This is a genomic window from Streptomyces sp. NPDC056231 (genome assembly GCF_048270745.1).
Lineage (GTDB): Bacteria > Actinomycetota > Actinomycetes > Streptomycetales > Streptomycetaceae > Streptomyces.
The window spans coordinates 1-47,323 of sequence record NZ_JBLVKW010000065.1 but is presented as its reverse complement, the minus strand read 5'-3'; the positions used below and the strand labels follow the sequence as shown (position 1 = coordinate 47,323).

Here is a 47,323-nt window from a genome sequence, read left to right as displayed (position 1 = left end):
ACACCACCCCATCCCCTATGACACCCCGACTGGGGGGCTGGTTTTGGTTTATAACACCCCGGTCCGGTGGAGGCTGATCAGCCTCCACCGGACCCCTTCGCCATGTGGCTATGCGCCGTACGCCTTGAAGGCGATCACGTGCGCGTGTCGTGCCCCGTGCGTCGCGTCGACCACGAGCCGTAGTGCGTCGGTGCGTACGGGGCTGCCGTCCGCGGCCTTCAGCTCGTGTACACGGTGGCGGCGCCGGTTGTCCGTCACCTTCAGGAGTGTGTGCCAGGTACCGGCGGCGTCGCGGCTCTGGATGCGGTAGTCGCGTACGAGTTCAGGCATGACCTCGTACGGGGTGCGGTGGCGGTGCAGGTTGTTGAGGTATTCGTCGACGTCGTCGTCGAACACCAGGCGCGTTTCGGTGAGTTCCTGCTCGTTGTGCCAGTCGAGACGGAGCCACTCAGCGGCGCCCTCCGGCGCGGAGGACCACATGTGCGGGCCGCCGTAGGGACGTTGGTATCCGCCTACGGCCCGTTCGGGGTGGAATGCCGTGGTGTCGGGGGCCGCCCGAAAGGCGAAGGTCTGGCGCCGCAGGCCGCGGGCCTGCCATTCCAGGACCAGTTGTCCTTCTTCTTCCGGGATGTCGTGGTCGACGGCCGCGTCCCCCTCGGCCTTCCTGCGCAGGGCGAGGACACCGTCGGTGCGTTCGGGGAGGAGGATCAGGGCCGTGTCCGCGCAGGCCCGGACGATGAGGATCGCGTTCTGGGGGGTGTCGGGGTAGTGGTCGAGGCGGGCCGTGACCCAGTGGGGGCCTTCGGACGGGACGGTGACAGTGGTCGTGAGGAGGTGGTCGGCGGGGACCGCGTTCTCGGGGTGGCCCGTGCTCCACAGTTCCACGGTGAGTTCGCGGGACCGGCCGTTCGGGGCGCCGTGGACGAGGAGGTCGACCGTGTCGAGTGCAGGGTCGACCGGAAGCAGGAGGGCCAGGTCGCGGGTGAGGGGGTACGGGGTGCCGGGCGCGGCCGGTGTGGGTTCGGCGGCCAGACGGGTCAGGTGGGAGGAGGCGGTGACCCGGGCCGTGCGCGCCAGGTTGTCGGGGTCGTCGTCGGCGACGCCGATCACGGAGGCGTCCTGGCGCAGCAGGGTGTGACGTACCAGTTCCGGTCGTTTGGTGGCGAGTTCGCGCGGCGTGAGGCCCTCGGCGACGCACAGGGCCGCGGCGGTGCCCGCGGCCTCGCCCAGTGTCGCGCAGGTGGCCATGACGCGGGTGGCCCCGAAGGCGATGTGTGTGGCGGAGATGTTGCGCCCGGCGAAGTGCAGGTTCGTGACGTTCGCCGAGTACAAGGAGCGCAGCGGGATGTGGAAGATGCCGTCCGCGTATCGCTGGCGGGCGCCGGGCTCGTCGGCGTACATGCCCTGTACGGGGTGGAGGTCGACGGACCAGCCGCCGAAGGCGATCCGGTCGGCGAACTGGCGCTGTTGAAGGATGTCCTGCTGAGTGAGGACGTAGTCGCCGAGGAAGCGGCGGTACTCGCGCTTGCCGGGGAGACTGCCGACCCATTCCAGGGTGAGGTTCGCCGCGTCGGGGAACTGGCCGGAGTTCTTGATGTGGTCCCAGACGCCCATGATCACGGCCTGGAGCTCGTCGCGGATGCGCTCGTTGTCGTGGACGGTGTCGAGTTCGCCGCCCCACTCGATCCACCAGTAGTCGCAGCCGTTGTCCCCGGTGCGCAGGACGCGGTTGCGCAGGATGGGCGTGGTCGACAGGTCCTTGGCGTAGGCGGGGGGTACGAACTTCGCCGGCCGACCCGTGTCCCTGGTCTGGAAGAGGATCGTCGAGCCGAGCAGCGCCTGGTCCGCCTCGGCCGGCGCCCAGGGCTCGTCGAACTCGGTCTGCGCCTCGCGGCCTATCCGGTAGCGGGCGCCGACGAGGTGGCCGAGCAGGCCGTCACCGGTGCAGTCGAGGAACTGGCGTGCATGGAAGGTGATGCGGCGCTCCGAGCCCACCATCCAGCCGGTACAGGAGTGCACCTCGCGACTGTCGTCGGGGCCGCTCGCGTCGACCTCGCGTACGTCGGTGTTGAGGTAGAGGTCGATGTTCGGTTCGGCACGGACGGCGTCGAGGACGACCTGGTCCCAGTAGTAGGGGTTGCCCTCGGGGTTGCGGTACTGGTTCTCGGTGTACAGCTCGCCCATGATTCCGGTCTCGCGGGCCCAGCGGTGTACGCCGTGTGCGGTGGCGCCGCAGACCCAGACGCGGATCTCGCTGCTGGCGTTGCCGCCCAGGACGGGCCGGTTGTTGACCAGGGCGACGCGTCGGCCGAGCCGGGCCGCGGCGATGGCCGCGCAGGTCCCCGCCAATCCGCCGCCGATCACAGCGATGTCGTAATGGACCTCTTCTTCCCGCACGGTGCGGCCTCCTTGGTGTGAAGCTCGGATACTCCCCGCCGCAGCGGAGCGGCCTTGAACGTACATCACATCCATATTGTGCAACTACTGTTCATGCAGTGGGATTCGTTGTAAGTTCCGGTTGCGGCCACCAACCTGGCTGTCGCGAGCCGAAGTAGAAGTTCCGAGCAGGTGGGGCGAGTTCGCCGGCCCTGCACAGAACCGGCGATTCACCGACCAAAAGGGTTGACGCCATCGCACGATATGGAGAACGATCCCGCATGCTGCAACTTGTATTCACTGGAGCATGGATGGCGTTCACACAGGGCCCCGGCGCTCCCGCCCCGTTTGAGAGGACACACCCATGAGTACGGCCGCACCTCCCCAGAAGGCGCCCCCGCCCCGTCAGCGGACCGGCCGACGGCTCTCCAACGGTGCGTTCGCCCTGCTGCTGACCGCACCCGGACTCGCCCTGTTCGCGGCGATCATCGTCTACCCGCTGCTGTCGGCGCTGTTCACCGGCTTCTTCAAGCAGGATCTGCGGCTGCCGGGCCGGGAGTTCGTCGGCCTGGACAACTTCACATACTGGCTGGACGGCGACTTCCTCACGATCCTCAAGCAGACGCTGATCTTCACCGTCGGCGCGACGCTCGTCCCCTTCGCGCTCGGCTTCGCGCTCGCGCTCGCGCTGAACACCGGCCTCAAGGGCAGCGGCTTCCTGCGCGGCTTGTTCCTGTTCCCCTGGGTGATCCCGGGCGTGGTGGTCTCCTTCCTCTGGATGTGGATCTTCAACGCAAACTACGGGGTGCTCAACGGCATCCTCATGGAGACCGGAATCATCGACGAGTCCGTCGCCTGGCTCGGCCGGCCCGGCACCGCGATGCTCGCCGTCATCGTCACCAAGACCTGGGCCAGCTTCCCGTGGATGATGGTGATGCTCCTGGCCGGTCTGCAGACCGTGCCCAGGGAGCTGCACGAGGCGGCCTCGATGGACGGGGCGGGCTCGATCCGGCGCTTCTTCGCCGTCACCTGGCCGCAGGTCCGCGGTGTCGCCTCGATCGTGCTCCTGCTGGAGTTCATCTGGAACTTCCAGCACTTCGACACCATCTACGTCCTCACCGGCGGCGGACCGGCCGGCACCACCGAGACGTTCGCGACCGCCGTGTACCAGACGGCCTTCAAGGGTTTCGACATCGGCCGGGCCACCGCGCTGGGCGGTCTGTGGATGCTGCTCCTGCTGCTCCTCGTCGCCGTCTACCTCAGGATCACCGAGCGGAAGGGCGACGCCTGATGACCTCCACCACCTCCACCGCGCTGTCTGCCGTCGACCGGCCGCGGCCGTCCGCCACGCAGGCTGGGCGCAGCGCTCGGCGCCGTATACGCAAGGACCTGCTGCGCTCGCGGATCGCCGCCTGGAGTGCGGTCGTCGTCATCGGCGCCTTCGGTCTGCTGCCGGTCTACTGGCTGCTCGCCACCGCGCTGAGCACCCCCGAGTCGACCTTCCAGTTCCCGCCGAAGCTGATACCCACCGATCTCACCCTCAGCAACTTCACGGCCCTCGCCGAGAACGACCAGCTGATCAAGTACATGATCAACTCGCTCATCGTGGCCTCGATCACCGCCGTGCTGAGCGTGGTCGTCGCCACGTACATGGGCTACTCGTTCTCCAAGTTCCGCTATCGCGGGCGCCGGTCGCTGATGCACCTGGTGCTGGCCTCCCAGATGTTCCCCCAGGCGCTCCTGCTGGTGACGCTGTACACCGTCTTCTCCAGCTTCGGCATGCTCAACACGTACACCGCCCTGGTGCTCTCCTTCACCACGTTCACCATGCCGCTGTGCGTCTGGATGCTGAAGGGCATCTTCGACACCATCCCGGACGCCCTGCTGGAGGCGGCATCCATCGACGGCGCGTCCCGGTGGCGGACGCTGCACTCCATCGTGGCGCCGCTGGCCGCGCCCGGGATGATCGCCGCCGGGCTCTTCGCCTTCGTACGCGGCTGGAACGACTTCATCTTCGCGCTGACCCTGGCCGACAAGGAGAAGCAGACCCTGCCTCCCGGCCTCGTCTCCACCTACATCGGCGAATTCCAGACCGCCTGGCCCCAGTTGATGGCGGCCTCGCTCATCGTGTCCATCCCGGTGGTCGTCGCCTTCATGTTCCTGCAGCGCTACCTCGTCGGCGGCATGACCGCCGGTTCGGTCAAGAGCTGAACCCGCGGGATCAGCCCGCGCCCTCACGTACCTACCCTCCCCCTCTACTCCCCCATGGAGAGATCATGACCACCTCTGGCATCAGTCGGCGCGGCGCGCTGCGCATGTTCGGCATCGGCGCGCTCGGTGTGGCCGGCGTCGGTGTGCTCGGCGCCTGTGCACCGTCGGGCGCCGGCAGCACCTCCAACGGCGGCGACCCGAAGTCCAAGAACTTCGACTTCACCTCCTGGTCGCTCAACGAGGAGGCCGCCAAGCCCTCGATCGAGAAGATCATCGCAGCATGGGAGAAGGCCGAGAAGTCCAAGATCCGCGCGGTCTCGTACCCGTACAACGAGTACCTGAGCCAGCTCACCCTCAAGCTGGGCGGCCGGGAGACGACGGGTGCGGTGCACCTCGACATCGCCTGGCTCGCCGCGATGGCGCAGATGGGCAAGCTGGCCGACCTCGGATCGGTGGCCGGCAAGGGCGGCTACACCGACGTGGCGCTGAACAGCGGCAAGTACGACGGCAAGCAGTACGGGCTGCCGTGGAACACCGGATCGATCGGTGTGATCGCCAACTCCCAGCTCCTGGAGAAGGCCGGGATCAAGAAGCACCCCACCACCGTTGAGGAGTTCGAGGCCGCACTGCGGGAGCTGAAGGGGCTCGGCGGCGGTGTCGTACCGTATGCCGCTGCCACCAAGGTCGCGCAGCTCAAGGACATCTTCCCGTGGATGCAGACCTTCGGCTGCAAGCTGCTCGACGGTGGGAAGGTCACGATAGGCGACGACGCCTCGATCGACGCGGTCACCTGGTACAAGAAGCTGCACGACGAGAAGCTGATCGCCGCCGACGTGGACCGCTTCGACGCGCGCGCCCTGTTCGGGCAGGGCAAGGCCGCCTTCTACGACGACGCGATCATCGGCAAGGGCGTGACCTCCGCCCAGTCCAAGGACGAGACGCTGGCCAACGCCATGCAGCCGATGGAGCGTCCGGTGCTCAAGGCCGGGGACACGCCGCAGGCGCTGCTGTGGGGCGGCGTGATCGCGATCGTGAAGGGCAAGGGGCAGGACGCGGCCACCGAGTTCGCGCTGCACACCACCAGCGACCAGGCCACCACCTCCGAGTACTTCGCCGCCCGCGCACTGCCGCCGTCCACCACCGCGGGTCTGGCCGCCCCGGAGGTCGCCAAGGACACCTTCACCACGGAGTGGACCGAGAAGATCACCAAGACGGCGACCGGCAGCCCGTTCTGGCAGTTCGCGCAGAATGCCCAGATCGAGGAGGCCGTCGCCAAGCAGGTGCAGGCCGTCCTCGTCGGCAAGTCGAAGCCGAAGGACGCGATGAAGCAGGCCGGCGAGGAGGCCGCCGCGCTCATCAAGCGCTGAGGCCGAACGCTGCAGTCCGGGCCAGGCGAACGTCGCGCCCGACCCTCGCCTGGCCCTGCTCCGTACCCCGCACGACGACCGCACCGGCCGGCCCTCGGGCCGCTGCCGTCCGCGTTACCTCCACGCCCGCGCACGCACCCGCGAAGGAGCTCATCTTGCGACGTCCCACGGTACGCACGTACACCGCCTCGGCCACGGCCCTGGCCGCCCTGCTCCTGCCCGTCCCGGCCGCCCGGGCCGACACCGCGCAGAGCAGAGCAGCCGCGGCGGCGGTGATCGAGAAGGTCCCGTACGCGATGGACTCGTCGAACCAGGCCGCTTGGTGGACGCCGGTCGCCACGTACAAGGGACGCGGCCAGTACACGTACTTCGCCTTCAACAAGCCGGGCTCGACGGCCGCCACGCACCGGCCCGCCATCGCGCGGCGCGACCCGGACGGGGTCTGGAGCCTGCTGCCGCTACTCGACCGGAGCGGGGCGCAGGCGGAGTTCCCTGACGACAACGGCCACAACCAGCCGTCCATCGCGCGGGACGGCAACGGACGTCTGCATGTGTTCGCCTCCATGCACGCCGACGCCTGGCGCTACTTTCGTACCGAGGCCCCCGGCGGGGACGTCACCGACCATGCGGCCGAACTGCCCGACCAGGGCCAGGGCATCACCTATCCGATCGTCGCCACGGCGCCCAACGGCGATCTGTACCTGGCCGCCCGTGTCGGCGCCGGCGCCGATCAGCGCCCCGGCAAGCTCTACCGCTGGGACAACGCAGCGGCGCGCTGGAGCGTGGTTGCCACGTTCGCCGGCGCGCTGAACCGCTCCGTGTACCCCGACGACCTGACGGTCGACAGCGAGGGGCGTGTGCACCTGCTGTACGAGTGGGCCAAGGCGCCGGCCACCGGGTTCCGCCACCAGCTCTCCTACCTGCGCTTCGACCCGGCGACCGGCGACTTCGCCGACAGTACGGGTGCGGCGCTCACCGTCCCGGTGACGCCCGGCACCTCCGACGTGATCCAGCAGCTGACCACCGGCGAGGAGTGGAGCATCGACAACGCGTACGCCGGTCCTGCGGTGCAGAGCGCCAAGCTCACCCTCGACGGCTCCACCCCGAAGGTCGCCTACCGCTACCGCTCGGCCGACAGCGGCGGCAACTTCCGCGTGTACTACGCCTATCCGAGCGGCGGCGACTGGGTCAGCAAGACCGTGTACGCCGGCGGACAGACCGCAGCCGCCCTCGGCATCACCTGGGACGAGACGGACACCAAGCGGATCTACTACGTGACGACCTCGGGCACCGACCGGGTCTTTGCCGCGACGCAGTCGGCGGACGGGGCCTGGACCGCGCAGTCCGCCGCGCCGGGCGTGAGCGCGGACCGGCTCGCGGTGCGGCGGGACTCGGACGGTCACGATGTGCTCTATCTTCCGGACACCGTGCACAACTCCCTCTACTACGTCCTCCGTTGAGGCCAGTGCGTCGCCCGCACCATCTGTACGGGGACGAAGCCGTCCCCGTACAGGACCTGCAAGCGGTCAGGTCGCGGGCCTGCTCGCCAGGTACTCGTCCAGCCCTTCACCGGTGAGCGGGTAGTAGTCGGAGAGCAGGCCGCCCTCGTCGAGGCGGCGGCGTGCGAACGCCTCACGGTCCTGGTGCAGGAGCGAGTCCTCGGCCAGCGGGACCGCACGGTCCTGCGGTACGACCACGGCACCGTCCTCGTCGGCCACGATCAGGTCCCCCGGCATGACCAGTGTGCCGCCGACACCCACCGGCACATTGAAAGCGGAGGGGAAGAGCTCCGTCTGCGAGGCGTAGTGCGGGGTGACTCCGGTACACCAGATCGGCACGCCGAGGGCCCGGATCCGGGCCGCGTCCCGCACCCGCCCGTCCACAACGATCCCGGCGCCACCGCGCAGCTTGAAGTAGCGCACCAGCATGTCGCCAAGACAGCCGGTGAAGTGGCTCGCCTGCGCCGAGATCACCAGCACATCGCCGGGCGCGATCGACTCCAGCACCCCCCACAGCGGGGTCTTGCGCTCGATGTCCTCCTGTGCGGCACCGTTGAAGACGTCCTCGCGCTGCGGCAGGAACTGCAAGGTCACCGCACCTCCGGTGATCTTGATGTCCGGTTCCTGGTGCAGCGGCACGGGCCCGTCGATGAAGGTCCGGGTGATGCCCATCTGGTGCAGCTTCGCGCAGGCGGTCGCCGCGCTCACATCCTCGAGTGCCTCCACCATCCTCCGCGTCGGCCGCCGGAAGGACGAGGTGTAGACCGGAGACCGCATCGACTCGTAGGTCAGGGTCTCCTCCGCCGTCGACGTTCCTTGATCCCTGCTCGGGTTCATTCATGTGCCTCTCCGCGCGCTCCCCGCACGCAACGCCAGTGACATCATCACCTATCGATGGTAGATAACCTCCTATCGATTAGTGCTGTCAATCCGTCAGGAGTCTTCCGTGTCCACTGCATCCGGCGGGTGGTTCGAGACCGCGCGCTTCGGACTGTTCGTCCACTTCGGCCTGTACAGCCTCGCCGCGAGGCACGAATGGGTACGCAGCCGGGAGGCCATGTCCCAGGCGGCATACGACCGTTACCTGGAGCGGTTCGACCCCGACCTCTTCGACGCGCGGGAACTCGCACGGGCGGCAAGGGAAGCAGGGATGCGCTATGCCGTGCTCACCGCCAAGCACCACGACGGATTCTGCCTCTTCGACTCGTCGCTGACCGATTACACCTCGGTGCGCGCGGCCGGCCGGGACCTCGTGGCCGAGTTCGCGGAGGCGATGCGCGCCGAGGGCCTGCGGGTCGGCCTCTACTACTCACTCCTCGACTGGCACCACCCCGGCTTCCCGGTCGACGAGCACCATCCGCTGCGCGGCTCGGAGGGCGGGCGGGAGGCGGGGGACTTGGCGCGCTACCGGTCGTACATGCAGGGCCAGATACGTGAGTTGCTCACCGGCTACGGACAGGTCGACCTGCTTTTCTTCGACTTCACGTATCCAGGTATGGGGCCGGAGCAGTGGGGGGCGAAAGAACTCATCGAAACGGTCCGTGAGCTGCAGCCCGGCATCCTTGTGAACGACCGGCTGGGCGTACCCGGTGACTATGTGACACCCGAGCAGTACCAGCCCGACCGGCCGCTGGAGCGCGACGGCGTGCCGGTGCTGTGGGAGGCGTGCCATACGCTCAACGGGTCCTGGGGCTACGACCGCGACAACCACGACTACAAGGACCCGTCCCAGTTGGTCCGCATGCTGGTCCAGTCCGTTTCCTGTGGCGGAAATCTGATCCTCAACGTCGGCCCCACCGGAAGGGGTTCGCTCGATCAGCGGGCGCGCGACACCCTTCGGGCCATCGGAGAGTGGAGCGCCCTGCACGCCCGCGCCGTACACGGTGCAGGACCTTCTTCCTTCCGGCCGCCGGCGAGCGCCCTGTACACGCAGCGCGGCCGCCGCCTTTATCTGCACCTGCTCGCCTGGCAGTTCAATCACCTTCATCTTCCTGGCCTGGCCGGGCGGGTGCGCTATGCCCAACTGCTGCACGACGGTTCGGAGATCGCCTTCCACGAGGTCGACGGTGCCCGCCACGAACACAACAACCTGGCCCCGCCGAGCCAGTCGCCGGGCACCCTGACCCTGACCCTGCCCACCTCACGGCCCGACGTACTGCTGCCGGTGGTCGAACTCTTTCTGGAAAACGAGGAGTTGCATCCATGACAGGGCCGCTGAGTGAACGCCCGGCCCCGTGAGGGAGTCGCCTACTGGTGGGTGGGAGCCTGCCGCGTCCTGGAGATCCTGGACCTCCTCGCGCAGATCGGCGGCGACGCGCTCGACGCGCGTGACCTGCCGCTGGGGTGCGCGGCTCGGGCAGTGAGAGAACGGGAGCAAGCGGTTTCGGCAGCACCCTTGAACATGCGGGATGCCGCCCATAGCATCAGTAATCGATAGGCGATTATTGTGAGCGCCTACCGGGACCCGACCGCACCGTTCGGACGCGGCACCCCTCCCCTTCCTCGCGAACTCGAACGAACGCCTGCACTTGCACGTCAGCTATCGATTATTCACGACTATGCAATGGAGCGTGTCCGATGAGAACCATGTGGCACCGAGCCTCCGCACTCGCCGTGGCTCCGCTCGTGATGGCATCCGCCGTCGCCTGCGGGGGAAGCGGGTCCGACGGGGCCGCGGAGGGTACGACTCTCCGCATCATCGTCAACATCTCGCCGAACCTGACGGAGCAGTACTGGAAAGGTCTCTTCGCGAAGTACGAGAAGAGCCATCCCGGCGTGAAGGTGAAGCTGGAGCTGACGGGGACGATCTCGGCCAACGCCAAGCTCACTCAGGACCTCGCCGCCGGCGACCCGCCCGACATCGCCCAACAGATCATCCCGGCCCCCGACACGACCAAGCTCTTCGCCGACCTGTCCGACCAGGCCTGGACGAAGGACACACCGCTGGTCGACCAGTACGCCGTCAGCGGCAAGACGTACATGGTCGGCGTGGGCGAGCAGATCCAGTCGCTGGTCTTCTACAACAAGGCGGCCTTCGCGAAGGCCGGCGTGGACGCGTCGAAGATCCAGACGCTGGATCAGTTCACGGCCGCCATGAGCAGTCTGAAGTCCGCGGGCTACAAGCCGCTGCAGACCGCGGGCCAGTGGGTGACGGGCGGGCAGTTCTCGATGATGGCCGACGCCGGTGTGCTCACCGAGAACCCCCGGTGGATCAAGCAGCGCAACGACGGCAAGGTCTCCTTCGCCGACAGCGGCTATGTGCCGTACCTGAAGCGCTACGGACAGTGGATCGACAAGGGGTACCTCGAGAAGAGCGCGCTGGGGCTGACGTACGCCGACGGGCAGACGGCCTTCCTCAACGGCAAGTCAGCGATGTACATGATGGGTTCCTTCTTCGTGCCAGCGGCGGACGCGGCGAAGAAGAGCGACGCGATCGGTGTCTTCACGATGCCGACCGACGGCGCCTACCCGTCCGGCCAGTTCGGCAACGTCGCGAACCCCTACGCCGTGGTCAACCAGTCGCACCACAAGGCCGAGGCGATCGAATTCGTGAAGTGGCTGGTCACCGACAAGGAAGCGATCAAGAGCCAGCTCGCCGCTGACGGCAATCTGCGCACGGGCTTCAGCTACCCGATGTCCAGCCTCGGCGCCGCGGTGCAGAGGATCCTCGACAAGACGCCGTCGGTGCTCGTGAAGTCCGGTGAGAACCAGCCGATCGCCGGGTTCAGCGACGAGCTCAACAAGCAGATCCAGTCCCTGTACACGGGCACCTCCGCGAAGGATGCCGCGGGCGGATTGGACAAGTGGTGGAACTCGCAGAACTGACGCCGCCGGGGCGGCGCTCCGTCGCCGCCCCGGCGGCCCCCGGCTCCGGCCGCAGGCGGGCCCGCTTCCGCGAGGCGGCCGTCACGTTCGGCATGGTGGGCCCGGCCGTGCTCCTGTACACGGTGCTGACGATCGTGCCCATGGGCGTGGCGATCTACCTCAGCTTCACGGACTGGGACGGCTTCTCCACCGCGAAGCTCATCGGGTGGGAGAACTACAAGCGTCTCTTCGACGACCCGAGTTCGACGGACGCCTGGTACGTGACCGCGCTGATCGCCGTGCTCGGCACCGCCCTGATGATCGGCGCGGGCCTGGTGTACGCACTGATCCTCAAGGGCCGGTCGCGTACGAACTCGTTCTTCCGCGCCGTCGCCTACTTCCCGCACGTGATCAGCGCGTTGATCCTCGGCTATCTGTGGGCGGCGATCCTCGGCACGAACGGGGCGGTCAACAACACCCTCGCCAGGTTCGGCATGGAGCCGATCGGCTTTCTCTTCGACGAAAAGTTCGCGCTGTACACGCTGATCGGTGTCATCGTGTGGGCCGGATTCGGCTTCAACGTCGTCCTGTTCGTGGCCGCCCTGCAGACCGTCCCGGTCGAGCTCCTGGAGGCCGCGGCAATCGACGGCGCCAGCAGGCGGCAGATCAATCTGCGCATCGTGATCCCGTTGATCGCGCCCGTGGTCACCGTGGCGACCGTACTGAACCTGGTCGGCCTGCTGAGGGCGTACGACATCGTGGTCAGCCTCACCGGCGGCGGTCCGGCCGGCTCGACACAGACCTTCACCTATCTCATTCTCGCCCGGTCCTTCGAGGGCACCAAGGTCGGTTACGCAACGGCCCAGGCGGTCTTCCTGATGGTCGTCTCCGCCGTGCTCGCCCTCGTCGTGACCGCGCTGCGCAACCGCCAGGACCAAGCTGCGACCGGTTAGGAGCCGATGGTGGTCGTCACTGAACCAAAGGTCCACGACAGACCGCGGACCGCACCGGTTTCCGCCCCGGAGGTCTCTCTGTCGGAACTGCGGGAGTCCCGCTCGCCCCTGCGTTGGGTGCTCCTCGGCCTGCTGTTCGTCGTCATGATCGTGCCGGTGTACCTGCTCGTCGTGAACGCCTTCAAGTCACAGCAGGACATCCTCGACAACCCGTTCTCGATCCCCCTGAGCGGTCTGACCTTCGAGCACATGTCCGCCGCCATCAGCAATCCGCAGTACAACGTCATCGGCGGCTACGGCTTCACGCTGTTCCTCGTCGTCACCGTGGACGTGCTGTGCATCGCGCTGGCGGGACCGGCGGCGTACGCGATCGCGCGCAGCCTCAAGAAGCGGACACAGCTGGTGCTGCTGTACTTCCTGGCCGGCACGTTCATCCCCGGCGCAGCCGTGATCATCCCGGTGATCTACGTACTGCGCGAGGTCGGTCTCGCCAACACCGTGACCGGCCTGGTCGCGCACGACGTGGCGTCGACGCTGCCGGTCAGCATCTTCCTGTTCGTGGGCTTCATCCGCACGATCCCGGTGGACATCGACCATGCGGCGACAATCGACGGCGCGGGCCGCTACCGGACGTTCTGGACCATCATCTTCCCGCTGATGCGTCCGGCGGTCGTCACCGTCCTGATCCTCAACTCCATCGGGATCTGGAACGACTTCATCTCGCCCCAGATCCTGCTCAGCCCGTCGTCCGGTCACTACACGGTGACGACGGCGATCTACGCAGGCATCAGCCAGTACTCCACCGATCTGACGAAGGTGTTCCCCAACCTTCTGCTCGCCGTCGCGCCCGTGATCATCTTCTTCATCTACATGCAGCGCCACATCATCAGCGGTCTGACGGTGGGCGCGGTGAAGGGATGAGCGGGCGGATCGTTCCCCTCCAGAGAAGAAAGGACCATCCAGTGTCGAGGAGATGGTGGCCACGCCCCGGTAAGGGGTCGTGGTCCTTAGCCGCCCTGCTCGCTTCGCTGTCCGTGGTGGCGGCCGCCGTTCCGGCCACTGCGCACCCGCACAAGCCCCGGGCGGGCGCGGTCTATTACGTCGCTCCGTCGGGCCAGGACGCCAACAAGGGCACCACCACGGGTCGGGCATTCCAGCACATCCAGCGATGTGCCGACGTCATGGAGCCCGGAGACACCTGTCTGATCCAGTCCGGTACGTACGCCGAGACCGTCGCGCCGGCCCGGTCGGGCACCGCCGGGCTGCCGATCACCTACCGGGCGGCGCCAGGGGCGAAGGTGATGCTGAGCGGGACCGCGCCGGTGCGCGGCTTCTCACCCGTCACCGGCGCGGACGTCACGGAGATCGCCAAGAGTGATCCGTACGCCCAGAACTCGGCGTTCAGCGACGCCGTGGCGGCCGGGCACGTCTACAGCACCTCCGTCGACCTGGGCTCCGACGTGACGACCGTGCAGGTCTTCACCGACAAGAAGGCGGGCGTCGAGGCGCAATGGCCCTACCCGGGGCTCGACCTGCTCGACCCCACGCTGCAGTACGCGGGGGCGGGGAGCGCGGAGGCGACAATCGCGGACGAGGCCCTGACCCGGCCCGCCGGGTACTGGGACGGCGCGCGGGCCCTGACCGGCTACTGGTACGTCTCGGCGACCGGCACGGTGAAGAGTTCCGCCGTCGGCTCGGTGACGCTCGACGTGGCGCCCCCGTGCGTGCACAAGGTCGTACCGAAGGAGACGCGGTACGCCCTCGCCGGAAAGATCGGTGAACTCTCCCGCCCCGGCGAGTGGTTCTACGACCCGGCCGCCAAGCGTCTGTACCTCTACAGCGAGGACAGCCCCGCCGCGCACACCATCGAGGCGAAGACCCGGGCGCTGGCCTTCGACCTGACGGCCGCGAGCCACACCACGGTGACGGGCGTCGGACTGTTCGCCTCCACCATCAAGACGGGCCCGACCAGCACGGGCGTGACGCTGGACGGGATCAACGGTACGTATCTGTCGCACTACACCGACATCACGCGCGGCGCGACGGACTGCGGCAGCACGGTGACGCGCGGCGTCGGCGACACGGGCATCGTCCTCGACGGAACGTACAACAAAATCGTGAACAGTAATCTGTCGCTGAGCGCGGGCAACGGCATCGCGCTGCGCGGACAGAACAACACCGCCACGAACAACGTGATCCACGATGTCGACTACATGGGGACGTACGCGGCGGGCGTCGCCGTACAGGGCAACAGCCAGACGGTCACGCACAACACGATCAGCCGGGTCGGCCGCAGCGGCATCAACCTCCAGTGGAACACCGTGGAGGGCCTCACCCCGGGCAAGGACCTGATCGCGTACAACGACATCTCGGGGTACGCCCGCCTCAGCCTCGACGTCGCCGCGATCTACACCTGCTGCAGCGCCTTCATGATGGAAACGTCCATCGATCACAATGTGCTGCACGATCCGGAGCCGGCCACGACGCTCACCACGTTCGGGATCTCGGGTGTCTACGCCGACAACGGGCAGAGCGACCTGGTGATCGCGAACAACGTGGGCTGGGGCAACCGGGAGGGCACGGTGATGCTCAACGGTCTGGGCACCGGCTCGCACAACAACGGTGTGTACAACAACACCGGCGGAATGACGCTGTTCTACGTCAAGGAGCCGGGGCAGTCGACCGGCACAGAGATCTACAACAACATCGGCACCATTCGCGGTCTGACCGGTGCCACCGACGGCGGGCTCGTACTCTCGAACAATCTGCCCGCCGAAACCGATCCGCTCTTCGTCGACGCGGCCGGGCACGACTACCGGCTGACCGCCGACTCTCCTGCGCGCAACCAGGCAATCGCGCTGCCGGGCATCAATGACGGCTCGACGGATGCGACGCCGAGCCTCGGCGCCTACCAGTACGGGGCACCGAAGTGGACAGCGGGCGCGCGCCGTTAGCCACGACCGCTTCCTCGCAAGAAGGCCCGAGCCGGATGTCCGGCTCGGGCCTGTGGCTCCGGGGTGGTGCTCACTTCTTTGCTGCGGCCTTGCGCGGCTTCCTCTTCACCTCGCGCGCGTCCGGGACCGGTCCGCGACCGGCCGCGTGGTCGGCGAACGCCGCGGCCGCCAGCTCGGCGTCCCCGGACCGCAACAGTCCGACGAGACGGCCGTGCTCCTCGGCCATGGCGCTCCAGTCCCCCTCGAAGAGGGGGTCGGAGATGGCCCGCAGGGTCCGCAGGCTCGGCTCGATGACCTCCCACATCCGGGCCAGGAACGGATTGCCCGCGATCTGGTTGACCACGGTGTGGAACTCGATGTCGGCGTCGCGGAACAGGCTCACATCATTCGCGGCAACGGCGTCCCGCATCCGCTCGACCAGCGCGTCGAGCTCGCGGAGGCAGTCGTCGGTGAGGTGTTCGGTGGCGAGCTGCGCGGCGAGTCGCTCCAGCGGTTCGCGTACCTGTCGGGCGTACTCGGCGTCCTGCGCGGAGATCTCGACGACGAAGTGGCCGCGGCGCGGGACGTGCATGAGCAGGCCCTCACGGGCCAGGCGCTTGACCGCCTCCCGCACCGGGGCCTGGCTCACCCCCAGGCGCCGGGCGATCTCCGACTCGACCACGCGCTCGTTCGGTGCGAGATCGCCGTCGACGACGGCCTGGCGGAGCAGCTCGTAGACCTGGTCGGAGATCAGGGTCTTGCGGAACCGGTCCTTGTTGGTGGCCAGCGTGGAGACGAATCCAGCCGACGCATTCGATGCCATGAATTCCCAATCCTGCGATGGGGCGAGCCAGTTATGTCATGGTACGCGCTCATCGTCTATCGATGGAATCTCGGTGGGTGCGCAGGAGGAGAGGATCCCGAAAAATGTCAGGCCGCGCTGTTCAGCTGCTTGGCCAGCCATTCCAATTTCACGACCTCGTGGGTGGGGCCGCCGCCTTCGTGATCATTGAACGGATAGGCGCGTATGTGCTTGTCGGCCTGGTCCACCCCGCCTTCGGCGCCGTAGTGGTTGAACGCCGCGTACCCCGTCGAGGGCGGGCAGATGCGGTCCATGAGTCCGACCGAGAACAGCGTCGGCGCATTCGCCCTGCGGGCCAGGCTGACGCCGTCAAAGTACGCCATTGTGCGGGCGACCGTGCCCGCGTGCGCCCTGTGCAGCTTCACGAACTGCGTGACTTCGGCGTACGGCGGCTGGTCGGTGATCGTGGTGGCGCGCGGGAAGTGGCACAGGAACGGCACATCCGGCATGACGGCGACGAGGTCGGGGACCAGGCCCGCCGCGGCCAGCGCGATGCCGCCGCCTTGGCTGGTGCCGGTGACCGCGACGCGCGTGGGGTCGACCGCGGGGTGGGTGCGTACGGCGGCGACGGCGCGTACGGCGTCGGTGTACAGGCGGCGGTAGAAGTAGCGCCGCGGGTCGAGCACGCCGCGGGTCAGGAAGCCGGGCGAGGCGATGTCGCCGGAGGCCGGATCGGGGTCGGGTGTCTCCGCGCCCTGCCCCCGGGTGTCCATCACGAAGTGCGCGTAGCCGGCGCACGCCCACAGCCGCTTCTCGTGCGGAGCCCCGCGTCCGCTGCCGTATCCCAGGTACTCCACGACGGAGGGCAGCGGTCCGGTGCGGGTGACGGGCAGTTGCAGCCAGCCGCGTACGGGGTGTCCGCCGTATCCGGCGAACGTCACGTCGTACGTGTCGATCGTGGCAAGTCCGTTGTGGACCGGTTCGAACGTCGCGGTTGGAGCGAAGTCCCCCTGTTCACTGAGGGTTTCGCGCCAGAACGCGTCGAAGTCGTCGGGCTCGTCCAGAGCCGGGCGATATCGCTCCAGCTCTTCCAGGGGCAGGTCGAACAACGCCATGTCGCATCTCCGCGGAGGTCGGGGCCGGTTGGGCCCGGGCAGTTTTCATCGCCTATCGATCATCGAAGGAATCGAATCAGGGTGCTTCGACGACTGTCAACCACGCAGTCCGTACACCCGGACGGCGTTGGTGTGCAGGACCCGCTCGCGCTCGTCCTCCGAGAGCCGGTCGAGACCGCGGCAGGACCGCTCCAGGGAGTCGGCGCGGCTGCCGCGGGGCAGGCAGATCGGCCAGTCGGAGCCGATGAGGCATCGGTCGGGACCGAGCGTGCCCACCACGTGCCTGACCAACTCCGCGGTCCGTTCGGGCGGTACGCCGTGCTGTTGGGTGAGCAGGCCGGAGATCTTGACGACCACGTTCGGCACCGAGGCGGCCCGCTCCAGGTCCCGGTACCACTCCCCCGGGTCCGTACGGAGGTTCGGCGGGTTGCCGAGATGGTCGACGACCACGGTGAGCCCGGGGTGCCGGGTGGCCGTCTCGGCCGCCGCCCGCAGCGCCCCGGAGGCCAGATTGAGCTCCAACACCAGCCTGGCCGCCGCAAGTTCGGGCACCAGCACGCGGGCGGCTTCCGGGGTGTCCGCCCAGCTCGCACCGCCCAGGCGCATGCCGTTCGGGCGGCTGTCGCCCAGATCGCGCAGCAGGGCGCGGAAGCGCCGGGGGCCGCCGTCGCCGTGGACGTGCAGGTTTCCCACGTACCCAGCGACAAGGTCGGGACGGCTCATCCGCCATGCGCGCAGGGCAAGTGTCTCGCCGGCGTCGCCGCGGGACGCCTCGACCAGGATCGCCCCGGTCACGGCCGCATCCGGCCTCGAGGCACCCAGGTCGTCGATGCGGAACGCCCTGTGATGGACGCTTCCCGGGCGGATCCATGGGAATCCCGACGCCGGGTCCCACAGGTGCACATGGCAGTCGATCACGGTCGGGATCCTCCTGAGGTGCCGTTGCCGAGTATTGACAGGCCGGCTCGCGCCGGTGAGTCTAACCATCGTCTATCGATGGGCGATTGCGAGGGGCGGATGTTCTTGATGTCCAGGGACCAACGGACCAGCGGCTCGAACATGGGTGAAGGGGTGGGTCGATGACGGCCGTCACCGTGCCCGGTCCCCGGCTCCGGGCGACCCGCAGCATCGCCGATGTGCCCCGCTGGGCCACGCTCCAGAGGGAGTTGCTCGCCTACCAGGACAGAGCCTGGCGGCTCTTCGCCGACCGCTACACCGAGGGCGACGGCCGCCTCGTCTTCCGGGACACGCTCGGCGTGGGCCCGGACGGCCGCGACGGCGTGGACGACTTCTACGAGCCGTTCTTCAACTGGCCCACGCTGTACATCCTCGGTGGCAGCGAGGATCTCCTGGCGGCCGCACGGCGGCACTGGAGCGGCGTGTCCGCGCAGCTCACCGAGATGGGCATGCTCCAGGGCGGGTTGGAGCGCGGCTACGACTGGTTCCACCAGGGCGAGGGCCTGCTGCTCTTCTACGGCCTGTGCCTGGCCGACCCCGGCGCCCCCCAACTGCGCGAACTGGCCCGCCGTTTCGCCGACTTCTATCTGCCCGGCGGGCCGAACTACGACCCCGAACACCGGGTCGTGCGCGCACCGCACAACGGATCGGCGGGGCCGCGCCCGGGATTCAGCGACGAAGAGCCGTACTTCCCGTGGAGCCTCGCCCTGCGCCCGTACGGGCTGCCGCTCGACGCCATGGACGACGTCACGTCCTTCGACCGGCTCGCGGCCGACCCCGAGCGCGCCCGCTCCTACGGCCGTGCGATGTGGGACCGGATGGGCCGTGGTGACACGATCGTCAATCTGGCCGCGACAGGACTGGCCACGAACGCCTTTCTCCTCAGCGGTGAGCAGCGCTACGCGGACTGGGTGACCGAGTACGTCGGCGCTTGGCGCGAACGGCTCGACGGACACGACGTCGTCCCCGACAATGCGGGCCTGAGCGGTACGGTCGGCGAGTACCTGGGCGGCCGGTGGTACGGCGCACACTACGGCTGGTCCTGGCCGCACGGCCTCTCCCCCGTAGGCAGCGCCACCCTCGTCGGAGCCTCGAACGCGGCCCTGCTGACCGGCGACGCGGCCTACCTCGACCTGGCCCGCAACCCGCTCGATGCCGTACTGCGCCAGGGCGAGCAGCGCGGCGCCGACGACCGGGGCACCCTGGGCGAGCGCTGGGATCCGCATCTGCGCGCGATGGGCGCCGACCGGACGCTGATGGTCCCGCAGCGGCACAACGACTCCGGCTGGTTCGACTTCACCGTGATGCCGGGCCAACTGCCAGTTTCCCTATGGCACTTCAGCCGCGAGACTCAGGATCAGGAGCGCATCGAGCGGCTGCGGGCGGGCTCGAACTGGGACTGGACGACGGTGCACACCCAGCGCATCAAGGACGAGGCCGGGCACGAGGAGCCGTGGTACGAGTTCCTGCAGGGCCGAAACCCGGGCTTCCCCGAGCGCATGCTGCGCAGCGCCCTCGACTCCTGCGCCGAACGCGTCGAGGCCATCGAGAACGACCCGGTGAACCCGGCCATCGGCCCCGGCATTCTCGACATCCACCACTGGCAGGACCTCAACCCCGTCGTCACGGAGGCGCTGTTGCAGCTGACCACCGGTTCCCCTCAGGTCCTCTACAACGGGGGTCTCGCCCATATGCATCTGCGCTACTACGACGCCGCCGGGCAGCGGCCGGGACTTCCCGCGGATGTCGCGGCGCTCGTCTCCGACATCCGTCCCGACCGCACCGTCGTGGAACTGGTCAACCTCGGTGGCTCCGCGCGCTCGCTGGTGGTGCAGGCGGGCTCGTTCGCCGAACACGTGGTGCACACCGCGCAGGTCGACGACGGTCCCGTACAGGACGTGGGCGGCCCGTACTGCCGCGTGGAACTGTCCGGAGGCACACAGGTGCGGCTGACCTTGACGATGACCCTGCGCGGCGGCCGGCCCACCTGCGACGCCCCGGTCTGGGAGGTGTCGCGATGACCGGCCGACTGCCCTTCGAAATGCCCCGCCTGGGCCTCGGAACCGCACCGCTGGGCGGCCTGTTCGAGGAGGTGACCGAGGCGGACGCGGCGGCCACGCTGGAGGCCGCGGCCCGCGAGGGGATCACGTACTTCGACACGGCACCGCGCTACGGGCACGGTCAGGCCGAGGACAGGCTCGGCCGCCTTCTGGCACCGGCGGGCGTCACGGCGCCGCTGATCTCCACGAAGACGGGCTGGCTGCTGCGGCCACGGCCCGACGGCTCACCCGGCGAGGTCGTCACGGACTGGACGGAGTCCGGCATCCGCACGTCCCTGGAGTCGAGCCTGGACCGCCTGGGCCGGTCGTCGGTCGACGTTCTCTATCTGCACGACGCGGACGACTTCCCGGAGGAGGTCCGGCGCACGGCCTACCCAACGCTGCGCCGACTGCGGGACGAAGGACTGGTACGGGCGATCGGGTTCGGCATGAACCACAGTGCGCCGCTCGCCGCGTACGTGGCGGAGTTCGAGGTGGACGTCGTCCTCATCGCGGGCCGGCTCTCACTTCTGGACCACGACGCGCTCGGGACGCTGTTGCCGCTGTGCGCGAAGACCGGCACCTCGGTCGTCGTCGGCGGGGTCTTCAACACCGGTCTCCTCGCCGACCCATCCCCCGGCGCAATGTTCAACTACCGTCCCGTTCCAGAGCAGACCCTGGCCCGCGCGCGGCGATGCCGGGAACTGTGTGCGGAGTACGGAGTGCCGCTCGCCGCGGCAGCAATCCAGTTCCCGTCCCTGCATCCGGCCGTCGGGTCGGTGGTCGTCGGCTGCCGGTCGGCCGCCGAGGTCACAGCGAACGCGGCGGCGTCGCGTCTCCCCGTCCCGGATGCACTGTGGCGGCGGCTGGCCGAAGCGGGCTTCGTACCGCCGGAGTTGGTGCCCGCCTGGTAGGGCCAGGTCAGGTCGGCCGTGGTGGTGCGTGCCCTCAGGGTCCGGTGTGGCGTTGGGAGTGCGTGACTCCGGACGAGATTGCTGTGGTGCGTGGTGAGTCGGAGGCGTTCGCGGCGGAAGTGTTCGAGCCGCTCGCGCACAATGACCGAGGACTGACGTGCGTCCGCCCCGCTCCCAGGCGCTGTTCCGGGGGCGGGGCGGCTCGGTAGCTGCGCCCAGCCATAGGCGCGAATGTGATGCCTTCACGGTACCGGGCCGGTATGACAACGGGGCGGCGACGACATGGGCACTCCTGCACAACCAGATGTCCCCCCCGTCGGCTCGAGTTCCAGTGGTCATCGCGACGCCCGTCCTTCAGCAGCCCCCGTGCGATGACGGCAGTCAGACGGCAGGACCTGGCGGGAACGAGCGGCGGCCCCGCCACGGGCCGCTCCCCGGACATCGGCGAGGTCGTCGGATCCCAGGGCTCAGTGTTCCTGGGCCGTCGGGCGCACCATGATCTCGTTGACCGCCGCGTGCGGCGGCTGAGTGACCATGAAGGCGATGGCCCGGGCGATGTCCTCGGCGTCGAGCCATGTGCTCTGCGGCAGACCACGCGCGGCCGCGAACCCGGCGCCGGTCGACATCTCCGTCGTGGTCATCCCCGGCTCGACGAGGCCCACCCGGACACCGCGCCCCGCGACCTCCTGGCGCAGGGCCTCGCTGAACGCTCCGACCGCGTGTTTCGTCGCCGAATAGACGCTGTTGTTCTTACGGGCCACCCGGCCCGCGAGCGAGCTGACGTTCACCAGGTCGGCGACCCGGCGCGGGCCGTCAGTGGCCGCGCGCAGCAGGTGCGGCAGCGCTGCCTGCGACATGTGCAGGACGGCCTTGAGATTGAGGTCGACCATCCGGTCCCATTCCTCGGGGTCGCCTTCCTCCACGGCGCCGATCGCCACGTATCCGGCGTTGTTCACCAGCACGTCCAGCCGTGCGAACCGGTCCGCGGCGTCCTCGACGGCGCGACGGGCCTGTGCCGCCTCGCTGAGGTCGGCGGTGAGGGCGACGCACGTGCCGCCCCGGTCGCGGATCACGGTGGCGAGTTCCTCCAGCCGGTCGGCTCGACGGGCGACCAGCGCGAGGGCCGCGCCCTGCCGGGCCAGTGCCAGGGCGGTGGCCGCCCCGATGCCGCTGGAGGCGCCGGTCACCAGCGCCGCGCAACCGGACAGCGCTGCGTCGGCCGGTTCGGCCGCACCGGTGGCTGCCGCTGCGTCGGCCGGAGCCCCGGCCCCGGCATTTCGGACGTTCGCGTCCCTCGTGCTCATGGTCGCCTTTCTCGGTTCGCCCCCGCCCGTTGCCTTGTCCGCAGCTTGCATCAGGTGCTCGGAGTCCGCCTCCTCACTGCCCGGCTGCCTGCACCGCCTTCCTCAGTAGGAGACGACCGCCCACACCAGCGCCCCGCCCACGGCGGCCGCATAACACCCCACGGCAGCGCGGACGACGGTACGACGGGTGCGGGCGCTCCACGAGGTTCTGGCCAGCACTCCGGCCAGCAGGGGCAGTACCAGGATCGCGTGCAGGCTCACTCCGTGCAGTGGCTTCACCGATGCCGTGGAGTCGTAGCCGGCCAGCTGATGGCCGGTGCGTGTCAGATAGACGCCACGGGCGATCATCGCCGCTCCGGACAGCAGCCCGACGACCAGGATCGCGAAACCGGCCCGCAGGGCGAGCGCCATGCCCGTCGGTCCGTCCGGACGCCGGCGGAACGAGGCGACCGCGAGGACGGTGAGGATGACGACCAGCACTCCCCCGCCGGCGGCCAGTGCCATGGAGACCGCCGTGTCGAAGGGGGTCTCCATGTTGAAGTGGGACGGTACGCCGCGCCACGCCTGGAGCGTGATGCCGCCGACCTCCAGCACGCAGTCGACGGCGAACAGCGCGAGCAGCACGGTCCGCGTGCGGGGGCGTATGCGCAGGTAGGACGCCACCCAGCAGAGCGCGATGAGCGTCAGTCCGAACGAGACTCCGAAGGTGACGGGCTTGCGCCAGGACACCGGGCCGTCCCAGGAGCCCCCGTCGACGGCGAAGACGATCAGGTGCAGCAGCCCGGAGACGACGAGGAACGCGCCGGTCCCGTAGCAGAAGCGCTCCACCCGGCGCACATTCCGCCACACGGGCGCGGTCGGAAAGGAGCCCGGTGCGCCACCGCGCACCGGCTCTGTCGTGGTGGCCCATGCGGGCTGGTTCTCCATGCCCGGAGCATCCCTCGGGAGGCGCCCGGCGTCGTCGTACGTCCGAAGGCAGCCGAAGTACGCCCCTCGGAGTACCGGTCGTCGCCCCTACCGGGGGCCGGTGATCGCAACGCCCTACGCCGAAACGGGCCGCCGCCGTGCCCGTGCCCGCCCCGGCCGCCGTGGAGCACGCCCGGCCATCTGAGCCGCCGCGCGGGATCGCGCCGGAGCGCCGGACGGCAACCGGCCGTAGCGTACGGAACAGGTCCCGGCGGTGGGCCGGGACCGCCCTCCGCTCGGCACCGGAAAGCGGCCGGTCCTGCACCCGCCGGACCGGCCATCGGGCGCACAGGTAGAAAAAGGGGCCGGAAGTACCTGCCGGAAGTCCCTGCCGGAAGCTTCGTTCGCATACCAGGCTGGGACATGCACCGCCGGACTCTGGAGGATTCCATGACCACCACCGAGCTTCCCGTGATCGCCGCCGTCGACGGCTCGTCGCACAGCTACGAGGCCCTCGACTGGGCGGCGCGCGAAGCCGTCCGGCGAGGACTTCCGCTGACGATCGTGCATGTCCGGATCCCCACCCGGCGTACCGTCCAGGAGGCGCAGCAGCGACAGGCCGAGGAGTTGCTCACGGAGTGCGTACGGCGGGTGTCGCTGATCGCTCCGGACCTGCACCCGGCCACGCTCAGCCCGCTCGACTTCCCCGTGTCCGTACTGACCTCGCTCGGCCGGAACGCCTCACTGCTGGTGCTGGGCTCCCGCGGTCTGGGCGGATTCCGGTCCCTGCTGATCGGCTCAAACAGCCTTGCGACGGCTTCGATGGCCACGTGCCCGGTCGTCGTCATCCACAGCGGTCGGGGGGACGACGACGCCGTGGACGCGGCGGAGACATTTCCGGACATCGTTGCGGGAGTGGCGGCCGACGAGAGCAGCGAAGCGGTGCTGGATTTCGCGTTCGAGGCGGCAGCAGCCCGGCCCGGCGCGCGGCTGCGGATCGTGCACGGCTGGACGATGTTCTCGTCGATGCTCTCCGGTGGACCCGTCTTCGACCGGGACGCGGCGGCGGGCGCCGCCGAGCGGACTCTCCGGGAGCTCACCGCAGGCCGGGGCGAGAAGTACCCGCAGGTCGAGCTCGTGCTGGAGCCGATCCATGGCTCCGCGTCGCGCACCCTGGTCACGGCGTCGGCGACCGCCGCGCTCACGGTGATCGGACGGCGCAAGGGCGGCGAGGAGCTGGGGTTCGGGCTGTCCCCGGTCGCGCAGACAACGCTCACGCACGCGCTCGGGCCGGTGGCCGTGGTCCCCTGCTGAGGCACGCACCCGTGCCGTGCACGGGGCATCCGGATCAGGACCGGACCACCGCCGCGCGTGCACGGCCCTTGGCCTCGGCGGTCCACTGGCACACACTGACCGCATGACGCAGCGCGTGGCTCTCGCGACCGTGATGGACCAGTTGTCCATCGATGCAGTGATCACCAGCTATGCGGTGGCGGTGGACGACAGCGCCTGGCAGGACTACGGGGAGCTGTTCACCCCGGACGGCCGCGCCGACTACCGCAGCGCGGGCGGCATCGAGGGGAGCGCCGCCGAGGTCGCGCAGTGGCTCGCGGAAACCATGCGCCTCTTCCCCGTACGACAGCATCTGATCGTCAACCGCCGGCTGGACCTCCAGGACCTGGGGGGCTATCCCGGCGACCGGGCCGACGTGCAGGCCGACTATCTCAACCCGATGCGGCTGCGGGGCGCGCCGGACGACGACGCCGTCGGGGCCGCGGACAGCACCACGGCGCCGAACTTCGTCTCCGGCGGCCGGTACGCGTTCGGGCTGTTGCGCGCGGAGACCGGCTGGCGGATCCGTACCGTCACCGTCCATGAGAAGTGGCGCAGCCTCGCCGGGGAGCTCGCCCCGGACTGATCTGCGACTCGGGCTCCATTCCTCGTCTGGCCGCGGCTGTTCCCCTCCCCCCACACTGGGGAAGAGGGAGGGTGACACTGCTCATCGGGCAGGACGAGGAGGCGCGGTATGCGGATTCCGGCCGTTCGGCGTGAGCAGGGGGAGCGGTTGCTCCGATCGCCCTGGTGGCGCGGCAGTGCCGCGCTGCTCGCGGGTGCACTGCCCGCGCTCGCCTTTCCCGCCCCGGCTCTGTGGTGGTTCGCGTACGTCGCGCTGGTGCCGTGGCTGCTGCTGATCCGGTCGGCAGGTACGGGTCGGCGGGCCGCACTCGACGGCTGGCTCGGCGGTACCGGCTACCTGATCGCGGTGCACAACTGGTTGCTGCCGAGCCTGCATGTGTTCCTCGTGATACTGGCGGCGTTCCTCGGTCTGCTCTGGGCGCCGTGGGGACTGCTGGTCTCCCGGCTGCTGGGCGGATCGCCGTCCGTCGCGAGGTTCGCGGCGGCCTTGATCGTGATCCCGTCCGGCTGGCTGATGATCGAACTGGCCCGCTCCTGGGATGCGCTCGGCGGTCCCTGGGGGCTGCTCGGCGCGAGCCAGTGGCAGGTGCCCGTGGCGCTCAGGGTGGCGTCGGTCGGAGGGGTATGGCTGGTGAGCCTTCTGGTGGTGGCGGTGAACATCGCGGTCACCCTGCTGCTCGTGACGTCTGCGGCCCGGACGGCCGCGGCGGCCGGCATCGTGGTGGGCGCGCTGGCAGTGGGCGCGATATGGAGGTGGGCGCCACAGCCGGAGCCCGCGGGAGCGGCCCGGATCGCCGTCGTGCAACCCGGCGTGGTCGAGGGGCCGAACAATGTGGAGCTGCGTTTCGCACGCAGCGAGCAACTGACCCGCACGCTGGCGGGCCGGCACCTCGACCTGGTCGTCTGGGGCGAGAGCAGCGTCGGCGAGGACCTGTCACAGCACCCGGATCTCGCAGACCGGATCGCGAAGGTGTCACGCGAGGTCGGCGCGGACGTGCTGGTCAATATGGATGCCCGGCAGGCGCATGCCTCGGGCCGGACGGGGATCTTCAAGAGTGCGGTGCTGGTGGGGCCGGACGGTCCGACCGGGGACCGCTACGACAAGATGCGTCTGGTGCCGTTCGGCGAGTACATTCCGGCTCGTTCGGTGCTCGGCTGGGTGACGTCGTTGGGCAAGGCTGCGGGCGAGGACCGGCTGCGGGGGACTCGGCAGGTGCTGATGTCCGTTCCCGAGCGGCCGTCCCCGGTGTATTTCTCAGGGTCCCGGGGCGGAGCGGAGAGTCTGCGTATCGGTCCGCTGATCTGCTTCGAGTCGGCGTTCCCCGACATGAGCAGGCGGCTTGTCCAGGACGGGGCCCAGGTGCTGATCGCCCAGTCGTCGACGTCCACGTTCCAGCACAGCTGGGCGCCGGCCCAGCATGCCTCGCTGGGCGCCCTCCGGGCGGCGGAGACCGGCCGTCCGATGGTGCACGCCACGCTCACCGGGATCAGTACGGTGTACGACGCGCAGGGGCGTCGCATCGGCACCCCGCTCGGTACGGACACCAGCGCGGCCGCCGTCTTCGACGTACCGCTGGCCACCGGCAGCACGCTCTACGTCCGGCTGGGCGACTGGCCGGCGCAGGGTGCGCTCGGAGTGCTGGCGGGGTTCTGTGCCTATGAGGGTGCACGGTCCCTCCGGCGGCGGAGCTCGGCGGAGCCGGTCGGTGCGGCCGCTCCGGCGGCACGGCTATGACGGGGCGTTGACCGAGACGATGTGCCCCTGTGCGTCGACGGTGAGGGCAACCCGCTCGACCTTGTTCGTCACGGCCAGCGCCACCCACACGGCGCCCCACAGAAAGCAGCTGAACACCATGAGCAGAGCGTGCAGCACATGGTTCAGCGGCTGCCCGCGGACCATGACGACCTGCGTCTCGGCGCGCGACTCCACCCGCCAGCCGCTCGCGATCCGCTGATTGACAGCCCAGTCCAGGATCAGGGCACGTTGCATCGCGTCGGGTGGCCGCCCGTCCGCCGAGTAGTAGCCGGGCGGTGGCTCGAGAGCAACCCAGCCCTGTGGCTCGTCGTGGAGCTTCACCAGGTCACCTCCACGGGGCGGCGGTCCATCCCCCCAGCCTGCATCCGGCCCGTGCGGGACGCATCCGGACCCGCCCTGACCAGCGGTTTCCGCTACGCGCAGTCCAGGTCCAGCAGAATGCGCTCGCACAGTTCGTGTGTTTCCAGCGCGTCCCGGGCGCTCAGCAGCTTCCCGGCACGCACAGCGTCCAGGAAGGACAGCACGCACTGCTCGATGCCGCGCTGACGGGCCACCGGTACCCAGTCACCACGCCGCCGCAGGGTCGGCTGTCCCTTGTGGTCGATCACCTCGGCAAGGTTGACGACCTCCCGTTTGAAATCCTGTCCGGAGACTTCGAGCCGCTCCTCCGTCGAGCCGCTGAGCCGGTTCATCGCGCCGATGGCGGTGAATCCGTCTCCGGACAGCTGCAGCACGACATGGTGCATCAGGCCTTCGCGGATCCGCGCCCGTACGACGGTGTGCTCGACCGGCCCCGGCACCAGGAAGCGCAGGGTGTCGACGACATGGATGAAGTCGTCGAGCACCATGGCGCGCGGTTCCTCGGGCAGGCCCACCCGGTTCTTCTGCATGAGAATCAGCTCGCGCGGATGCTCGATGCACTGCGCATAGCCGGGCGCGAACCGCCGGTTGAAGCCGACGGCCAGGCTGACACCGCGCTCCTCGGCAAGGTCGACCAGCCGCTCGGAATCGGCGAGTTCGAAGGCGAGCGGCTTGTCCACGTACGTGGGCACACCGGCCCGGAGCAGCCGGTCGGTGATCTCCGGATGTACGGAGGTCGGGGCATGGACGAAGGCGGCGTCCAAGTCCTGGGCGATCAGCGAGTCGAGCTCGGAGTGGCACTGCTCGGGCGGGATCCGGTGGGACGCGGCGACGGCGGCGAGGGTGGTGGGAGTGCGGGTCTGCAGATGCAGTTCGACCCCGGGCAGGGTGGTGAGGACCGGCAGATACGCCTTCTGCGCGATGTCGCCGAGCCCGATGCAGCCGACCTTCACTGGGGTCTCCCTCTGACTAACGCTGTGTCATATGCATGTCCTTCGCCCGGGCAGCATACGTGTGCTGCGGCGGCTGCCAGTCCGCGATGCCGTCGAAGGTACGCAGCACCAGGGCCGGCCCGAGTCGGGACACGGCGGACATCAGCGTGTCGCGCACCGCGACGGCGGGGGCGCTGGTCACCCGCATCAGACGGGCCACCCGGGCGGCCTTGCGGACGATGGCGCCCGTCCGGGGGAGCCGGTCCGCGGTGTATGCGGCGAGCGCCGTCCCGAGGTCGGCGTCGGGCGCCGCGTGGTGGGCGAGCACGATTGCGTCCTCGATGGCCTGATTGCCGCCCTGTGCGAGGGTGGGCGTCATGGCGTGGGCGCTGTCGCCGACCAGGACGGTCCGGCCCCGGTGGAACGCGGGCAGCGGGTCGATCAGATGGTGCACATCGTTGCGGAGCACCTGGCCGGGTTCGACGGCGGCGATGATCCCCGGAATCGGATCGTGCCACGCGCCGAAGCGGCGCAGCAGCTCGGCCTTCTCGTCGTCGGCGGCCCGGTCTCCGGCGGGGGCGACCGCGGCTGCGTACGCGTAGATCCGGCCGTCCTTGAGCGGCTGGGTGCCCCAGAGGGCGCCGCGACCCCAGGTCTCGTGCGGGGCGAAGGGCTGCTCGGGCGTGGGGACGACGACGCGCCAGGTGGTGAAGCCGGAGTACGCCGGCCCGGGGTGATCGGGGAAGAGGTGCGTGCGCACGGCCGAGTTGATGCCGTCGGCTGCGACGACGAGGTCGGCCTCGAGGTCCGCGGTGGGCGTCCTGACCACGGCGCGGGCGCCGCCCGCGGTGCCCGGGTTCACGAGTTCCGCCGCCGTTCCGGTCCGGATCACGGATGCGGGCAGCTCGGCCACGAGGGCATCGATCAGGGTCGCACGGTGCAGCAGGACCATCGCTCCGCCGAACCGCTCGATCGCCGCCGCGCTGTCGGTCCGGGACATCCACCGGCCGCTCGGACTGCGCATACCGCCGTCGCCCTGCCAGGCAGCCAGGGATCTGATCCTGTCGCCGAGGCCGATGACGTCCAGGGCGCGCTGCCCGTTGGGCGCCAGGCCGATACCTGCGCCGACGGGCTCCAGCGAAGCGGCCCGCTCCAGGACGGTGACCTGCCAGCCGCGCCGGCAGAGGGCCACGGCGGCGGTGAGGCCGCCGATTCCGCTGCCGATGACGATCGCATGGGGCTTGTCCATGACTCCTCCTCGAAACTACACCTGTAGTAACAACGCCAACATACTACAGCTGTAGTTGCGAGGGTAGGGTGATCTCATGGCCACCAGCACCACACGCACCGGCGGCGCCTCCCGGGCGGATCTGATCGCCGATGCCGCCCTGGCACTTCTCGCCGAGCGCGGGATGCGAGGGCTCACCCACCGGGCGGTCGACGAACGCGCCGGACTCCCCCAGGGCTCGACGTCCAATTACGCACGCACCCGGCAGGCACTCCTGGAGGCGACGGTGCGGCGGCTGGCGGAGCGCGAGGCGCAGGTCCTGGCTCCGGGCGAACTTCCGATGCCCAAAGCCGGGGGCGGGCCGGAAGGCGAACCGGACGCCGGGACCGGACCGCTCCCCGACGTCACCGCGCTCGCCGGCAGCCTCGCGCCGGCCCTGCACCGATACCTGGCCCGCCACCCCGACCTGCTCATCTGCCGCTACGAACTCGCCCTGGAGGCCACCCGGCGGCCGGAGCTCCGGAAATTCTTCGACGCGACAGGCGGACAGTTCCGCGAACCCCTGGTGGCACTGATGACGGCAGCCGGTTCGGCCGAGCCCGAGCGGCACGCCCTCTCCCTGGTGGCCTGGTGCGAAGGGCTGATGTTCTCGTGCGCCGCGGGGTCGTACCACCGGTCCGTACCGACCGAGGAAGAGCTTCGTACCGGCTTCGCCGAACTGATGCGCGGCATGCTGACACCCCCTTGCGAATAACATCTGGCCAGGCCTTGATCGCCGGGAAACAATGACCGGCATGACCGCAGACGAACGTTTCGAACCCGCCATCACCGCCGCCGAACGCCCGATGCTCGAGGGCTGGCTCGACTATCACCGCGACACGCTCGCGCTGAAATGCGCCGGGCTCACCGACGCCCAACTGCGGGAGGCGTCCGTACCACCGTCGCAGCTCAGCCTGCTTGGGCTCGTACGGCACATGGCGGAGGTGGAGCGTCACTGGTTCCGCAACGTCATGGCCGGCGAGGACGCGAAGTCGCTGTACTGCACCGACGAGGACGAGGACGGCGACTTCCATCCCACCGAGGCGGACACCTGGAAGGAGGCCGGTACCGCCTGGCGAGCGGAGATCGACGCCGCCCGGGAAATCGCCGCGATACACGAGCTCGACGATCTGTCGGTCGGCCGCAGCCGCAAGGGCAAGCAGTTCAACCTCCGGTGGATCTACACCCACATGATCGAGGAGTACGCGCGGCACAACGGCCACGCCGATCTGGTCCGGGAGCGGATCGACGGCACGACCGGCGACTAGGGCGTTGCGCTGACCGGGGTCACTCGTGAGGGCCAATCATCACCGGCCGGCTCGCGCAGCGCCCTGCCCGCACAGCAGAGTTGCCCAGGTGCAGCGAACCAGTATCACCGTGAAGCTCCTGGTCGGCGTGGCAGTCACTGCCGTCACCGGCTGTGTGTCCGTGGAGCCCCGGCCGGGCATTGCGCCCCGGTCCGAGACCAGCAGGCCCATCCAGGACCTGGCTCCCCAGGTCGTGGGGCCGCCGGTCCGGGACACCCTGGAGGCGATCCCCGACCCGAAGCCGTCACCAAAGGCGTCCGGCCGACCGGCGAAGGTGCGCTCGGACACCCAAAACACCGCGCCTCGCGCCCCGCAGCAGCGGGAGCACGTCGGCGTGCCCCGGGCCCGTCATGCCCCGCCCACAAACGCGCGGGTGCCGAATCCGCCCGCCGTCCCCGCCACCGGGACAAGTGTCTGCGCGCTCGGCCGGGCCTACGGAGGCTGGTCCGCGGGCAGCCCCGAAGCCCGGATCTGTGAGGACACCTACGGCCGCTGAGCGCCCCGTCGGTCGCGGATCCCGCCGGGATCCGGCCGCATCGGATCGTTGCGGCCCGTCCGTTGCCGGCGGGCCGCGACGATCCGCGGCAGACCTCGGCTCACAGCTCCCGAAGCCGCCGCTCCAGCCGCCCGATCGCCGCGCGCACCCCTCCCCCGTACCCGTCGTCCACCCCGCCGTCCGCGAGAACCTCGGACGCCTTCCGGGCCCGGTCCAGATGGACCCGGGCCGCGTCGGGGCGCTGGAGCTTCACATAGTCCGCCGCAAGGTTGAGGTGGAGCGAGGGGTAGAAGGCCCGCACCGCGAGCGAGTCTCCGTGTTCCGCGACGCGCGCGTCGGAGAGCCCTTCTGCCGCGGTCAACGCCCTTAGATCCCAGGCCAGTTCATCGCCGGGATCGTCCTGGGTGTCGGCCATGTAGTGCGCAAGGGTGCAGCGGTGCAGGGCGTCGCCGTCCTCACCGATCTCCGCCCAGAGCGCCCCGAAGCGGTTACGGGCCTCTTCCCGGTCGCCGCCGTGGAGCAGCATGATCGCCTGGCCGATCCTGGTCATGACGGCATCCGTCGACGTCTCCTGCTGCTCCGTCACCGCGGTCTCCCTCGCATGTGTCCAGCCGTTCCCGGTTCACCCCGGTCGACGTCGATCGGGCCCGGTGGATCCCGTTCGATTCCGGTCACGGCGACGCTAGCGGCTGGCACCGGCAATCCCGCTCAGGCTCGGGCTAAGGGTTGTCCCGTAATCCCTGGTGGGCGCACGACGACAGCTACGGCACCTCGCCGGAATGCCCGAATGCACCCAGTATGAGAACACCCCTCCGCCTTGCGATGCACCGCATCTGACGCCGCGCTGATCCGCCGGGAACGACGGGACAGCCCTGAGGGCCTTGCCATCGGGTCGGGCGCGGCCGGCCATGACCCGACAGAGACCCCCGGGCCCGTCGGGCGGCTCCGGGAGGATCAGCCCAGGTCGGGGATGCGCCAGTCGATGGCCTGGTGTCCCTGTGCCGCGACCGCCTCGTTGATCTGCGTGAACGGACGGGAGCCGAAAAACTTCTTCGCGGACAGCGGTGACGGATGTGCGCCCTTCACCACCGCATGACGCTCCTCGTCGATCAGCGGGAGCTTCTTCTGGGCGTAGTTGCCCCAGAGCACGAAGACCGCCGGATCGGGCCGCGTGGCCACCGCATGGATCACCGCGTCCGTGAACTTCTCCCAGCCCTTGCCCTTGTGCGAGTTGGCCTCGCCGGCGCGGACCGTCAGCACGGCGTTGAGCAGCAGGACGCCCTGCTCGGCCCACGGCATCAGATACCCGTTGTCCGGGATCGGCAGGCCGAGCTCCTCATTCATCTCCTTGTAGATGTTCCGCAAGGAGGGCGGTGTCCTGACGCCGGGCCGCACGGAGAAGCACAGCCCGTGCCCCTGCCCCTCGCCGTGGTACGGGTCCTGGCCGAGGACCAGGACCTTCACCTTGTCGTACGGAGTGGCTTCCAGGGCCGCGAAGACCTGCTCGCGGGGCGGGTAGACCGGCCCCTTGGCCCGCTCCTCCTCGACGAACTCGGTGAGCTCCTTGAAGTACGGCTTCTGCAGCTCTTCGCCGAGGACGCCGCGCCAGGAATCGGGCAGCAGGTCGGTGTCGGTCACTTCAACAACCTCCGGTATGCAATCGGTTCTTGACCACAGAACCTACCGGGAGCCACTGACAACCGGCCGGGCGAGCCCTACCAGCTGGTCTTGCGGTACAGCTCCCACATCTGCATGACCGTCTGCGGGTCCAGGGCGCGCTCGCCGCCACCGATGTCCTCGCCCGCCGCGACATAGAGCTTGCCCTGCCACAGCGGCAGCAGCCGGACGTCGTCGACCAGGATGTTCTGAGCCTGCTCGAACTCCTTGCTGACCGCGCCCCGGTCGCTCACCTGGCGGGTCTGCGGCAGCAGCTGCCGGGTGATCTCCTTCTTGTCGTACGGCATCCCGGTGACGCTCTCCTTGCCCACGAAGGGGGCGATGAAGTTGTCCGGGTCCGGGAAGTCCGGGAACCAGCCGCGGCCGAAGACCGGGTACTGGCCCTTGGTGAAGCCCTCCTGGAACTTCTTCCACGGCAGGCCCTTCAGCGTGATCTTGAACAGGCCCGACGACTCCAGCTGACGCTTCAGTTCACCGAACTCGGTTTCCGTCGAAGAGCCGTACCGGTCGGTGGCGTACCAGAACGTCATCGCGACCGGCTCGGTGATACCCGCCTTGGCCAGGATCTGCTTGGCCTTCTCCTTGCTCGGGTTGCCGAAGCTGTCGAAGAAGCTGGTGGTGTGGCCGGCGATACCCTTGGGGATCATGGAGTACAGCGGCTCGGCGGTGCCCTGGTAGACCTTGGCGACGAGCGCGTCCCGGTCGACGAGCTGTGCGACGGCCCGGCGGACAGCCGGGTTCCCGGCAGCCGGGTCCTCGGGGTTGAAGACCAGGAAGCGGATGTCGGCGCCGACGGTCTCGATCAGCTGCAGGTTGCTGTTCTCGTCCTCGTTGTCCTCGAGGTTCACCACCTCCTCCGCGGTGAGGCCGCGGTAGGTGGCGTCGATCTCGTTCTTCTTCAGCGCCTCGACCATGGGGGCGGACCCCTTGAAGTACCGGATGGTCACGGCGTTGTTCTTGCGGTTGGCGAAGCCCTTGTAGCCCTGGTTCTTCACCAACTCGGCCTTGTCCCCCGGTACGTAGCTGTGCAGGAGGTAGGGGCCCGACCCGGTGACCTTGCCGTCCTCGCGGATCTTGTCCTTCGGGTAGTCGCTGGGCGCCACGAGGGACATCGCAGGGGTGGCCAGAATGAACGGGAACGTGGCGTCGGGCCTGTTCAGGTGGAAGATGACGGTGTCGTCGCCCTTGGTCTCGACCCGGTCGAGCGAGCCGAGCATGCCAAGGGGACCGGTCTTGACCTTGATGGTCGTGATCCGGTCGATGGAGTACTTCACAGCCTCGGCGTCGAGCTTGTCCCCGTTCGAGAACTTCAGGCCCTCCTTGAGCGTGCAGCGGTAGGCCGTGCTGGTCCGGTCCGTGAACACACAGGAGTCCGCGGCGTCGGGCTCCGGGCTCGTACTGCCGGTGGGGAAGCTCACCAGGGTCTGGAAGACATTACGCATCAGCTCCCAGGAGTTGTCCCATGCCGCCGCCGGATCGAGGGTGGAGGGCTCACTCGTGGTACCGACGACTATCTTCTGCTCCGCCTCCGAGCCATTGTCGGAAAGCAGACCGCAGCCGGCCAGCAGAGAAAGGGAAGCAAGGGCTGCAACAGTCTGCAGCCTGGCCCGGTAGAACACGTGCACGCTCCTCGATCAGCCATGGATCGGCAGACCATACCGCAGCGCCCCGTCGGGTCAATCCGCAGGCCCGACGGGGCACTTGAGTCAATCGGGGCCAAACCGGAGCAGGCTGTGCTCAGCTCACGCCCGCGTTCAGGAAAATGCCTCCGTCGATCACCAGCGTCTGTCCGGTGATCCAGTCGGACTGGCTCGACGTGAGGAACGCGGCGGCTCCGCCGATGTCCTCGGGGACACCGAGCCGGCCGAGCGGATAGGCGGCTGCCGCCTCCGCCTCGCGCCCCTCGTACAGCGCCTCGGCGAACTTGGTCCTGACCACGGCCGGAGCGATCGAGTTGACTCGGACGCCCGGGGCGAACTCGTGCGCCAGCTGCAGGGTCAGATTGACCATGGCCGCCTTGCTCATGCCGTACGCGCCGACAAAGGGGGAGGCGGAGATACCGGCGACCGAGGCGATGTTGACGATCGCCCCGCCGTTCTCTTTCTGCCAGGCCTTCCAGGTCTGCTGGGCGAAACCGAGCGCCGAGATCACATTGGTCTCGTAGACCTTGCGCACGACATTGAGGTCGAGCTCGGCGATCGGGCCGAACACCGGGTTCGTACCGGCGTTGTTGACGAGGAAGTCCACGCGGCCGAACGCCTCCATGGCGCGCTCGACCGCCGCTGCCTGATGCGCCTCGTCGTGCGCCTTGCCTGCGACGGCAATGACCCGGTCGGATCCCAGCTTCTCGACGGCCTCCTTGAGAGCGTCCTCGCCGCGCCCGGTGATGCACACCCGGTCGCCGCGGGCGACGAGCGTCTCCGCGATTGCGTAACCGATCCCCCGACTCGCGCCCGTGATGAGCGCGACCTTCCCGCTGTCCTGCACAGTCATGATGTCTGCTGCCCTTCGGGTCAGTTGAGCGGTCCGCCGGCGACGTACATGACCTGGCCGGAGACGAAGCCCGCGTCGTCGCCGGTGAAGAAGGCGATGGCGTTGGCGACGTCCTCCGGGCGGCCGACCCGCTGCACGGGGATCTGGGTGGCGGCGGCGGCCTGGAACTCCTCGAAGCCCATGCCGACCCGGGCCGCGGTCTGCGCGGTCATCTCGGTGACGATGAAGCCGGGGGCGACGGCGTTGGCGGTGATGCCGAACTTGCCGAGCTCCTTGGCGAGGGTCTTGGTGAAGCCCTGCAGACCGGCCTTGACGGCGGAGTAGTTCGCCTGACCGCGGTTGCCGAGCGCCGAGGACGAGGACAGCGAGACGATACGGCCGAACTTGGCGTCCACCATGTGCTTCTGGACGGCCTTGGCCATCAGGAACGCGCCCTTGAGGTGCACGTTCATCACGGTGTCCCAGTCGGACTCGCTCATCTTGAAGAGCAGGTTGTCGCGGAGCACGCCCGCGTTGTTGACGAGGATCGTCGGCGCGCCGAGCTCGGTGGCGACCCGCGCCACGGCGGCCTCCACCTGGGCGCTGTCCGACACGTCGCAGCCGACGGCGAGCGCGGTGCCCCCGGCGGCGCTGATCTTCTCGACGGTGTCCTTGCAGGCCGCCTCGTCGAGGTCGAGTACGGCGACGGCGCGGCCCTCGGCCGCCAGGCGTACCGCGGTGGCGGCGCCAATGCCTCGCGCCGCTCCCGTCACGATGGCGACACGCTGCTCGGTGGTGGACATGCTTGGCTCTCCTCGCCCTTGGATCGCGGCTCAGTGGACGTCAGGAAGTTCCTGACAACTGAGCAACCGCTTAGTACCTTCAGCAGACGAGACGCTAGAAGCCCTGGCACTCGGTGTCAACGGCCCATGGGTGCAGCAGCGCATGTCACACCGGACGGCGCCGCGACCTCAGGGTCCGCGCGCGCGCCGACGGTGGCCGGATCAGCGCACCAGCAGGTCGAGCAGCCGCTCGACCTCGGCCTCCGGATCGGCGGTGAGGCCGCTGTGCACGGCGCTCGGCTGGACCACCGTGGAGCGCGGGGCGATCAGCCAGCGAAAGCGCCGCCCGGCGTCGTCACCGGCGGCCTGGCCGGCCGCGTCGCCGCCGCCGCAGACGCCCTCGACGGCCCGCAGCGCCGCCCGGACCCCGACCACGTCGGCGTTCGGGTCGAGCGCCCTCAGCTTGCTCTCGTCGAGATGGGTGCGGGCCGCCACAAAGGACTTGGCGCGGCAGTACACCAGCACGCCCGCGTTGAAGCACTCACCGCGCTCGACCCGGGGCACGACGCGCAGCAGCGCGTACTCGAAGACATCACGCTTGCTCACTGACTGCCGTCCTTGCTGCTCTGCGGCTCGTAGGCCCGGTCGGCCGCCGCCCTCTCGGCACGGTCGTTCTTCGTGGGGTGCGGCCACGGAGTGAGATGCTCGGTCAGCCACCCCGGCGCCCGGGACGGCGCCGCCTTCGTGGGCGTGTCCATCGAGATCCGCTCGTGGATGGTGGCGGCGCGCGCCAGCAGCGGCTCCACATAGGCGCGGCGCAGCGCGTCCGTCGTGTCGAAACCGGGCTCGTCGACCAGCCACCCGTCGGGCACCTCGGCGGTCACCTCGGTCAGCAGCTGCTCGGTGACGAGCGGGGCCAGCTCGGCGGCCGCGGCGGCGATGTTCGGGCCGAAGGGCGCGAGCACATGGTCGGAGGCGTTGTACGGCTTGGCCGCGGAGGCCTGTGCCCCCGGCCAGTTGTGGTGCCAGATCATCGTGGCGCCGTGATCGATGAGCCAGGCGTCCCCGTGCCAGACCAGCATGTTGGGGTTCCGCCACGACCGGTCGACATTGTTGATCAACGCATCGAACCACACGATCTTCCCGGCCTCTGCCGGGTCCACCTGGTAGGCGAGCGGATCGAACCCGATCGAACCGGGCAGATAGTCCATTCCGAGATTCAGCCCGCCGCTCGCCTTGAGCAGTTCCTGCACCTCTTGGTCCGGCTCCGCGAGCCCGATGACCGGGTCGAGCTGGATGGTGACGAGCTCCGGGACCCGCAGTCCCAGCCGCCGGCCGAGTTCCCCGCAGATGACCTCCGCGACGAGGGTCTTCCGGCCCTGCCCCGCGCCGATGAACTTCATGACATACGTACCGAGATCGTCGGCCTCGACGATGCCGGGCAGTGATCCGCCCTCCCGCAGGGGGGTGACGTAACGGGTCGCGGTGACTTCGGTGAGCATTTTCCCAGGCTATCGGGTCCCACGTGCGGTCTTCACGAGCAAGGGTGCGGGCCGAAGCCGACCCGTCCATCAGAACCTGGAATGAGCCGTGGGGAGAATCTGGGGAGTTTCGGCTCCGAACCTCGCTCCCCCACGCGCACCAACACCAGCTTCCACGCACTTCGAAGGTGTGGCGGACGTGGGGACCACCGAAATAGCCGCGGACGATGTGGGCTGGCGATTGCGGCACGGGCCAGTCCCTTCTCTCCTCGGTGCTGGCCGGTTCACGGACCGGCTGCGGGGCCGGATCGGCTGGTCCGCTGCCAGAGCACAGTCGCGCATTCCCGACCGAACGGACGTGCCGTCACCCGGTCGACCCCGGCGCTCGCACCAGAAGTGACGACGGTCCGGCTCATGACCTCCGGGCATCCGGCACCCGGCGGGCGCATGGGACACCCGATCGGAGCACCGGTGAACTGGTGAAATTCGAGGTGTCACCGCCAGTCGTACGGGCCGTCGATGGTGGCAGGCTCCACCATCGTCTCAACCGGGAGGGACGGAGGACCGATGGCGCAGGAGCTGCAGGAAGCCGCGTCGGCCGAGCCGGTGGGTACCATGCGCGTCAATGCCGGTGTGAGGCTCATGAGCTGGCTGACGACCACGGACCACAAGGTCATCGGCAATCTCTACATGGTCACCGCGTTCGGGTTCTTCCTGCTGGGCGGAGTGTTGGCCATGCTCATGCGAGCGGAGCTGGCCCGACCAGGACTTCAGCTTGTCAGCGCGGAACAGTACAACCAGCTGTTCACGATCCACGGCACCGTCATGATGCTGCTGTTCGCCACGCCGATGTTCGGCGGCTTCGCGAACGCCATCATGCCGCTGCAGATCGGCGCGCCCGACGTCGCCTTCCCTCGTCTGAACGCGCTCACCTACTGGCTCTTCCTCTTCGGCGGAATCATCGTGGTGTCCGGATTCGTGGTGCCCGGCGGCGCGGCACACTTCGGCTGGTTCGCCTACGCTCCGCTGAACAGTGCTGTCTTCTCGCCCGGCGCCGGCGGAGACCTCTGGACCATGGGCCTGGTGCTGTCGGGGATCAGTACGACCCTGGCATCGGTCAATTTCATCACTACGATCGTCTGTCTGCGCGCCCCGGGTATGACCATGTTCCGGATGCCGATCTTCACCTGGAACGTTCTGTTCACCTCGATCCTCGCGCTGCTCGCTTTTCCGGTGCTTGCTGCCACGCTGCTCGTCCTCGAAGCCGACCGGAAGTTCGGGGCGCATGTCTTCGACTCCGCCAATGGCGGTGCGCTGCTGTGGCAGCACCTGTTCTGGTTCTTCGGCCATCCCGAGGTCTACATTGTCGCGTTGCCCTTCTTCGGAGTGGTGAGCGAGATCATTCCCACGTTCAGCCGGAAGCCGATGTTCGGGTATTTCGGAATGGTGATGGCCACGATCAGCATCACCATGCTCTCGGCGGTTGTCTGGGCCCACCACATGTTCGCAACGGGAGCCGTCCTCCTGCCCTTTTTCTCCGCCATGTCGTTCCTCATCGCCGTGCCCACCGGAGTCAAGTTCTTCAACTGGATCGGCACCATGTGGCATGGCAGTATCACGTTCGAGACACCCATGCTCTGGGCACTGGGCTTCCTCGTGACATTTCTCCTCGGCGGCCTCAGCGGGGTGCTGATCGCCTCGCCCCCGCTGGACTTCCATCTCACCGATTCGTACTTCATCGTCGCCCACCTCCATTACGTACTCTTCGGAACAGTGGTCTTCGCAATGTTCGGCGGCTTCTACTTCTGGTGGCCCAAGTTGACCGGACGCATGCTGGATGAACGCCTCGGACGTATCCATTTCTGGGTCCTGTTCGTCGGATTTCAGCTGACCTTCCTGGTCCAGCACTGGCTGGGGGAGGCCGGAATGCCCCGACGTTACGCCGACTATCTCTCGGCGGACGGCTTCACCTTGCTCAATACGATCTCGTCCGTCGGCTCCTTTCTGCTGGGCCTGTCGACACTGCCGTTCCTGTACAACGTGTGGCGCACCAGCCGTTACGCACCGAGGGTCGAAGTGGACGACCCGTGGGGGTTCGGCCGTTCCCTGGAGTGGGCGACCTCCTGTCCACCCCCGAGGCACAATTTCCGGGCTTTGCCCCGCGTACGTTCCGACTCGCCGGCCTTCGACCTGCACCACCCCCTCACGCCAGAAGCGCCGGCCGTGGGCCGAGGCGGGTTCCACTCCACATCGGGTGCGGCAGAGGAGTCAGGCGAATGAGGACCGAAGCCGTTCTCTTCGCCGGAGTCGCGGGGTTCTTCCTCGTGACCGATGTTCTCTACGCCGTGTGGTCCCACGATCCGACAGGCACGGCAGCTCTCACCATCTCGTTCCTCATGGCGTTGCTGGTCACGTTCTTCTTCGCCACCAACTACCGGAGAAAGGGACTGCGCCCCGAGGACCGCGGGGACGGACGCGTCCATGAGCGGTCCGGCCCGGTGGGCTTCTTTCCTCCGCACAGCATCTGGCCGTCACTGACAGCCGCGGGGATGGCCCTGCTCGTCCTCGGTGTGGTGTTCGGTCTGTGGCTCTTCGTGATCGGGCTGGGCGTGGTCCTGGCCGGGGTGTTCGGAATGGTCTTCCAGTACGCGCGCGTCCAGGACTGAGCGCGGCTCTCAGTCCTGGGGCTCACGGATCGGCTCCGGCGGCGCGGTCCGCTCGGCAATCCGGGACCGTTGCTCGTCCGTGGCGGGCAGTTCCACGAGGTCCCCGTAGTACCAGCTGCTCAGCACGGTCCGAAGCCGTCGTCGACGCGAGATCGGGCCCTGCTCGGGAAGCTCCAGGGGCGTCGGGACATCACGCATCAGAATGCGGTGGCGGGCTGTCGGGCTCAGGCCTCGGTGGCTCTCCGAGAAGTCTCCGTTCACCGACTGGACCACCTGGCCGGTCTCCTCGCCCTCGGTCAGCCGTCGGCGGTCCCGCATCTGAAGGGCGAGACAAAGGCGCTTGGTCAGCACGAAGGCCAGAACCGGGGCGGCGATCAGCACGATTCTGAGAATCCAGACCATGACCTCGATCGAAACCCTGAACGAGAAGGCGACCACGTCGCTGCCGCCGGCGACAAGGAGAACGGCGTAGAAGACGATGGCCGCCACGCCGAGCCCCGTACGGGTCGGCCGGTTGCGCGGCCGGTCGCACAGATGGTGTTCCGTGCGGTCACCCGTCACCCACTTCTCGAAAAACGGATAGAGGAACAGCACTGTGAAGACCAAGCCCGGCAGCACGATCGCCGGAATGAATACATTCCACATGATGGTGTGGCCCGCGATGTCGGTCTCCCATGGCGGCATCAGCCGGAGTGCACCCTCCAGGAATCCGACATACCAGTCCGGCTGCGCGTTACCGGATACCTGGTTGGCACGGTAGGGGCCGTAGTTCCATACGGGGTTGATCTGGGCGAGCGCACCCAGCAAGGTCAGTACGCCGAACACCATGAAGAAGAAACCTGTGGTCTTCGCAGTGAAGTGAGGGAATGCCGGTGAGCCGACGGCGTTCTTATTGGTCTTCCCCTGACCCGCCCAGTGGGTGTGTTTGAGGTAGACCACCAGGATGAGATGAGCGGTGATCAGCGCCACGATCAGACCGGGCACGAGCAGGATATGCACGGGGTACAGACGAGGGATCACGGCATCGCCCGGGAACTGTCCTCCGAAGACGAACAGCTCCAGGTACGTTCCGACGACAGGGATCGACCCCACAATGGTGGCCGCCGTCCTGAGGCCCGTACCGGACAGCAGGTCGTCGGGCAGCGAGTAACCCGCGAATCCTTCGAGGAGCGCGAGTACGAACAGTGTCACGCCCACGATCCAGTTGGCCTCCCGCGGTTTACGGAAGGCACCGGTGAAGAAGATCCGCAGCATGTGGACGGCGATCGCGGCGACGAACACCAGGGCCGCCCAGTGGTGGATCTGACGCATCAGCAGGCCTCCGCGCACAGCGAAGCTGATGTGGAGGGTGGTGGTGTAGGCCTGCGTCATCCTCTCGCCCTGAAGGGGCACATAGGAACCGGTGTAGACACTCTCCGTCATGCTCGGGTCGAAGAACAGGGTGAGATACACGCCGGTGAGGAGCAGGACCACAAAGGAGTAAAGGGCGATCTCGCCGAGGAGAAAAGACCAGTGGTCGGGAAAGGCCTTGCGCAGCAACGGCCTGGCCAGCTCGCTGACGGGCAGGCGCGCATCCATCGCCCGGTATCCACTGACCGCCGCCTTCCCGGCCCGAGTCTTCAGCCGCGCCTTACGTTTCCGCAGGGGCATGCACCACTCTCCCGTCGATCTCCCTTCCGTCACCCGTCCCTTATTGTTCCGGTTCGCCCTTTACGGGTAACGCATTACTCGAAGGGATTACGCAGAATCGCGGTATCGGCACCTGATCGGCCGACCTGGCCCTGACGTACCGGGTGGGACCGCGCCGGTGCGCCGGGCCCACCTCGCAAGCACTGTGCGAGTCCCCGCCGCCAAAAGGGGCGATGCCGTGTCTGTCGCCCCTACGGTGACGCCTCCAGCCAGCACCTACCGACGCGCCCGTCCACACCCGGCCGGCTGACCGGTCCCCCCGCCGAAGCGTCAGGCGCGCGCCCTGCGGGCCGACATCCACGCGTAGACCAGGACACCCGCGAAGAGGAACAGCACGCCCTGGTAGACGGCGGCGTAGCCGGAACCCGCCAGGAGCCACATGGAGAAGCCGAAAGCGGCAAGCGCGAGCACGGCGTCGCGGGCGAGGCGAGCCGGGCGGACCCGGTCGCCCTGCCCCGAGACGAGGAAGTACAGCTGGGCCGCCGTCGCCAGGAGGTACGGAACGGTCGCGGTGAAGGTCGTGACCAGCACCAGGATCTCGAACACCCGGGCCGTCCCGGCCATGTAGTTGTAGACAGTCAGCAGCGAGGCGAGGACGACCGTGACGATCACGCCGAAGGTCGACACACCCCGCCGCTTCACCGCGAAGCGTGCCGGGAACAGCCCGTCGCGGGCGGCGGCGTACGCGGTCTGGGCGCTGAGCAGCGTCCAGCCGTTGAGCGCTCCCACGATCGACACCAGAGCCGCGCAGGCGACCGCCGCGCCGCCCCACGTGCCGCCGAACATGGCGTCGACGGCGTCGGTGAAGGGGGCACTGGAGGTGAGCAGCTTGTCGTGCGCGACAGTACCGAAGACGGCGAGGGTGCCCAGCAGGTACACCAGCGCCGCGCCGAGCGTTCCGAGGACGGTCGCCCGCCCGACGTTGCGCCGCGGGTTGCGCACCTCCCCCGCGCTGACCGCCGCCGACTCGACGCCGAGGTAGCTGAAGAGCAGGATCGCTGCGGACGCCGAGACCGCGCCGAGGGCGCTGCCTTCGGTGGCCTGGAAGGGACCGAGGTTGTCCGGGTCGAAGAAGAACAGCCCTCCGATCGCGACCAGCAGCAAGGGCACGAACTTCAGCACGGTGGAGACGAGTTGCACCGCGCCGACGTAACGGGTCCCGGCGAGGTTGGCGAGTGCCGGCAGCCACTGCACGACGAGTGCGGCGGTCATCATCAGCCACGGCGAATGATGCAGGGGCAGCAGCACGTCCAGGTAGCCCACGGCGGTGACGGCGAGCGCCGCATTGCTCACCCAGGAGGTGATCCAATACGACCAGGCGGCCAGGAAGCCCGCGAAATCGCCGAAGGCCTCGCGCACGTAGACGTACGGCCCGCCGGTGCGCGGGTCACGCTGCGCGAGCCGCCCGAAGACGAGCGCGAGCGCGATGGCACCGATGGTGAGCACGCCGAAGGCGACGAGGCTGACGGTGCCGTACGGGGCGACGGACGCGGGGAGCAGGAAGATGCCGCCGCCGATGATGTTGCCCATGACCAGCGCGGTGGCGACCGGAAGCCCGAAGCGCCGGGCGTGCCGGCTGCCCCCTTCGCGCTCCGGGGACGGGAACTGCCCCTTCTGGGCGGAGGCGGGGCCTCGGGTCGGGGCCGGAGCGGGGCTGCCCGGGGCCGGAGCCGGCTGCGAGACGGTTCCGGTGTCGTGCATGGGGATGGTGCGCCTTTCATCGTGCTCGGTACCGTCGCCTGCCCCGCGGGGCCTCGCCACGGCCCCCGGCCCGCGTGCAGCGGCAGCGTGCGGGCGCACGCCTCCTGCGGAAACCGCCGGGGGATCCATCCCATGGTCGGATATAGGACACCACGCACCAAATCGCCGCTAAATGTTCGCTGTGGCGCTGGCCGCGACCGAAAATCAGACGGAATGTGCCCGTGTGACCGCGCATCCTTCTCTGCAGGTTCGCAGGCAGCAGCGGCCGGCGGCCACCCGTCCTAAGGGCCAGGGGCGGTGCAGAGCCGGTCGACCCGGGCGACCGGGACGGTGCCAGGTCGGGCGAGGACGGCAGCGAACCTGCCGTCCACTGTTGGGACGGATCAAGCCGCTCGCCCAGGCCGCACCACGATCGCCCCATCGCCCGACGTGCCACGCTTCCCGTTGTGCCCGAACTTCCCAGCCGCTCCCGCCGGGGAGCGGCTGGAAAGTTTCCTCGTCATTGCCGCAGGCAAGGGGCTTAAGACCTGCCGGAAACCCAGGTCAGAGGGCTGATCTCGGCGCCTTCATGACATAGATACCGAGATCGTCGGCTTCGACGATGCCCGGGAACGAGCCGCCCGCACGCAGCGGCGTCGGTGAGCATTTTCCCAGGCTATCCGGCAGCCGGGCTTCTCCCTCCACGGCAAGGGCCGAACCCTGCCGTCGCGACCGAAGCCAGGACGCGCCGCGGGGCATCAGGCTGCGGCGAGCTCATCCGGTGGCAGGAGGCGTGCAGGCAACTGAGGCGCAGCAGCCATGCCTTAAATGCGTTGCGCGACAGCTGGCACCTGCCTCAATGCTGATCGCAGCAGCGGATCACGACCGAAAGGAACACCGAAATGACCACGGCCGAAGCCGCCTCAGCCCACGCCGGTGAACTGCCGCTCCAATCCGCCCGCACCAGGCGTTTCTCGCTCGGGGTGCCCCGGCAGTTCACCGTGTCGCCCGACGGCGGGCGGGTCCTTTTCGTCAGGACGACGGGCGGCACCGACCCGGTGAGCCGCCTGTGGCTGCATGAGGACGGAGGCGAGCGGATACTCGCCGACCCGCCCGCCCTGCAGCGCGCAGACACGGACCCCGGCGAGGTACCGGAAGAGGAGCTGGCACGCCGGGAGCGGGCCAGGGAGACGTCGACCGGAGTGGTGTCGTACGCGACGGACGCCGAAGTCGGGCTCGTCGCCTTCGCCCTCCAGGGCGAGCTCTGGGTGGTACGGACGGACGGTGGCACCCCGCGCCGGATCGCCACCGCCGGACCCGTGGTCGATCCGCGGCCCTCGCCCGATGGCGCCTTGATCGCGTACGTCTCCGGGGGCGCACTGCGGACGGTGCGGAGCGACGGGACCGACGACCGGCCGGTGGCCGAACCGGAGGAGCGGACGGGGCACGTGACGTACGGGCTCTCCGACTATGTGTCGGCCGAGTCGCTCGGGCGACCGCGCGGCTACTGGTGGTCCCCCGACAGCGATGCGCTGCTGGTGGCACGCGTGGACACCTCGATGGTCCGGCGCAGATACATCAGCGATCCGGCGAATCCGGAGCGTCCGCCGCGCGCTGTGGCGTACCCGGCGGCGGGCACGGCGAACGCGGAGGTGTCGCTGCACCTGGTGCGGGTGTCGGGCGAACGGGTCGCGGTGCGGCTGCCCACGGCCGCGGGCGAGGACCACCCGCAGGGGACCTGGACGGACCCGGCGTTCGAGTATGTCGCCACGGCCGCGTGGGACCGGCACGGTCCGCTGGTCTCCGTACAGACACGTGATCAGCGTTCGGTGTATGTCCTGGCGGTGGATCCGGCCACAGGAGAGACCCGGACTCTGCACCGCGCCCACGATCCCGCGTGGGTCGCGCTCCGGCCGGGTACGCCGCTGCGCCTCGCCTCCGGGGCGCTCGTCGTCCCCGCGCATCCCGGCGGCGACACCCAGGGACTGGACATCGACGGCCGTACGACACCGCCGGGACTGGAGGTCCGCGAGGTCGTCGGCGCCGTCGGTGACCGGGTGTTCTTCACCGCGAGCGAGGAGCCTACGGACATCCATGTCTGGTCGTACGCGGCGGGGTCGACCGGCGACGGTCCCGTACGCATCAGTGGGACACCGGGTGTGCACACGGCCGCGGCAGGCGGCCCCACGCTCGTACTGGACAGCAGGACCCCGGACGGGCAGGCGGTGTCGGTGCTGCGCGACGGTGCGCCGACGGGGCGGATCGGAGTCCTCGCGGAGACTCCCGTGGTCACCCCGCGGCCGCTCACACTGAGCCTGGGAGAGCGGGAACTGCGCAGCCACCTGTACCTGCCGTCCTGGCACCGCCCCGGCGACGACCGTCTGCCCGTCCTGCTCAGCCCGTACGCGGGCCACGGCATGCAGTTGGTCCTGCAGGCGCGCGGCTGGTGGACCGCAGTCGCCCAGTGGTTCGCCGAGCAGGGGTTCGCGGTGCTGGTCACAGACGGGCGTGGCACTCCGGGGCGCGGCGAGGCGTGGGAGAAATCCGTGCGGGGCGACCGGCTGACGGCTGTCCTGCGGGATCAGACGGACGCGTTGCACGCGGCGGTAGCGCAGTATCCCCAACTGGACCCGGAGAGAGTGGCGATGCGCGGCTGGTCGTTCAGCGGCTATCTCGCGGCCGCAGCCGTACTGCGTCACCCGGACGTGTTCCACGCGGCGGTCGCGGGTGCCGCACCGACCGACCGGCGGCTGTACGACACCCACTGGGAGGAGCGGTTTCTCGGTCATCCGGAGGTGGACCCGGAGACGTACGAGCGCAATTCGCTGCTGCCCGAGGCGCACCGGCTGACGCGGCCGCTCATGCTGGTCCACGGACTCGCCGACGACAATGTGACCGTCGCCCACATGCTGCGGTTCTCCGCCGCGCTGCTGGCGGCGGGACGACCGCACACGGTACTGCCGCTCTCCGGGTCGACCCACCTGGTCACCCAGGAGGAGACGGCCGCCCATCTGTTGCTCCTGGAGCGGGACTTCCTGAAGAAATCCCTCAGTCGTTGAACACGGAGCATCGACCGCGCGTATCCCTGGTCGAAGCCATGAACAACGCGGAAGGGAATGCCGGCATGAGCGCATCACAGGAGCACGAGGTCCGTCCCGGGCGTCGCACCGTCGTCGCAGCCGCCGGTGCCGTCGGAGTGGCCGTCGTACTCACCGCGTGCGGCTCGAAGGACTCGGGCGGCTCGACTTCCGTCGAACAGGCCGGTGCCGGGGGTGCTGCGGGCGTCCTGGCCAAGACCGCCGACATCCCCGAGGGCGGCGGGAAGGTCTTCGCCGACAAGGGTGTCGTCGTCACGCAGCCGAAGGCCGGGGAGTTCAAGGCGTTCTCGTCGAAGTGCACGCATCAGGGGTGCGCGGTGTCGAGCGTCTCGGGCGGCACGATCAACTGCCCTTGCCACGGAAGCAAGTTCGACGCCGCGACGGGCAGTGTGTCGGCGGGCCCGGCCACCGAACCGCTGCCCGCCGCTTCGATCAAGGTCGAGGGCGACTCGATCACGCTCGCCCCTTAGCTTGACTCTGTCGGGGATCTTGGAATGAGCGGTGTCAACTACCGCTGCTTCTCCAGGACTTCGGCCGGTGGATGTTGTGCTGGTCCAGGTAAT

The 47,323-nt window shown here is 68.8% G+C and carries 40 protein-coding genes; 21 read left to right on the top strand and 19 right to left on the bottom strand.

Annotated features, from left to right (window positions below; all coding sequences use genetic code 11):
• Window positions 1–108: 108 nt before the first annotated feature.
• Entirely contained in the window at window positions 109–2,397 is a 2,289-nt protein-coding gene (locus ACNPQM_RS33740) for an FAD-dependent oxidoreductase (RefSeq protein ID WP_418086950.1), read from the bottom strand.
• A gap of 343 nt (window positions 2,398–2,740) precedes the next feature.
• On the opposite strand from ACNPQM_RS33740, the gene ACNPQM_RS33735 reads away from it, so the two are divergent.
• From ACNPQM_RS33735 to ACNPQM_RS33720, 4 genes are all read left to right on the top strand, one after another.
• Window positions 2,741–3,667 (top strand): carbohydrate ABC transporter permease, encoded by a 927-nt coding sequence (locus ACNPQM_RS33735; protein WP_418086949.1) that lies wholly within the window; start codon window positions 2,741–2,743, stop codon window positions 3,665–3,667.
• On the top strand, window positions 3,667–4,587 hold the full coding sequence (locus ACNPQM_RS33730) for a carbohydrate ABC transporter permease (RefSeq protein ID WP_358856195.1): 921 nt from the start codon (window positions 3,667–3,669) through the stop codon (window positions 4,585–4,587). The genes ACNPQM_RS33735 and ACNPQM_RS33730 overlap by 1 nt, the downstream gene beginning before the upstream one ends.
• Before the next feature lie 65 nt (window positions 4,588–4,652).
• Window positions 4,653–5,954, top strand: coding sequence for a sugar ABC transporter substrate-binding protein (locus ACNPQM_RS33725; RefSeq protein ID WP_418086948.1), 1,302 nt, complete (start codon window positions 4,653–4,655; stop codon window positions 5,952–5,954).
• Window positions 5,955–6,109: 155 nt separating this feature from the next.
• Complete coding sequence (locus ACNPQM_RS33720; RefSeq protein ID WP_418086947.1) at window positions 6,110–7,414, top strand: BNR-4 repeat-containing protein; 1,305 nt, start codon at window positions 6,110–6,112, stop codon at window positions 7,412–7,414.
• 66 nt (window positions 7,415–7,480) lie between these two features.
• On the opposite strand, the gene ACNPQM_RS33715 is transcribed toward ACNPQM_RS33720, so the two are convergent.
• Complete coding sequence (locus tag ACNPQM_RS33715; RefSeq protein ID WP_418086946.1) at window positions 7,481–8,290, bottom strand: ribonuclease activity regulator RraA; 810 nt, start codon at window positions 8,288–8,290, stop codon at window positions 7,481–7,483.
• Between the two features lie 109 nt (window positions 8,291–8,399).
• Here ACNPQM_RS33715 and ACNPQM_RS33710 point away from each other — a divergent pair, with 109 nt between their 5' ends.
• The 5 genes from ACNPQM_RS33710 to ACNPQM_RS33690 all read left to right on the top strand — a co-directional run bounded on the left by ACNPQM_RS33710 (window position 8,400) and on the right by ACNPQM_RS33690 (window position 15,164).
• On the top strand, window positions 8,400–9,659 hold the full coding sequence (locus tag ACNPQM_RS33710) for an alpha-L-fucosidase (RefSeq protein WP_418086945.1): 1,260 nt from the start codon (window positions 8,400–8,402) through the stop codon (window positions 9,657–9,659).
• Window positions 9,660–10,030: 371 nt separating this feature from the next.
• A complete protein-coding gene (locus ACNPQM_RS33705) occupies window positions 10,031–11,278 on the top strand; it encodes an ABC transporter substrate-binding protein (protein ID WP_418086944.1) in 1,248 nt (415 codons plus the stop codon).
• Window positions 11,257–12,210, top strand: coding sequence for a carbohydrate ABC transporter permease (locus ACNPQM_RS33700; protein WP_418086943.1), 954 nt, complete (start codon window positions 11,257–11,259; stop codon window positions 12,208–12,210). Before ACNPQM_RS33705 ends, ACNPQM_RS33700 begins: the two co-directional genes overlap by 22 nt.
• Window positions 12,211–12,216: 6 nt before the next feature.
• Entirely contained in the window at window positions 12,217–13,131 is a 915-nt protein-coding gene (locus tag ACNPQM_RS33695; protein WP_418086942.1) for a carbohydrate ABC transporter permease, read from the top strand.
• Between the two features lie 116 nt (window positions 13,132–13,247).
• A complete protein-coding gene (locus ACNPQM_RS33690; protein WP_418086941.1) occupies window positions 13,248–15,164 on the top strand; it encodes a right-handed parallel beta-helix repeat-containing protein in 1,917 nt (638 codons plus the stop codon).
• Between the two features lie 70 nt (window positions 15,165–15,234).
• Here the strand turns inward: ACNPQM_RS33690 and ACNPQM_RS33685 are convergent, their stop codons facing one another.
• The 3 genes from ACNPQM_RS33685 to ACNPQM_RS33675 form a co-directional block, all read right to left on the bottom strand.
• Entirely contained in the window at window positions 15,235–15,966 is a 732-nt protein-coding gene (locus ACNPQM_RS33685) for a GntR family transcriptional regulator (protein ID WP_358856204.1), read from the bottom strand.
• Between the two features lie 107 nt (window positions 15,967–16,073).
• Window positions 16,074–17,060, bottom strand: coding sequence for an acetylxylan esterase (locus ACNPQM_RS33680; protein WP_418086940.1), 987 nt, complete (start codon window positions 17,058–17,060; stop codon window positions 16,074–16,076).
• A 96-nt stretch (window positions 17,061–17,156) separates the two neighbouring features.
• The gene (locus ACNPQM_RS33675; RefSeq protein WP_418086939.1) at window positions 17,157–17,978 is read right to left on the bottom strand and encodes an amidohydrolase family protein; all 822 of its coding nucleotides are present in this window, start codon (window positions 17,976–17,978) and stop codon (window positions 17,157–17,159) included.
• A gap of 161 nt (window positions 17,979–18,139) precedes the next feature.
• Here ACNPQM_RS33675 and ACNPQM_RS33670 point away from each other — a divergent pair, with 161 nt between their 5' ends.
• Both ACNPQM_RS33670 and ACNPQM_RS33665 read left to right on the top strand, forming a co-directional pair.
• On the top strand, window positions 18,140–20,038 hold the full coding sequence (locus ACNPQM_RS33670; RefSeq protein WP_418086938.1) for a hypothetical protein: 1,899 nt from the start codon (window positions 18,140–18,142) through the stop codon (window positions 20,036–20,038).
• Entirely contained in the window at window positions 20,035–20,970 is a 936-nt protein-coding gene (locus tag ACNPQM_RS33665) for an aldo/keto reductase (RefSeq protein ID WP_418086937.1), read from the top strand. Before ACNPQM_RS33670 ends, ACNPQM_RS33665 begins: the two co-directional genes overlap by 4 nt.
• Before the next feature lie 467 nt (window positions 20,971–21,437).
• On the opposite strand, the gene ACNPQM_RS33660 is transcribed toward ACNPQM_RS33665, so the two are convergent.
• Both ACNPQM_RS33660 and ACNPQM_RS33655 read right to left on the bottom strand, forming a co-directional pair.
• Window positions 21,438–22,274, bottom strand: a complete 837-nt coding sequence (locus ACNPQM_RS33660) for an SDR family oxidoreductase (RefSeq protein WP_358856209.1) — start codon at window positions 22,272–22,274, stop codon at window positions 21,438–21,440.
• A gap of 102 nt (window positions 22,275–22,376) precedes the next feature.
• Window positions 22,377–23,201, bottom strand: coding sequence for a hypothetical protein (locus ACNPQM_RS33655; RefSeq protein WP_418086936.1), 825 nt, complete (start codon window positions 23,199–23,201; stop codon window positions 22,377–22,379).
• Between the two features lie 429 nt (window positions 23,202–23,630).
• Here ACNPQM_RS33655 and ACNPQM_RS33650 point away from each other — a divergent pair, with 429 nt between their 5' ends.
• The 3 genes from ACNPQM_RS33650 (at window position 23,631) to lnt (ending at window position 26,832) form a co-directional block, all read left to right on the top strand.
• Window positions 23,631–24,494: a universal stress protein gene (locus tag ACNPQM_RS33650; protein ID WP_418086935.1), complete on the top strand. Its 864-nt coding sequence runs from the start codon at window positions 23,631–23,633 to the stop codon at window positions 24,492–24,494.
• A 103-nt stretch (window positions 24,495–24,597) separates the two neighbouring features.
• Window positions 24,598–25,098, top strand: a complete 501-nt coding sequence (locus tag ACNPQM_RS33645) for a nuclear transport factor 2 family protein (RefSeq protein WP_418086934.1) — start codon at window positions 24,598–24,600, stop codon at window positions 25,096–25,098.
• Window positions 25,099–25,206: 108 nt separating this feature from the next.
• Entirely contained in the window at window positions 25,207–26,832 is a 1,626-nt protein-coding gene (lnt, locus tag ACNPQM_RS33640; RefSeq protein ID WP_418086933.1) for an apolipoprotein N-acyltransferase, read from the top strand.
• Here the strand turns inward: lnt and ACNPQM_RS33635 are convergent.
• The 3 genes from ACNPQM_RS33635 to ACNPQM_RS33625 all read right to left on the bottom strand — a co-directional run bounded on the left by ACNPQM_RS33635 (window position 26,827) and on the right by ACNPQM_RS33625 (window position 29,394).
• Window positions 26,827–27,174: a hypothetical protein gene (locus tag ACNPQM_RS33635; protein ID WP_358856214.1), complete on the bottom strand. Its 348-nt coding sequence runs from the start codon at window positions 27,172–27,174 to the stop codon at window positions 26,827–26,829. The genes lnt and ACNPQM_RS33635 overlap by 6 nt on opposite strands.
• 92 nt (window positions 27,175–27,266) lie before the next feature.
• Window positions 27,267–28,166 carry a Gfo/Idh/MocA family protein gene (locus ACNPQM_RS33630; protein WP_358856215.1) on the bottom strand — a complete coding sequence of 300 codons (900 nt, stop codon included), beginning with the start codon at window positions 28,164–28,166 and terminating at the stop codon, window positions 27,267–27,269.
• Window positions 28,167–28,182: 16 nt separating this feature from the next.
• Window positions 28,183–29,394, bottom strand: coding sequence for an FAD-dependent monooxygenase (locus ACNPQM_RS33625; RefSeq protein WP_418086932.1), 1,212 nt, complete (start codon window positions 29,392–29,394; stop codon window positions 28,183–28,185).
• Between the two features lie 76 nt (window positions 29,395–29,470).
• On the opposite strand from ACNPQM_RS33625, the gene ACNPQM_RS33620 reads away from it, so the two are divergent.
• From ACNPQM_RS33620 to ACNPQM_RS33610, 3 genes are all read left to right on the top strand, one after another.
• Complete coding sequence (locus ACNPQM_RS33620; RefSeq protein ID WP_418086931.1) at window positions 29,471–30,127, top strand: TetR/AcrR family transcriptional regulator; 657 nt, start codon at window positions 29,471–29,473, stop codon at window positions 30,125–30,127.
• A 40-nt stretch (window positions 30,128–30,167) separates the two neighbouring features.
• Window positions 30,168–30,680, top strand: coding sequence for a DinB family protein (locus tag ACNPQM_RS33615; RefSeq protein ID WP_418086930.1), 513 nt, complete (start codon window positions 30,168–30,170; stop codon window positions 30,678–30,680).
• Between the two features lie 88 nt (window positions 30,681–30,768).
• Complete coding sequence (locus ACNPQM_RS33610; RefSeq protein WP_418086929.1) at window positions 30,769–31,215, top strand: hypothetical protein; 447 nt, start codon at window positions 30,769–30,771, stop codon at window positions 31,213–31,215.
• A 100-nt stretch (window positions 31,216–31,315) separates the two neighbouring features.
• Here ACNPQM_RS33610 and ACNPQM_RS33605 read toward each other — a convergent pair whose 3' ends face one another.
• The 7 genes from ACNPQM_RS33605 to ACNPQM_RS33575 all read right to left on the bottom strand — a co-directional run bounded on the left by ACNPQM_RS33605 (window position 31,316) and on the right by ACNPQM_RS33575 (window position 37,648).
• Window positions 31,316–31,801, bottom strand: coding sequence for a hypothetical protein (locus ACNPQM_RS33605; protein ID WP_418086928.1), 486 nt, complete (start codon window positions 31,799–31,801; stop codon window positions 31,316–31,318).
• Window positions 31,802–32,169: 368 nt separating this feature from the next.
• Window positions 32,170–32,853 carry a uracil-DNA glycosylase gene (ung, locus tag ACNPQM_RS33600; protein WP_418086927.1) on the bottom strand — a complete coding sequence of 228 codons (684 nt, stop codon included), beginning with the start codon at window positions 32,851–32,853 and terminating at the stop codon, window positions 32,170–32,172.
• A gap of 77 nt (window positions 32,854–32,930) precedes the next feature.
• Window positions 32,931–34,511: an ABC transporter substrate-binding protein gene (locus tag ACNPQM_RS33595; RefSeq protein ID WP_358856222.1), complete on the bottom strand. Its 1,581-nt coding sequence runs from the start codon at window positions 34,509–34,511 to the stop codon at window positions 32,931–32,933.
• A 118-nt stretch (window positions 34,512–34,629) separates the two neighbouring features.
• Window positions 34,630–35,385 carry an SDR family oxidoreductase gene (locus ACNPQM_RS33590; RefSeq protein WP_358856223.1) on the bottom strand — a complete coding sequence of 252 codons (756 nt, stop codon included), beginning with the start codon at window positions 35,383–35,385 and terminating at the stop codon, window positions 34,630–34,632.
• 20 nt (window positions 35,386–35,405) lie between these two features.
• Window positions 35,406–36,167 carry a 3-oxoacyl-ACP reductase FabG gene (gene fabG / locus ACNPQM_RS33585; RefSeq protein ID WP_358856224.1) on the bottom strand — a complete coding sequence of 254 codons (762 nt, stop codon included), beginning with the start codon at window positions 36,165–36,167 and terminating at the stop codon, window positions 35,406–35,408.
• 201 nt (window positions 36,168–36,368) lie between these two features.
• Window positions 36,369–36,752 carry a DUF3037 domain-containing protein gene (locus tag ACNPQM_RS33580; RefSeq protein ID WP_327247546.1) on the bottom strand — a complete coding sequence of 128 codons (384 nt, stop codon included), beginning with the start codon at window positions 36,750–36,752 and terminating at the stop codon, window positions 36,369–36,371.
• Window positions 36,749–37,648: a HipA family kinase gene (locus ACNPQM_RS33575; RefSeq protein ID WP_418086926.1), complete on the bottom strand. Its 900-nt coding sequence runs from the start codon at window positions 37,646–37,648 to the stop codon at window positions 36,749–36,751. The genes ACNPQM_RS33580 and ACNPQM_RS33575 overlap by 4 nt, the downstream gene beginning before the upstream one ends.
• A gap of 594 nt (window positions 37,649–38,242) precedes the next feature.
• Between ACNPQM_RS33575 and ctaD the strand changes: the two genes are divergently transcribed.
• Together ctaD and ACNPQM_RS33565 are read left to right on the top strand one after the other, a co-directional pair.
• On the top strand, window positions 38,243–39,907 hold the full coding sequence (gene ctaD / locus ACNPQM_RS33570) for a cytochrome c oxidase subunit I (protein ID WP_418086951.1): 1,665 nt from the start codon (window positions 38,243–38,245) through the stop codon (window positions 39,905–39,907).
• Complete coding sequence (locus ACNPQM_RS33565; protein WP_358856227.1) at window positions 39,904–40,293, top strand: cytochrome c oxidase subunit 4; 390 nt, start codon at window positions 39,904–39,906, stop codon at window positions 40,291–40,293. Before ctaD ends, ACNPQM_RS33565 begins: the two co-directional genes overlap by 4 nt.
• A 9-nt stretch (window positions 40,294–40,302) precedes the next feature.
• Here ACNPQM_RS33565 and ACNPQM_RS33560 read toward each other — a convergent pair whose 3' ends face one another.
• Both ACNPQM_RS33560 and ACNPQM_RS33555 read right to left on the bottom strand, forming a co-directional pair.
• Complete coding sequence (locus ACNPQM_RS33560) at window positions 40,303–41,943, bottom strand: cytochrome b (protein WP_418086925.1); 1,641 nt, start codon at window positions 41,941–41,943, stop codon at window positions 40,303–40,305.
• Window positions 41,944–42,252: 309 nt separating this feature from the next.
• Window positions 42,253–43,683 (bottom strand): amino acid permease, encoded by a 1,431-nt coding sequence (locus ACNPQM_RS33555; protein ID WP_418086924.1) that lies wholly within the window; start codon window positions 43,681–43,683, stop codon window positions 42,253–42,255.
• Between the two features lie 881 nt (window positions 43,684–44,564).
• On the opposite strand from ACNPQM_RS33555, the gene ACNPQM_RS33550 reads away from it, so the two are divergent.
• Window positions 44,565–46,721, top strand: a complete 2,157-nt coding sequence (locus tag ACNPQM_RS33550) for a prolyl oligopeptidase family serine peptidase (protein ID WP_418086923.1) — start codon at window positions 44,565–44,567, stop codon at window positions 46,719–46,721.
• A 65-nt stretch (window positions 46,722–46,786) separates the two neighbouring features.
• The gene (locus ACNPQM_RS33545; protein WP_418086922.1) at window positions 46,787–47,230 is read left to right on the top strand and encodes a Rieske (2Fe-2S) protein; all 444 of its coding nucleotides are present in this window, start codon (window positions 46,787–46,789) and stop codon (window positions 47,228–47,230) included.
• The last annotated feature ends 93 nt before the right edge of the window (window positions 47,231–47,323 follow it).

Coding starts and splice junctions, on each gene's coding strand:
- ACNPQM_RS33705 (WP_418086944.1), top strand. CDS start 10,031: ATGAGAACCATGTGGCACCGAGCCTCCGCACTCGCCGTGGCTCCGCTC.
- ACNPQM_RS33615 (WP_418086930.1), top strand. CDS start 30,168: ATGACCGCAGACGAACGTTTCGAACCCGCCATCACCGCCGCCGAACGC.
- ACNPQM_RS33660 (WP_358856209.1), bottom strand. CDS start 22,274: ATGAGCACGAGGGACGCGAACGTCCGAAATGCCGGGGCCGGGGCTCCG.
- lnt (WP_418086933.1), top strand. CDS start 25,207: ATGCGGATTCCGGCCGTTCGGCGTGAGCAGGGGGAGCGGTTGCTCCGA.
- ACNPQM_RS33670 (WP_418086938.1), top strand. CDS start 18,140: ATGACGGCCGTCACCGTGCCCGGTCCCCGGCTCCGGGCGACCCGCAGC.
- ACNPQM_RS33665 (WP_418086937.1), top strand. CDS start 20,035: ATGACCGGCCGACTGCCCTTCGAAATGCCCCGCCTGGGCCTCGGAACC.
- ACNPQM_RS33680 (WP_418086940.1), bottom strand. CDS start 17,060: ATGGCGTTGTTCGACCTGCCCCTGGAAGAGCTGGAGCGATATCGCCCG.
- ACNPQM_RS33555 (WP_418086924.1), bottom strand. CDS start 43,683: ATGCACGACACCGGAACCGTCTCGCAGCCGGCTCCGGCCCCGGGCAGC.
- ACNPQM_RS33655 (WP_418086936.1), bottom strand. CDS start 23,201: ATGGAGAACCAGCCCGCATGGGCCACCACGACAGAGCCGGTGCGCGGT.
- ACNPQM_RS33620 (WP_418086931.1), top strand. CDS start 29,471: ATGGCCACCAGCACCACACGCACCGGCGGCGCCTCCCGGGCGGATCTG.
- ACNPQM_RS33625 (WP_418086932.1), bottom strand. CDS start 29,394: ATGGACAAGCCCCATGCGATCGTCATCGGCAGCGGAATCGGCGGCCTC.
- ACNPQM_RS33575 (WP_418086926.1), bottom strand. CDS start 37,648: ATGCTCACCGAAGTCACCGCGACCCGTTACGTCACCCCCCTGCGGGAG.
- ACNPQM_RS33545 (WP_418086922.1), top strand. CDS start 46,787: ATGAGCGCATCACAGGAGCACGAGGTCCGTCCCGGGCGTCGCACCGTC.
- ACNPQM_RS33685 (WP_358856204.1), bottom strand. CDS start 15,966: ATGGCATCGAATGCGTCGGCTGGATTCGTCTCCACGCTGGCCACCAAC.
- ctaD (WP_418086951.1), top strand. CDS start 38,243: ATGCGCGTCAATGCCGGTGTGAGGCTCATGAGCTGGCTGACGACCACG.
- ACNPQM_RS33735 (WP_418086949.1), top strand. CDS start 2,741: ATGAGTACGGCCGCACCTCCCCAGAAGGCGCCCCCGCCCCGTCAGCGG.
- ACNPQM_RS33730 (WP_358856195.1), top strand. CDS start 3,667: ATGACCTCCACCACCTCCACCGCGCTGTCTGCCGTCGACCGGCCGCGG.
- ACNPQM_RS33725 (WP_418086948.1), top strand. CDS start 4,653: ATGACCACCTCTGGCATCAGTCGGCGCGGCGCGCTGCGCATGTTCGGC.
- ACNPQM_RS33560 (WP_418086925.1), bottom strand. CDS start 41,943: ATGCCCCTGCGGAAACGTAAGGCGCGGCTGAAGACTCGGGCCGGGAAG.
- ACNPQM_RS33550 (WP_418086923.1), top strand. CDS start 44,565: ATGACCACGGCCGAAGCCGCCTCAGCCCACGCCGGTGAACTGCCGCTC.
- ACNPQM_RS33645 (WP_418086934.1), top strand. CDS start 24,598: ATGACGCAGCGCGTGGCTCTCGCGACCGTGATGGACCAGTTGTCCATC.
- ACNPQM_RS33590 (WP_358856223.1), bottom strand. CDS start 35,385: ATGACTGTGCAGGACAGCGGGAAGGTCGCGCTCATCACGGGCGCGAGT.
- ACNPQM_RS33715 (WP_418086946.1), bottom strand. CDS start 8,290: ATGAACCCGAGCAGGGATCAAGGAACGTCGACGGCGGAGGAGACCCTG.
- ACNPQM_RS33695 (WP_418086942.1), top strand. CDS start 12,217: ATGGTGGTCGTCACTGAACCAAAGGTCCACGACAGACCGCGGACCGCA.
- ACNPQM_RS33565 (WP_358856227.1), top strand. CDS start 39,904: ATGAGGACCGAAGCCGTTCTCTTCGCCGGAGTCGCGGGGTTCTTCCTC.
- fabG (WP_358856224.1), bottom strand. CDS start 36,167: ATGTCCACCACCGAGCAGCGTGTCGCCATCGTGACGGGAGCGGCGCGA.
- ACNPQM_RS33650 (WP_418086935.1), top strand. CDS start 23,631: ATGACCACCACCGAGCTTCCCGTGATCGCCGCCGTCGACGGCTCGTCG.